56 protein-coding genes and 1 pseudogene (2 of these 57 running past the window's edge) are annotated in these 55,405 nt (G+C 72.3%); 29 read left to right on the top strand and 28 right to left on the bottom strand.

Annotation, left to right across the window (positions count from 1 at the left end; genetic code table 11):
• Positions 1 to 108: the 5' portion of an SPW repeat protein gene (locus HHX30_RS25325; RefSeq protein WP_169984468.1), read on the bottom strand. 366 nt of this gene lie to the left of the window's left edge; the window shows 108 of its 474 coding nt (coding positions 1–108); its start codon is at positions 106 to 108; the stop codon falls past the left edge of the window.
• A 188-nt stretch (positions 109 to 296) separates the two neighbouring features.
• Here HHX30_RS25325 and HHX30_RS25320 point away from each other — a divergent pair, with 188 nt between their 5' ends.
• Positions 297 to 491 (top strand): CsbD family protein, encoded by a 195-nt coding sequence (locus HHX30_RS25320; protein ID WP_169984467.1) that lies wholly within the window; start codon positions 297 to 299, stop codon positions 489 to 491.
• Between the two features lie 332 nt (positions 492 to 823).
• On the opposite strand, the gene HHX30_RS42815 is transcribed toward HHX30_RS25320, so the two are convergent.
• The 7 genes from HHX30_RS42815 to HHX30_RS25290 all read right to left on the bottom strand — a co-directional run bounded on the left by HHX30_RS42815 (position 824) and on the right by HHX30_RS25290 (position 8,657).
• Entirely contained in the window at positions 824 to 949 is a 126-nt protein-coding gene (locus HHX30_RS42815; RefSeq protein WP_259401075.1) for a hypothetical protein, read from the bottom strand.
• 217 nt (positions 950 to 1,166) lie between these two features.
• A complete protein-coding gene (locus HHX30_RS25315; RefSeq protein WP_211592479.1) occupies positions 1,167 to 2,558 on the bottom strand; it encodes a S9 family peptidase in 1,392 nt (463 codons plus the stop codon).
• The gene (locus HHX30_RS25310) at positions 2,555 to 3,475 is read right to left on the bottom strand and encodes a S9 family peptidase (RefSeq protein ID WP_169984466.1); all 921 of its coding nucleotides are present in this window, start codon (positions 3,473 to 3,475) and stop codon (positions 2,555 to 2,557) included. The genes HHX30_RS25315 and HHX30_RS25310 overlap by 4 nt, the downstream gene beginning before the upstream one ends.
• A gap of 433 nt (positions 3,476 to 3,908) precedes the next feature.
• Positions 3,909 to 5,114: a cytochrome P450 gene (locus HHX30_RS25305; RefSeq protein WP_169984465.1), complete on the bottom strand. Its 1,206-nt coding sequence runs from the start codon at positions 5,112 to 5,114 to the stop codon at positions 3,909 to 3,911.
• 31 nt (positions 5,115 to 5,145) lie between these two features.
• Complete coding sequence (phnE, locus tag HHX30_RS25300) at positions 5,146 to 6,855, bottom strand: phosphonate ABC transporter, permease protein PhnE (RefSeq protein ID WP_169984464.1); 1,710 nt, start codon at positions 6,853 to 6,855, stop codon at positions 5,146 to 5,148.
• Positions 6,848 to 7,672, bottom strand: a complete 825-nt coding sequence (locus tag HHX30_RS25295) for a phosphonate ABC transporter ATP-binding protein (protein ID WP_169984463.1) — start codon at positions 7,670 to 7,672, stop codon at positions 6,848 to 6,850. The genes phnE and HHX30_RS25295 overlap by 8 nt, the downstream gene beginning before the upstream one ends.
• Entirely contained in the window at positions 7,665 to 8,657 is a 993-nt protein-coding gene (locus HHX30_RS25290) for a phosphate/phosphite/phosphonate ABC transporter substrate-binding protein (RefSeq protein WP_169984462.1), read from the bottom strand. Before HHX30_RS25290 ends, HHX30_RS25295 begins: the two co-directional genes overlap by 8 nt.
• A 194-nt stretch (positions 8,658 to 8,851) precedes the next feature.
• Here HHX30_RS25290 and HHX30_RS25285 point away from each other — a divergent pair, with 194 nt between their 5' ends.
• From HHX30_RS25285 to HHX30_RS25225, 13 genes are all read left to right on the top strand, one after another.
• Positions 8,852 to 10,258 carry a hypothetical protein gene (locus HHX30_RS25285; RefSeq protein WP_169984461.1) on the top strand — a complete coding sequence of 469 codons (1,407 nt, stop codon included), beginning with the start codon at positions 8,852 to 8,854 and terminating at the stop codon, positions 10,256 to 10,258.
• Positions 10,259 to 10,342: 84 nt separating this feature from the next.
• Entirely contained in the window at positions 10,343 to 11,266 is a 924-nt protein-coding gene (locus HHX30_RS25280; protein ID WP_310742047.1) for a PaaX family transcriptional regulator C-terminal domain-containing protein, read from the top strand.
• Positions 11,267 to 11,415: 149 nt separating this feature from the next.
• Entirely contained in the window at positions 11,416 to 12,309 is an 894-nt protein-coding gene (locus tag HHX30_RS25275) for a transporter substrate-binding domain-containing protein (protein WP_249350417.1), read from the top strand.
• Entirely contained in the window at positions 12,306 to 13,166 is an 861-nt protein-coding gene (locus tag HHX30_RS25270; RefSeq protein ID WP_169984460.1) for an amino acid ABC transporter permease, read from the top strand. The genes HHX30_RS25275 and HHX30_RS25270 overlap by 4 nt, the downstream gene beginning before the upstream one ends.
• Positions 13,163 to 13,984, top strand: coding sequence for an amino acid ABC transporter ATP-binding protein (locus tag HHX30_RS25265; RefSeq protein WP_169984459.1), 822 nt, complete (start codon positions 13,163 to 13,165; stop codon positions 13,982 to 13,984). The genes HHX30_RS25270 and HHX30_RS25265 overlap by 4 nt, the downstream gene beginning before the upstream one ends.
• Positions 13,981 to 15,117 carry a CapA family protein gene (locus tag HHX30_RS25260; protein WP_249350416.1) on the top strand — a complete coding sequence of 379 codons (1,137 nt, stop codon included), beginning with the start codon at positions 13,981 to 13,983 and terminating at the stop codon, positions 15,115 to 15,117. Before HHX30_RS25265 ends, HHX30_RS25260 begins: the two co-directional genes overlap by 4 nt.
• Entirely contained in the window at positions 15,110 to 16,348 is a 1,239-nt protein-coding gene (locus HHX30_RS25255; protein WP_169984458.1) for a CaiB/BaiF CoA-transferase family protein, read from the top strand. The genes HHX30_RS25260 and HHX30_RS25255 overlap by 8 nt, the downstream gene beginning before the upstream one ends.
• Before the next feature lies 1 nt (position 16,349).
• Positions 16,350 to 17,447 carry a 2-hydroxyacyl-CoA dehydratase family protein gene (locus HHX30_RS25250; protein WP_169984457.1) on the top strand — a complete coding sequence of 366 codons (1,098 nt, stop codon included), beginning with the start codon at positions 16,350 to 16,352 and terminating at the stop codon, positions 17,445 to 17,447.
• Positions 17,435 to 18,682 (top strand): 2-hydroxyacyl-CoA dehydratase family protein, encoded by a 1,248-nt coding sequence (locus HHX30_RS25245; protein WP_169984456.1) that lies wholly within the window; start codon positions 17,435 to 17,437, stop codon positions 18,680 to 18,682. The genes HHX30_RS25250 and HHX30_RS25245 overlap by 13 nt, the downstream gene beginning before the upstream one ends.
• Positions 18,683 to 18,811: 129 nt before the next feature.
• A complete protein-coding gene (locus tag HHX30_RS25240) occupies positions 18,812 to 19,738 on the top strand; it encodes an SDR family NAD(P)-dependent oxidoreductase (RefSeq protein WP_169984455.1) in 927 nt (308 codons plus the stop codon).
• Between the two features lie 10 nt (positions 19,739 to 19,748).
• A complete protein-coding gene (locus HHX30_RS25235; RefSeq protein ID WP_169984554.1) occupies positions 19,749 to 20,639 on the top strand; it encodes an amidohydrolase family protein in 891 nt (296 codons plus the stop codon).
• Entirely contained in the window at positions 20,636 to 21,094 is a 459-nt protein-coding gene (locus tag HHX30_RS25230; RefSeq protein WP_169984454.1) for a MaoC family dehydratase, read from the top strand. The genes HHX30_RS25235 and HHX30_RS25230 overlap by 4 nt, the downstream gene beginning before the upstream one ends.
• 148 nt (positions 21,095 to 21,242) lie before the next feature.
• Positions 21,243 to 22,793 carry a long-chain fatty acid--CoA ligase gene (locus HHX30_RS25225; protein ID WP_169984453.1) on the top strand — a complete coding sequence of 517 codons (1,551 nt, stop codon included), beginning with the start codon at positions 21,243 to 21,245 and terminating at the stop codon, positions 22,791 to 22,793.
• 154 nt (positions 22,794 to 22,947) lie between these two features.
• Here HHX30_RS25225 and HHX30_RS25220 read toward each other — a convergent pair whose 3' ends face one another.
• Positions 22,948 to 23,577: a hypothetical protein gene (locus HHX30_RS25220; RefSeq protein ID WP_169984344.1), complete on the bottom strand. Its 630-nt coding sequence runs from the start codon at positions 23,575 to 23,577 to the stop codon at positions 22,948 to 22,950.
• A 178-nt stretch (positions 23,578 to 23,755) separates the two neighbouring features.
• On the opposite strand from HHX30_RS25220, the gene HHX30_RS25215 reads away from it, so the two are divergent.
• Complete coding sequence (locus tag HHX30_RS25215; protein WP_169984452.1) at positions 23,756 to 24,340, top strand: DJ-1/PfpI family protein; 585 nt, start codon at positions 23,756 to 23,758, stop codon at positions 24,338 to 24,340.
• 34 nt (positions 24,341 to 24,374) lie between these two features.
• Here HHX30_RS25215 and HHX30_RS25210 read toward each other — a convergent pair whose 3' ends face one another.
• The 8 genes from HHX30_RS25210 to HHX30_RS25175 all read right to left on the bottom strand — a co-directional run bounded on the left by HHX30_RS25210 (position 24,375) and on the right by HHX30_RS25175 (position 32,304).
• The gene (locus tag HHX30_RS25210) at positions 24,375 to 25,520 is read right to left on the bottom strand and encodes an RNA polymerase sigma factor (RefSeq protein ID WP_169984451.1); all 1,146 of its coding nucleotides are present in this window, start codon (positions 25,518 to 25,520) and stop codon (positions 24,375 to 24,377) included.
• Positions 25,517 to 25,921, bottom strand: coding sequence for a YciI family protein (locus HHX30_RS25205; RefSeq protein ID WP_310742048.1), 405 nt, complete (start codon positions 25,919 to 25,921; stop codon positions 25,517 to 25,519). The genes HHX30_RS25210 and HHX30_RS25205 overlap by 4 nt, the downstream gene beginning before the upstream one ends.
• Positions 25,922 to 26,058: 137 nt before the next feature.
• Positions 26,059 to 27,063 (bottom strand): Xaa-Pro peptidase family protein, encoded by a 1,005-nt coding sequence (locus HHX30_RS25200; RefSeq protein ID WP_211592477.1) that lies wholly within the window; start codon positions 27,061 to 27,063, stop codon positions 26,059 to 26,061.
• Complete coding sequence (locus HHX30_RS25195) at positions 27,060 to 28,001, bottom strand: ABC transporter ATP-binding protein (protein ID WP_169984551.1); 942 nt, start codon at positions 27,999 to 28,001, stop codon at positions 27,060 to 27,062. Before HHX30_RS25195 ends, HHX30_RS25200 begins: the two co-directional genes overlap by 4 nt.
• A 2-nt stretch (positions 28,002 to 28,003) precedes the next feature.
• Positions 28,004 to 28,792, bottom strand: a complete 789-nt coding sequence (locus HHX30_RS25190; protein ID WP_169984450.1) for an ABC transporter ATP-binding protein — start codon at positions 28,790 to 28,792, stop codon at positions 28,004 to 28,006.
• Positions 28,789 to 29,664, bottom strand: a complete 876-nt coding sequence (locus tag HHX30_RS25185) for an ABC transporter permease (RefSeq protein ID WP_310742049.1) — start codon at positions 29,662 to 29,664, stop codon at positions 28,789 to 28,791. Before HHX30_RS25185 ends, HHX30_RS25190 begins: the two co-directional genes overlap by 4 nt.
• The gene (locus HHX30_RS25180) at positions 29,661 to 30,686 is read right to left on the bottom strand and encodes an ABC transporter permease (RefSeq protein ID WP_311922858.1); all 1,026 of its coding nucleotides are present in this window, start codon (positions 30,684 to 30,686) and stop codon (positions 29,661 to 29,663) included. Before HHX30_RS25180 ends, HHX30_RS25185 begins: the two co-directional genes overlap by 4 nt.
• Before the next feature lie 22 nt (positions 30,687 to 30,708).
• Complete coding sequence (locus tag HHX30_RS25175; protein ID WP_169984448.1) at positions 30,709 to 32,304, bottom strand: ABC transporter substrate-binding protein; 1,596 nt, start codon at positions 32,302 to 32,304, stop codon at positions 30,709 to 30,711.
• Positions 32,305 to 32,443: 139 nt separating this feature from the next.
• Between HHX30_RS25175 and HHX30_RS25170 the strand changes: the two genes are divergently transcribed.
• Positions 32,444 to 33,109 carry an Lrp/AsnC family transcriptional regulator gene (locus HHX30_RS25170; RefSeq protein WP_249350435.1) on the top strand — a complete coding sequence of 222 codons (666 nt, stop codon included), beginning with the start codon at positions 32,444 to 32,446 and terminating at the stop codon, positions 33,107 to 33,109.
• A gap of 3 nt (positions 33,110 to 33,112) precedes the next feature.
• On the opposite strand, the gene HHX30_RS25165 is transcribed toward HHX30_RS25170, so the two are convergent.
• Positions 33,113 to 33,460 carry a hypothetical protein gene (locus tag HHX30_RS25165; RefSeq protein ID WP_169984446.1) on the bottom strand — a complete coding sequence of 116 codons (348 nt, stop codon included), beginning with the start codon at positions 33,458 to 33,460 and terminating at the stop codon, positions 33,113 to 33,115.
• Positions 33,461 to 33,589: 129 nt separating this feature from the next.
• Entirely contained in the window at positions 33,590 to 34,618 is a 1,029-nt protein-coding gene (locus tag HHX30_RS25160; RefSeq protein ID WP_169984445.1) for an ROK family protein, read from the bottom strand.
• Between the two features lie 427 nt (positions 34,619 to 35,045).
• Here HHX30_RS25160 and HHX30_RS25155 point away from each other — a divergent pair, with 427 nt between their 5' ends.
• Both HHX30_RS25155 and HHX30_RS25150 read left to right on the top strand, forming a co-directional pair.
• Positions 35,046 to 36,362 carry a cellulose-binding domain-containing protein gene (locus HHX30_RS25155; RefSeq protein WP_169984444.1) on the top strand — a complete coding sequence of 439 codons (1,317 nt, stop codon included), beginning with the start codon at positions 35,046 to 35,048 and terminating at the stop codon, positions 36,360 to 36,362.
• A 128-nt stretch (positions 36,363 to 36,490) separates the two neighbouring features.
• Positions 36,491 to 37,072 carry a hemerythrin domain-containing protein gene (locus HHX30_RS25150; protein ID WP_169984443.1) on the top strand — a complete coding sequence of 194 codons (582 nt, stop codon included), beginning with the start codon at positions 36,491 to 36,493 and terminating at the stop codon, positions 37,070 to 37,072.
• Between the two features lie 66 nt (positions 37,073 to 37,138).
• Here the strand turns inward: HHX30_RS25150 and HHX30_RS25145 are convergent, their stop codons facing one another.
• From HHX30_RS25145 to HHX30_RS25135, 3 genes are all read right to left on the bottom strand, one after another.
• Positions 37,139 to 38,338 carry a hypothetical protein gene (locus HHX30_RS25145; RefSeq protein WP_169984442.1) on the bottom strand — a complete coding sequence of 400 codons (1,200 nt, stop codon included), beginning with the start codon at positions 38,336 to 38,338 and terminating at the stop codon, positions 37,139 to 37,141.
• A 112-nt stretch (positions 38,339 to 38,450) separates the two neighbouring features.
• Entirely contained in the window at positions 38,451 to 39,125 is a 675-nt protein-coding gene (locus tag HHX30_RS25140; protein ID WP_169984441.1) for a DUF6766 family protein, read from the bottom strand.
• Positions 39,126 to 39,219: 94 nt separating this feature from the next.
• A complete protein-coding gene (locus tag HHX30_RS25135) occupies positions 39,220 to 39,399 on the bottom strand; it encodes a hypothetical protein (protein ID WP_169984440.1) in 180 nt (59 codons plus the stop codon).
• Between the two features lie 326 nt (positions 39,400 to 39,725).
• Between HHX30_RS25135 and HHX30_RS25130 the strand changes: the two genes are divergently transcribed.
• A complete protein-coding gene (locus tag HHX30_RS25130; protein WP_169984439.1) occupies positions 39,726 to 40,100 on the top strand; it encodes an STAS domain-containing protein in 375 nt (124 codons plus the stop codon).
• 74 nt (positions 40,101 to 40,174) lie between these two features.
• Here the strand turns inward: HHX30_RS25130 and HHX30_RS25125 are convergent, their stop codons facing one another.
• Entirely contained in the window at positions 40,175 to 41,254 is a 1,080-nt protein-coding gene (locus HHX30_RS25125; protein ID WP_169984438.1) for an MBL fold metallo-hydrolase, read from the bottom strand.
• Between the two features lie 151 nt (positions 41,255 to 41,405).
• Here HHX30_RS25125 and HHX30_RS41950 point away from each other — a divergent pair, with 151 nt between their 5' ends.
• The 3 genes from HHX30_RS41950 (at position 41,406) to HHX30_RS25105 (ending at position 45,573) form a co-directional block, all read left to right on the top strand.
• Positions 41,406 to 42,554 carry a MurR/RpiR family transcriptional regulator gene (locus HHX30_RS41950; protein WP_249350414.1) on the top strand — a complete coding sequence of 383 codons (1,149 nt, stop codon included), beginning with the start codon at positions 41,406 to 41,408 and terminating at the stop codon, positions 42,552 to 42,554.
• A 63-nt stretch (positions 42,555 to 42,617) separates the two neighbouring features.
• On the top strand, positions 42,618 to 44,333 hold the full coding sequence (hutU, locus tag HHX30_RS25110) for a urocanate hydratase (protein ID WP_169984437.1): 1,716 nt from the start codon (positions 42,618 to 42,620) through the stop codon (positions 44,331 to 44,333).
• Positions 44,326 to 45,573, top strand: coding sequence for an allantoate amidohydrolase (locus HHX30_RS25105; protein ID WP_249350413.1), 1,248 nt, complete (start codon positions 44,326 to 44,328; stop codon positions 45,571 to 45,573). The genes hutU and HHX30_RS25105 overlap by 8 nt, the downstream gene beginning before the upstream one ends.
• 61 nt (positions 45,574 to 45,634) lie before the next feature.
• Here the strand turns inward: HHX30_RS25105 and HHX30_RS25100 are convergent, their stop codons facing one another.
• Both HHX30_RS25100 and HHX30_RS25095 read right to left on the bottom strand, forming a co-directional pair.
• Complete coding sequence (locus HHX30_RS25100; RefSeq protein ID WP_169984436.1) at positions 45,635 to 46,192, bottom strand: hypothetical protein; 558 nt, start codon at positions 46,190 to 46,192, stop codon at positions 45,635 to 45,637.
• Between the two features lie 143 nt (positions 46,193 to 46,335).
• Entirely contained in the window at positions 46,336 to 48,750 is a 2,415-nt protein-coding gene (locus HHX30_RS25095) for a Tex family protein (RefSeq protein ID WP_169984435.1), read from the bottom strand.
• Positions 48,751 to 48,817: 67 nt separating this feature from the next.
• Here HHX30_RS25095 and HHX30_RS43805 point away from each other — a divergent pair.
• Positions 48,818 to 48,964, top strand: a pseudogene (locus tag HHX30_RS43805) (alpha/beta fold hydrolase); the annotation flags it as partial.
• An 85-nt stretch (positions 48,965 to 49,049) separates the two neighbouring features.
• Here HHX30_RS43805 and HHX30_RS25090 read toward each other — a convergent pair.
• Together HHX30_RS25090 and HHX30_RS25085 are read right to left on the bottom strand one after the other, a co-directional pair.
• Positions 49,050 to 49,433, bottom strand: a complete 384-nt coding sequence (locus tag HHX30_RS25090; RefSeq protein WP_169984434.1) for a hypothetical protein — start codon at positions 49,431 to 49,433, stop codon at positions 49,050 to 49,052.
• 123 nt (positions 49,434 to 49,556) lie between these two features.
• Positions 49,557 to 51,305, bottom strand: a complete 1,749-nt coding sequence (locus tag HHX30_RS25085; protein WP_169984433.1) for an ATP-dependent DNA helicase RecQ — start codon at positions 51,303 to 51,305, stop codon at positions 49,557 to 49,559.
• 291 nt (positions 51,306 to 51,596) lie between these two features.
• On the opposite strand from HHX30_RS25085, the gene HHX30_RS25080 reads away from it, so the two are divergent.
• Positions 51,597 to 52,550: a Ppx/GppA phosphatase family protein gene (locus HHX30_RS25080; RefSeq protein ID WP_169984432.1), complete on the top strand. Its 954-nt coding sequence runs from the start codon at positions 51,597 to 51,599 to the stop codon at positions 52,548 to 52,550.
• Positions 52,551 to 52,676: 126 nt separating this feature from the next.
• The gene (locus HHX30_RS25075; protein WP_169984431.1) at positions 52,677 to 53,108 is read left to right on the top strand and encodes a hypothetical protein; all 432 of its coding nucleotides are present in this window, start codon (positions 52,677 to 52,679) and stop codon (positions 53,106 to 53,108) included.
• A gap of 99 nt (positions 53,109 to 53,207) precedes the next feature.
• Here HHX30_RS25075 and HHX30_RS25070 read toward each other — a convergent pair whose 3' ends face one another.
• Positions 53,208 to 53,348: a hypothetical protein gene (locus tag HHX30_RS25070; RefSeq protein ID WP_169984430.1), complete on the bottom strand. Its 141-nt coding sequence runs from the start codon at positions 53,346 to 53,348 to the stop codon at positions 53,208 to 53,210.
• Positions 53,349 to 53,479: 131 nt separating this feature from the next.
• Here HHX30_RS25070 and HHX30_RS25065 point away from each other — a divergent pair, with 131 nt between their 5' ends.
• The 4 genes from HHX30_RS25065 to HHX30_RS25050 all read left to right on the top strand — a co-directional run.
• The gene (locus tag HHX30_RS25065) at positions 53,480 to 53,971 is read left to right on the top strand and encodes a metallophosphoesterase family protein (RefSeq protein WP_169984429.1); all 492 of its coding nucleotides are present in this window, start codon (positions 53,480 to 53,482) and stop codon (positions 53,969 to 53,971) included.
• 37 nt (positions 53,972 to 54,008) lie between these two features.
• Complete coding sequence (locus HHX30_RS25060; RefSeq protein ID WP_169984428.1) at positions 54,009 to 54,617, top strand: DUF5709 domain-containing protein; 609 nt, start codon at positions 54,009 to 54,011, stop codon at positions 54,615 to 54,617.
• Positions 54,618 to 54,720: 103 nt separating this feature from the next.
• Entirely contained in the window at positions 54,721 to 55,134 is a 414-nt protein-coding gene (locus HHX30_RS25055) for a PH domain-containing protein (protein WP_169984427.1), read from the top strand.
• A gap of 70 nt (positions 55,135 to 55,204) precedes the next feature.
• Positions 55,205 to 55,405: the 5' end (the start) of a DUF3592 domain-containing protein gene (locus HHX30_RS25050; RefSeq protein WP_169984426.1), read on the top strand. The gene runs 216 nt beyond the window's last position; the window shows 201 of its 417 coding nt (coding positions 1–201); the start codon lies at positions 55,205 to 55,207; its stop codon lies beyond the right edge, outside the window.

Genomic DNA, 55,405 nt, shown 5'->3' with positions numbered 1-55,405 from the left:
CGTGAGACCGTCGGCGAGCTGCGCCGCGGGATTCGCCGCGGCGGCCTCGTAGCGGGCGCGCATCTGCATGATGTCGGGATGCGTCCCGATGTCGGCACCGTGTGTCATACGTCACACCACCCTTCAGAGGTGTGTGCTTTAGTCCTTATTCCTAGCGTACGCCCGGTTCGTCACGTCTTCCCGTTTTGGAGGGATTGTGTTTGCGGTGGCGGGTGCGACACGCCGGGTCGCGTTTAGCCACTTCACCAGGGGAAAGAGGGTGTTCGTCAGCTTCTGGAACCGAGAGGAGCGTCCGGATGAGCACCGAGGACAAGTTCCGCAACAAGTCGGAAGAGGTCGCCGGCAAGGCCAAGGAGGGGATCGGCAAGGTCACCGACGACGAGAGCCTGGAGGCCGAGGGTCGCGCCGATCAGTCCAAGAGCCACATGAAGCAAGCCGGCGAGAAGGTGAAGGACGCCGCCGGCAAGGTGAAGGACGCCTTCAAGGACTGACCCTGGGGAGACGATCCCGCGGGAGGCGACAGGCCGCACCGGCCCGGGTGAACGGGCGGTGGCCGTCGCCGGGGGGACGAGGGAGCCGCCGAGCCGGGCGTGATCGCCCGGCGCTCCCGTCCCCGTGAGGGGGTGGAGGGAGCAGCCGGTCTCAACGGGGGGCCGGCTTTCGCGTTCACGGGCCCGGCTCGGCCGGCCTGCGGCCGTGCGGCGGACGGCCTTCCTTGGGGCGCGGTAACGGGGCCGGGCGGTTCGGCGAACCGGCGGCCCGAGGGGATCGGCGTTCGCGGGAGCCGGCGGCGCCGGCCCGCGATGAACAGGCGTCCCGCCGGTCAGGCCGTGTGCGGCAGCGTGACGCGGAAGGTCGACGTCACAAGAGTCTGGATGAGGCGCACGAGCAGCGCTTCCAGGACCATGATGGCCGCCCGGGAGAGTACGGCGGCGAGGAACTCAGTCACTTGACACCTCGGTAGGACAAATCGGCTTCTAGGGAAGAATGACTCATAAACCTCCCAGAACGGCGTAGTTAAGGTTACCGTTCGGTGAACGGTCGGTGACCGTTGCGGGTACACGCCCTGATCATGCGTCCCCTGCCGCGTCCCCGAGCGACGGCCCGGCCGCTGCCCGGTCCGTACGGCCCAGCCGGCCGGACCGGGCGCGGCGGCCCCGTACGGCTCAGCCGGGATAGGGGCGGTTGAACCGGGGCGGGGTGAACGGGACGTACCGAGGAGCGGGGTCGGCGGCCAGCGCCGCCGCACGGGCGTTCATCGCCGGGGCGGACGTCGCGGGCCAGCGACCGCTCCGCAGCCGGTCGAACATCGTCCTGAGCGCCGCTTCCTGCTCCGCCGGGGAGAAGTCGCAGTGGCCGACGGTCTCCGTGTACGTCTGGCGCAGCAGGGAGTTCGCTCCCGCCCGGCGCACGTTCTCCTCGTACGACTGCTGCTGGGCGACGGTGGAGATCTGGTCACCGGTGCCGGACAGGGTCAGGACAGGGATCCGCAGGTCACCCTTCAGGACGATTCCGCGCGAGAAGCGCTTGACGGCGTCCGGGTCCGCCGCGACGCGGGGCGCGGCGGCCAGGGTCTTCAGGTCGGCCGCGAGGGCCAGGCCCGCCGCCCTGTACAGCTCGCGGACGGCACGCCGGAGTGCGGGATCGGCCAGGCGCAGCTGCTTCTCGTAGTCCACGCCGGTGTTCCAGGACGGGTTCCCACCGGTCACGTCCATGATCTGGCGCCGGCTGCTCATGGCCTGCCCGATGTAGGGCAGGGGCCCGCCGGCGAGCGCGAGGTAGGCGCCCTGCTGCAGCCCGGCGGCGTCCCCGCTGTCCGGAGGCGGCGGCACGGACCCGTCGGGGTTGCGTCCCCAGGCCGGCAACTGGCCGATCGCGGCGGCCAGTGCGATCCGGGCCCGTCCCTCCGGGGTCCGCTGCGCCGCGGCCAGGGCGTCGATCCACGCCTTCCTGGCCGACTCGACGTCCGCCGGGATGTCGACGACCGGCAGCCCCGGTGCGACCAGGCGCTCGAGCACGAAGACCGTGTCGAGCTTCTGGTTCCACTGGCCGACGGACCCGCCGAGGCCGCCGCACATCGGGACGGCGGCGTCGAAGACGCCGGGATGGACCTGGGCGACGCCGGCGGCGACGAAACCGCCCATCGAGGTCCCGGAGGCGATGGCCTTGCGGGCCGGGCCGTAGGCCTGCTCGAAGCGGGCCAGCGCTTCGGCCTGGTTGTCGATGGCGGACCGGATGTCCCAGCCGGTGATCGCCCGGCTCGTCCCGCCGCGGGCCACGCCGTCGGCCAGCAGACGCGCGGTCAGGGGCTCGCTCCGGCCCGGCCCGGCGAAGTCGAGGGCGACCACCACGGTGCCGTTCCAGTGGGCCGGGACGACGAACTCGTACGGCGTGCCGTCCTTGAGGGTGCCGCTGACACAGGTGGGACGGGCGGGGGAGTCCGGCAGGCAGGGTGTGCCGCCGGGAGGTCCGGCGGGGGCAGCGGCGGCGGCGGTTCCGCCTCCGGCGACGGCCGCCAGCGCGGCGGCCAGGCACGCGGTCACTCCACGGCGGATCACAGCGCCAGCCCCTTCGACTCGACCGTCCACCCGTTCTCGCCGCACAGTCCGCAGTCTGGGCCGACGAAGCGCGCCCCGGCGGCCTGGTCCCCGCGCAGGACGTAGTCGAACCAGTCCGCGGCCACCTGCCAGCCCTTGGTGGCTTCCAGACCCGCGATCAGGCCGGTGTGGCCGGCCGCCGTGTCGCTGACCAGGGCGGCGGGGACGTCGAGCAGGGCGTAGTTGTCGACGCTGTTCTGGTAGGCGACGTCGTCCGGACCACCGTTCACCAGCAGAGTCGGGGTGTGCAGGCCGGCGAGACGGTCGCGGCCGTAGCCGCCGAAGACCGGGTCCGCGAAGTATCCGGTGTTGAATCCGGCGACCGCGTCGACGATGGGGTCGGTCCCGGCGGCGAGGGCCTCGACGCCGCCGCAGCTGTGGCCGAGCACGCCGACCCGCGTCGTGTCCGCCCGCCCGTCGAACTGCTTGCGTGCCTGCTTCGACTCGGTGGCCCAGTGGGCGGCCGCGAGGAGCGCCTCGGGGTGCGCGATCGTGTTCTCGGGGGTGTTGGGGACGGGGAACTCGTCCAGCCCGCCGTTGGCCACGACGATGTATCCCTGCGAGGCCAGGCCGGTCAGGAACGTGATCCCTTCCAGGTTGCTCGTCGCGCAGGCGCCGTTGCCGTAGACGATCACGGGCAGGCTGCCCTTCCGCAGCGCCTTGAGATCGGCCGGTCGGTAGACGGTGTGCCCGGGCAATCCCTCGGCGGCCTCGCGGACCGTGGGCAGGATGGCGGTCGCGGGGGCGCCGGTCGCGGGGGGCTTCGGCGGTTGCGGCTTCTGGGCGGACGACGCCGCGGCGGCGCCGGAGCCGGCGAGGACGGCCGCCCCCACGGTCGCCGCCAGCAGGGTCCGCGCGGTCATGGAGCGGGCAAGCACGTTGCGTTTCCTCCACGGTTGATGGACGGGCAGGGGGTGTTGGCTCGGGGCCCGACGAGGTCCGCGAATGGCCGGCGGGGCGCCTGGCAGCTGTTGAGAGACATATAGCAGTCGCCAACGGAGACGATCGTTCAGCGTTCTGTCATCAATGTCAATCCCCCGATCGCCGCTTCGATCACGTGACGGAGCGACCGGGACGTACGCCGGGTGAGGCGCGGTCTCGTCGGCGTCCGCTGCGTGGCTGACCCCGCTCGCGGAGGTGGGACCACCGGCAGGCGGCCGCGGCCACCTGGCGGGCGACGCCCCTGCCGCCTGCCGTGGTGGGGGTGGCGTGCCCGGTCCACGCCCTGACGAACGACATGCACCATGACGCCGGTGCGGGTAAGCGTCATCCGGAACGCGCCGGAGCGCTCCCTGACGCCCGGCGCGAGGGTCAGCAGCGGGGGACGAGGCGCAGCGGCGCCGACTTGGGGCCGAACTCCAGCCAGTTGAACATCTCCACCTCGCCGTCCGGTTCGACGCGGGTGGTGGCGGCGAGCAGCTCGCCCAGCGCGGCCGTCATCTCCAGCCGGGCCATCGCCGCGCCGGGACAGCGGTGCGCGCCCCGGCCGAACGCGAGGTGCCGGTTGGGCCGCCGCTCCAGGTCGAGCCGGTCCGCGTCGTCGAACACCGCCTCGTCGCGGTTCGCCGAAGGGAAGATCATCGCGATCGCCTCTCCGGCGCGCACCGTGCGGCCGCCGAGTTCCACGTCCCGGGTGGCGGTGCGGGCGAACACCCGGTAGGGCGCGTACAGCCGCAGCAGCTCCTCGATCGCCGCAGGCAGCAGCCCGGGGTCGGCACGCAGCCGGTCCTGGAGCCCTGGGTCGCGGGACAGGTGGACGGCGGCGCTGCCCAGCGCGGCGTGCGGCGCCCCGATGCCGGCCACGATGGTCTGCCGCACGGTGGCCACGACCAGGTCGTACGGGATCGGCCGAGCCGGGTCGGCGGACGCCCGCAGCAGGCTGGTGACCAGGTCCTCGTCCGGGTCGCGGGGGTCGGTGCGGCGGTCCTCGACGATGGCCCGGGCGATCGCGTAGAGCTCCTCTCCGGCCGCCATGACCCCGGCCCGGTCCATCTCCTGGATGGCGAAGCTGTACTCGACGCCGATCCGGCGGATCTCCAGCACCTGGCCGACCGGCAGGCCGAGGAAGAGCGCGAAGCACTGGGCCGCGTACGGCAGCGCGAACTCCTGGGAGTAGTCGCAGCCGCCGCGGGCCAGCAGCGGCCCCAGCAGCTCGCGTGCCGCCTCCGCGAAGGCCGGTTCGAGACGCCGTACCACGCCGCGGCGCAGCACCCGGTCCATGGGAGCGCGGTAGATCGCGTGCTCGGGTGGGTCGAAGTGCAGCGGCGGCCGCCGCTGGGCGCGCGGCACGTGCGGCACGACGTTCTGCACGGCGGTGCTGAACGTCTCGCTGTCCCGGGCCACCCGTACCACGTCCGGGTAGCGGGTGGCGGCCCAGAAGCCGCCGAAGGCGTCGCTCCACGGCACCGGGCAGCGTCGCCGCAGCTCGGCGTAGACCTCGTGGGAGCTGTCGAAGGTCTCCGGCGCGGTGGGGTCCCAGTCGGAGGCGCGCCCGAGGCCGTCGGCGGTGGTGGTCATGGTGGAATCCCTTCCTTCCCGTCATGGCCGCTCACAGCAGGTGCCTGCGCGCGACCCGGGCGAGCGTCTCGATGGCGTACACGACGACGGCGATCGCGATGACGATCGCGGCGGTGGTGTCGTAGCGCAGCGTGGCGATCGACTCCTGCATCAGGTAGCCGACGCCGCCCGCGCCGGCGATGCCGAGCACGACCGACTCGCGCAACGCCAGGTCGGCCACGAACAGGCCGTTGCCGGTGAACGACGGCACGAACTGCGGCCAGATCCCGGCGGCGAACGCCTGCCATCGGCGGGCGCCGACCGAGGTCAGCGCCTCGTGCGGCAGCGGGTCGAGCTGCTCCAGGGAGTCGGCGAAGAACTTGGCCGCCAGCGCGGTGGAGGAGATCCACAGCGCCAGGAAACCGGCGAAAGGGCCGAGCCCCAGCGCGGCCACGAACAGCAGGGCGTACACGAGGTCGGGGACGCCCCGGACCACCACCAGCAGCACCCGGACCACCGCGGACAGCGGCCGCCAGGGAGTGGTGGTGACGGCGGTGAGCAGGGCCAGCACCAGGCCGCACGCGGCGCCCGCCGCGGCGGCGCCCAGCGCCATCAGCAGACTTTCCAGCACCGCCATGAGCAGGTGGCCGGAGAACGCGGGCGGCCACATGCCGGTGAGTACGCTCCGCAGGTTCGGCCAGGCGCCGGACAGGCGGGCCGGGTCGGGGTTCAGGGACCACAGCGACACCAGGAAGACCATCCCGGTGGCGACCGCGCCGGCCACCCGCAGCACCCGGCCGCGGTCCCAGCCGACGTCGTGCGGGGCGCGCCCGGCGGGCAGCGCGGCCGTGCCTGTCGAGTCCCCGGCGGACCGGCCGGCCCTGCTCCGGCGGCGGACCGCGCGGCGGCGGATCGTGCCGTGGCGGACCGGGTGGCGGACCGTGCGGCGGCGGACCGCCACCGACAGCAGCTCCAGCAGCAGCACCAAGACGACGATCACGCAGATGATTCCCGCCGCGCGGTGGTAGTTGAGGCTGCCCAGCGCGGTCTGCAGCGCCACGCCGATGCCGCCGGCCCCGACGACGCCGAGCACGGCCGACGCCCGGATGTTGATGTCGAGGCGGTGGAGCACGATGCCGGTCAGCGCCGGGAACACGCGGGGCAGCACGGTGGAGACGGCCACCTGCACCTCGCCGGCCCCGCACGCGCGGGCCGCCTCGGCGGGGACGGGGTCGGCCTCCTCGACGACGTCGGCCAGCAGCTTGGCGATCATTCCGACCGAGTGCACGGCGACGGCGAGCGCGCCGGCCGGCGGGCCCAGGCCGAAGATCCGCACGAACAGGATCGCGAAGGCCAGCGTCGGCACGGCCCGGGTCAGCACGACGGCCACCCGGGCGGCCGGCCGCAGCCAGCGGGGCCCGCGGTGGGTACGCGCGGCGGTGAAGGCCAGCGGCACCGAGGCCAGCGCCGCCAGACCGGTGCCCGCGACCGCGATGAGCAGCGTCTCGGCGACCATCCCCGCGACGTCGCCGGCGCCGGGCAGGTCCGGTGGCCACATCCGGCGCAGCAGCCGCGCGGTGTCGTCCAGTCCGGCGGCCAGTGAGGCGGGGGACAGGCCGATCCACCAGAACGTCAGCCAGGTGACGGCCACGGCCGCGACGAGCAGCCCCGTCGCGATGAGGGCGCGGGCGCTCCACGGCGGCCGCAGCGGGCCCGGGTCCGCCGCGGCCGGGGCCCGCGCGACGGGGGTGGTGTCAACCATCGCGCGCCCCCGCCTGAGCATCGCGCGCCCCAGCTTGAGCATCGCGGGTCCCCGCCGTCTCGTAGACCTCGCGCAGCCGCTCGGCGGTGAGGCCGGCCGCCGGCTCGTCCAGCACCAGCCGGCCGCCGCGCAGCGCCACGACCCGGTCGGCGGTGGCGAGCGCGAGCTCGATCTGGTGCAGGCTGCACACCACGGAGATGCCGTCCTCGACGCTGATCCGTTTGAGGGTCTCGAGCACCAGCGCGCTCGCCGCCGGGTCCAGCGAGGCGACCGGCTCGTCGGCGAGGATCAGCTCGGGACTCTGCAGCAGGGTCCGGGCCACCGCGACCCGCTGCTGCTGCCCGCCGGAGAGCGTGTCGCAGCGCTGGAACCGCCGGTCCGCCAGCCCGACCCGGTCCAGGTGCTCCACGGCGCGGATCCGCAGCGCGCGCGGGTAGCTCATCACGCCGTATCTCGGCAGCCGCAGGGTCGCCAGCGACCCCATCAGCACGTTCTCCAGCGCGGACAGCCGCCCGACGAGCCCGAACTGCTGGAAGACGAACCCGACCCTGGCGCGCAGGGCGCGCAGCCGGCTCCGGGAGCAGGCGGCCGGGTTCTCGCCGAGGGTGTGCACGGTGCCGCTGTCCGGCAGGTGCATGCCGTTGACCAGCCGCAGCAGCGTGGACTTGCCGGCCCCGGAGGGGCCGGTCAACGCGACGAACTGGCCCTGCGGAACGTCCAGTGAGACGCCGTCGAGCACGGTGGTGCCGTGGAAGCCCTTGCCGACATCCGACAGCCGCAGCACGGGGTCGCCGATCGTGGCGGGTTCCTCAGCCACCGGACGTGCAGACCTCGGCCTCGGTGATCTCGCAGATGCGCGTGATCGGCTGGTAGGTGGCGTCGGTGGCCTTGACGAACGTCCAGGCGGTGGAGGTGCCGAGGGTGCAGGCCGCCGCGCCGGCGTACTGGCCCCAGTTCTTCGGGCCCTTGATCTCGCTGCCCTTGCACAGTCCGGCGGAGGCCGCGCCGGTGGCGGTCAGCCCGGTCACCGTCTTGGCGATCTTGTCGCGCATGTCCTGCGGAAGCCACGTGCCGACCACGATCGGCGGCCCGGGGATGAGCGGCGAGGTCCACACCTTGGTGACCTGCCCCGGCTTGAGCTGGCCGCGGGCGGGCAGCAGCTGGTCGATGAACACGTCTCCGACGAAGGCGATGTCGCAGTCGCCGGCCAGCAGCGAGGCGACCGCCGTGTCGTGCCCGTGGGTGAACACCGTCTTGACGTCCTTGGCGACATCGACGCCGGCCTCCCGCAGCGAGGCGAGGGGCTGCAGGTAACCGGTGGTGGAGCCGGGGTCGGTGAAGCACACGTCCTTGCCGGCGACGTCCCCGAGCGAGGTGATGCTCTTGTCGTCGCCGCGGGTCACCCCGTAGGCGTAGGCGCCGGGCTCGCCGCCCGGGGCGGCCAGCGGGACGGCGACGGGCTCGACGTCGGCGCGGCTGCGGGCCAGGTAGTAGCTGAAAGCCCCGTAGACGGCGACGTCCACCCGCTTGGCGACCTGTGCCTCGACGACGGCGGCGTTGCTGGTGACGGCCTGGAACCGCACCGGGACGCCGAGGTCCTTCTGCAGCGCGGAGACGATCGGGGCGAACGACGCCTCGAGGTTGTCGCTCTGCTCCGACGGGATGGCGGCGAAGACCAGCTCGTCGGGCCGGCCGCCGTCTGCGGACGCGCCGCGGGTACTGCCGGGGCCGGCACCACAGGCGGACAGCAGTGCGATCGCGGCACCCGCCGCGACGACGCCCAGAGCTGGCTTTCGGAACATCGAGGCTCCTCACATGCAGGGGGTCGGGCCAAAGTAAGCAGGCTCCAGAGCATTGTCAACACTTCTGTGACGACCGTAGAATTTCTGCCGAACATAATTGACGGCGAAAACTGGACGACCGTTCACCGAACTGTTGCGCGTCTTGGGTCGCAGCAGCTTCCCACCCCCTGGAGGCGGACATCAATCCCCGTTCAGTGATCAATCGGGCGACCCGTGCCGTGACGGTGCTCACGGCCGCGGCTCTGGCGCTCGCCCTCCCGCCGGCCGCCGGTCTGCCGCACGCATCGGCGGTGTCCGGCAAGGCCCAGGGCGGTCAGATCAGCGTCACGGGCGTCCATCCGAGCGGCGCCACCTACGCGATCGAGGTCCCGCCGAACTGGAACGGCACCGTGCTGACGTTCAGTCCGGGTTACGGCGAGGGCGCCGGCCCGCAGCACCTGCCGGCCGACCTCGGCGGCGACACCGCCGCGCGGAGGTGGCTGCTGGCCCACGGGTACGCCCTGGCCGGCACCCGGCCCTACGGGAGCGGCTGGGCCGTAGAGGAGACTCTGCGGGCCTCCGCCGACACGCTCGCCCAGTTCGCCGAGGTCGCCGGGAAGCCCAGGACCACCCTGGCCTGGGGCGGTTCCATGGGCGGCGCCATCGCGGCCGGTCTGGCCGAACGCCGGCCCGACCTGATCGACGGCGCGCTGCCGTACTGCGCCTCGGTGGCCGGGCCGGTGGCGATGCTCAACCAGTCGCTCGACGCGGCCTTCGCGTTCAAGACGCTGCTCGCCTCCGGCGACGACGCGGTGAAGCTCGTCCGACTGGCCTCGGCCGACGAGGAGGCGCGGAGCACCACGGCCGCCCGCGCCGTCCTGGACGCCGCTCAGCGGACTCCGGCCGGCCGGGCCCGCATCGCGCTGGCCGCGTCCTTCGCCCAGGTCTCCACCTGGTCGGTGACCGGCACCGCCGAGCCCGCCGCGCGCGACTGGGCGGCGCAGGAGGCGCAGGAGTACGCGGCGTTCATGGCGACGGTGTTCTCTCCCCGCTATCCGCTGGAACAGCGGGCGGGCGGAAACCTCTCCTGGAACACGGGCGTCGACTACCGCCGGGAACTGCGGGAGTCCGGACGGACGAAGCAGGTGCGCGCCCTCTACGACAGCGCGGGACTGGACCTCGACGCCGACCTCGACGCCCTGGCGGCGGCGCCGCGCGTCTCCGCCGACCCCGGCGCCGTCGCCTACATGGAGGACTACTTCACCCCGCGCGGCTCGCTCGGCGTCCCCGTCCTGACGATGCACGAGCGCGGCGACAACTACCCCACCGTCACCCAGGCCCGTGCCTACTCCGATGTGGTGCGGCACGCCGGGAAGGGCGCGATGCTGCGCCAGGCGTTCGTCGACCGCCCCGGTCACTGCCGCTACACCGGAGCCGAGCTCGTCGCCGCGGTGCAGACGCTGAGGAACCGTGTCGTCACCGGCCGCTGGACGGACGTCGACGCCCATCAGCTCAACAAGCTGGCCGCACGCCTGGCCGCGGAGGACCCGGCTCTGGGCGCCGCGGAGTTCGTCCACTTCACCCCGGGCCGCTTCCTGCGCCCTCACGTCCCCCCGCGGTGATCGGCATGTGCGGCATCACATCGTCCAGAAGCATGACAATCTGATAACGAGCGCGCGATCAATCGTTGTCAATATACTCATGGTGTGAATGATCGGGAGAGGTCCGAGGCAGGGGATGTCGATTTTCCGCGCTTCCAGGTGGGCGCGCCCCCGCAGCACCTGATTACGACGCTTCTCGGGGACTACTGGATCAGCCGGCCCGAGCAGCTGCCGTCCGCGGCCCTGGTGAGGCTGACCGAGGAGTTCGGGGTCTCCGCCGTGGCGGCCCGGGCCGCGCTCAGCCGCCTGACCAAGCGGGATCTGCTGGAGTCCTCCAAGGCCGGGCGGCGCACCTACTACCGCCTGACGGATCGGGCCGCCGCGGTGTTGCTGGAGGGGCGGCAGCGGATCATGTCCTTCGGCCTGGAACAGGGCGCGTGGGACGGGAGATGGGTGATGGCGGCGTTCTCCATCTCCGAGGAACAGCGCGACCTGCGGCACGCGCTGCGCGCGAGGCTGCGCTGGCTCGGCTTCGCGCCGCTCTACGACGGGCTGTGGGTCTCGCCGACGGCCGACGCCGACAGCGCGGCTGCGGTGCTCACCGAGCTGGAGATCCCCATGTCGACGATCTTCCGCGCCGAGGCCCTGGATCTCGCGGGCATGCGCGCGCCGCAGGAGGCATGGGACTTCGATCAGCTTCGGCGCACCTACGAGCGGTTCGTGGCCGACTACTCGCCCCTTCTGGAACGCGTCCGCGGCGGCGCGGTCGGCGCGTCCGAGGCGCTGGTGGCGCGTACGAGGATCATGGACACCTGGCGCACGTTCCCCAACCACGACCCCGATCTGCCGGCGGAGCTGCTGCCCGCCGACTGGCCGCGTGCCGCGGCCAGAGACCTCTTCGTGGAGATCTACGACACCCTCGGGCCGCTCGCCGAGTTCCGCGTCAAGCAGATCGTCGCGGAGTTCGAACCCGAGCTGGCCGTGCTGGTCGCCCACCATCGCACCAGCTCCATCCTCGCGTTCAGCTGACCGCTCCCCGGTGACGGGGCGGCGGTCCGGCCGCCCCGCGCGTCTCCCTCGCACAGCCGCCTCTTGACAGGTGTGCATTCCTAGGTGTGACACTTATCTCCACGACCGCAACATTAAGTGCATCATTGGCCGGTCGCGGAAGGACCACCATGAGAATGCCCAGGACCATCCTCGCGGGTGCGGCCGCCTTGGCCCTCGCCTCCGCCGCAGCCTGCGGCGGAGGCACCGGCGAGACGCAGCGGCCGGCCGGCGCGACGGCTCTGTACGACGCCCTGCCCGACAGCATCAAGGAGACGGGCGTCATCCGATTCGCCGGGGATTCCCACCCGCCCTATCGGATCGTCGCCGACGACGGCAAGACCGTCACGGGCATCGACAAGGAGTTGCAGGACGCCCTCGGCAAGGTGCTGGGGGTCCGCACCGAGATTTCGATCGTCAGCGGCCTGCCCGCGGCGCTGTCCGGCATGCTCGCCTCCCGGTACGACGCCTTCAACGGTCCGGTGAAGGACAGCGCCGAGCGTGAGAAGCAGTTCGACGCGCTCGTGTGGATGGTCACCCGGACCTCCTACCTGATCCCCAAGTCAGGGTCCTCGGCCGTCGAGAGCTCGGGTGACCTGTGCGGCAAGCGCGTCGCCGGCACCGCCGGCAGCATCGTGGAGGACCAGGCCAAGCGCCTGACCGAGTGGTGCGCCAAGCAGGGCAAGCCGGGACTCGACTTCATCGGCTTCGCCGACACCAACGGCACCATCCTCGCCGCGAAGTCCGGCCGGGCCGATGCGGCCGGCATGACCGAGAGCGCCGCGCTCGACGTGCTCTCCAAGGAGAAGGACGCCTTCACGTACGTGACGCAGACCGAGGAGCAGGGCGCCGGCGTCGACCAGCTGGCGATGCTCGTGCCCAAGTCCAGCGGTCTCGGCCCGGTCATGCTCGACGCGTTCAAGGAGATCTTCAAGAACGGCGAGTACACGAAGATCATGGACAAGTACGGGCTCCAGAAGGTGGCGGTGGAGGAGCCCAAGATGAACACCGCGGCGACGGGATGAGCGTGGCACCACAGGCCGTGACACCACAGGCCGTGGACGTCGCCGCCGCCCGTCCGCGCGTCCGCCCCCTGCGCTGGGTGGCCGGAGTCGTGCTGCTCGTGCTCGTCGCGCAGTTCGCCTGGTTCGTCGTCACCAATCCGAAATTCGGATGGCCGGTGGTCGGCAGGTACCTGTTCGACCCGAACATCCTGCGCGGCCTGGGCATGTCGCTGCTGCTCACCGTCATCGCGATGGTGCTGGGCAGCGTTCTCGGGGTGCTCCTCGAGGTGGGCAGGATGAGCGGCTTCCGGCCGGTGGTCTGGGCGTGCACCGTCTACGTCGCGGTCTTCCGCAGCATCCCGCCCCTGGTTCAGCTGATCTTCTGGTTCAACCTGAGCTACCTGCTGCCGCGGATCTCGTTGGGCGTGCCGTTCGGCCCGACCTTCGTCTCGTGGCCGACCAACTCCGTGATCAGCTCGCTGACCGCGGCCGTCATCGGGCTCACCCTGCATGAGGCCGCGTACATGGCCGAGATCGTCAGGGCCGGCATCACTGCGGTGGACGGCGGTCAGCGCGACGCGGCCCGGGCGATGGGATTCACCGCCAGGCAGAGCTTCGTCAAGGTCGTGCTCCCGCAGGCGATGCGGGTGATCGTCCCGCCCACCGGCAGCCAGTTCATCACCGTGCTCAAGGGCACCTCGCTGGTCAGCGTGATCGCGATGACCGACCTGCTCTACTCGGTGCAGGTGATCTACAACAGGACCTACGAGGTCGTGCCGCTGCTGATCGTCGCGTGCGCCTGGTACCTGGTGGTGGTCATCAGCCTGTCGCTCGGCCAGCGGCGCCTGGAGCGGCACTTCGGAAAGGGGCAGCGGTGAGCGACACGCCGGTCCTGCGCGTCCGCGACGTGCGCAAGCGGTTCGGCGACCACGTGGCGCTCGACGGGGTGAGCCTGGACGTGCATGAGGGCGAGGTCGTCACCGTGATCGGCCCGTCCGGTTCGGGCAAGTCCACCCTGGCCCGTTGTGTCCACCAGCTGGAGGGCATCGACGGCGGGGCCATGTACCTCGACGGGGAGCTGCTCGGCTACGAGATGCACAGAGGCCACCTGCGCCCGTTGCCGGACCGGCGCGTCGCCGCGCAGCGCAGCCGCATGGGCATGGTCTTCCAGCAGTTCAACCTGTTCGCGCACTGGACTGTGCTGCGCAACGTCATCGAGGCGCAGGTGGTGATCCACGGCCGGAGGCCGGAGGAGGCGCGGCGGGAGGCGCTGCGGCTGCTGGAGCGGGTGGGGCTCGCCGGCAAGGCTGACGCCCATCCCCGGATGCTCTCCGGAGGCCAGCAGCAGCGCGTCGCCATCGCCAGGGCCCTGGCCACCAACCCGCGGATCATGCTGTTCGACGAGCCCACCAGCGCGCTGGACCCCGAGTTGGTGGACGAGGTTCTGAGCGCCGTGCTCGACCTGGCCCGCGGCGGCATGACCATGATCATCGTGACGCACGAGATGAGCTTCGCCCGCGAGGTGGCCGATCGGTGCGTCTTCATGGAGAACGGCCAGATCATCGAGACCGGCACTCCCGAGGAGATCTTCGACAACCCCGCCTCGCCCCGCCTGCGAGCCTTCCTGTCGCGCTTCTCCGGTCGCGCGGCGCACACCCCCGACGAACGCGAGCTGGAGGAGGAGTCCACCTCTTGAGCTTCACGGTAATGGCCGTCGGCGACCTCGTCGTCGACGAGCCCGATCCCGCGTCCTTCTTCGCCCCGGCCCGGGAGACGCTGGGCCGGGGCGATGTGGTGATCGGCCACATCGAGGTGCCCCACAGCACGTCCACCGCCCAGGTCAGCACCGACGTCCCCGCCCCGCCCGCCGATCCCGCCGCGCTGTCCGCGGTCGCCGGCGCCGGCTTCCACGTGGTGACGCTCGCGGGCAACCACGTCTACGACGCAGGCGACCAGGGAGTGGCCGACACGATCGCGTACGCGACCGAGGCCGGACTGGCCACCGCGGGCGCAGGCATGAATCTCGACGAGGCCCGCCGTCCCGCCGTCATGGAGCGCGACGGGCTACGGATCGGCGTGCTCAGCTACAACTGCGTCGGCCCCCGCGAGTCCTGGGCGACCAGCCGCAAGCCCGGCTGCGCGTACGTCAAGGTGCTGACCCACTACGAACTCGACCACGCCAGCCCCGGCGGGCCGCCCGCCGTCTACACCTTCGCCGACCCCGCCTCCCTGGAGCGGATGGCCGAGGACGTGGCGGCCCTGGCTGCCGAGGCCGACGTCGTGCTGGTGTCGCTGCACAAGGGCGTCGGGCACACGCCCGCCGTGCTGGCGATGTACGAGCGGCCCGTGGCGCAGGCCGCGATCGACGCCGGGGCGCACGCGGTGTTCGCCCACCACGCCCACATCATGCGTGGCATCGAGATGTACCGCGGCAGGCCGATCTATCACGGCCTGGGCAACTTCGTGACCGTCACCCACGCGCTGACGCCCGCCACGGGCGACGCGGGCGAACGGGCCGAGTGGGCGCGCCGCAGAGTCGAGCTGTACGGCTTCGCGCCCGACCCGGACATGCCGTACTACCCCTTCCACCCCGAGAGCCGGAACACCGCGATCGCGGTCTGCCGGTTCGACCGGGACGGCCTGGGCTCGGCCGGCCTGGTCTCGGCCGCAATCGTGCCGTGCCGGATCGACGGCGCGGGCCGCCCGGTGCCGCTCGGCGACGACGAGGAAGGACGGCGGGTCGTGTCGTACATCGAGCAGATCACCCGGCAGGCGGGCCTGAAGACGGAGTTCCACTGGGAGGGAGACGAGGTGGTGCTGCGTGGCTGACCGTCCGCTCGCCGGTCGCACGGTGATCGATCTGACCACCGCGCTGTCCGGACCGTACGCGACCCTGCTGCTGGCCGGGCTCGGCGCCCGCGTGATCAAGGTGGAGAACCCGCTGACCGGCGGCGACTCCTCCCGCAACAACGCCCCCTATGTCGGTGCGGACGGGCTGACGCTCGCCCGCCACGGGGACGACGACATGTCCGTGTCGATGCTCCTGCGGGGCCGCAACAAGCAGAGTGTCACGCTCAACCTCAAGCACCCCAAGGCCCGCGACATCCTGGCCGGTCTGGTCCGGGTGTCGGACATCATGATCGACAATTACAGCGCCGGCGTCACGGCTCGGCTCGGCATCGGCCACGACTGGGCGAGCGCGATCAACCCGCGCATCGTGTGCACGTCGATCAGCGGCTTCGGCGCGCAGGGCGGTCCCGGCTCGGGCAAGGCGATGGACACCATCGTCCAGGCGCTCAGCGGCGTGATGATGACCGCGGGCGCGCCCGGCGAGCCGCCCGTCCGCTTCGGGCTGCCGGTGGGCGACCTGGTCGCGCCGCTGTACGCGGTGATCGGCACGCTCGCCGCGGTCCTGCGGGCCGAGGTGACCGGTCAGGGCCAGCACGTGGACGTGTCCATGCTGGGGGCGCTGACCTCGCTGGTCGCGTGCGAGCCGTTCGACGCCTACGAGAAGCTGGGTCTGCCCATGCGCACGGGGACGACCGTGCCCAGGCTGGCGCCGTTCGGCACGTTCCCCGCCGCGGACGGCTGGTTCGCGCTGTGCGGCCCCACCGACGCCTTCGCCCGCGGCCTGTTCGCGGCGATGGGGCGCGACGATCTGGCCGCGGACCCGCGGTACGCCACGCGGGACGCGCGCGTGGCCAACGCCGGCGAGCTGCACGAGCTGGTGGCCTCGTGGGCGGGGGACCGCCCGCTCGCCGTGGTCCTCGACCTGTTCGCCCGGCACGGCGTCCCCGCCGCCGAGGTGCGTGAGCCCGGCGACGCCGTACGCGACCCGCTCGTGCTGGATCGCGAGGAGGTCGTGCCGCTGGAGCATCCGAGTCACGGCCGCCAGGGGGACCTGTACGGGACCGGGGTGCCGATCCGCTTCTCCGCCTCGGAGGCGGGCCTCGACCGCCCGGCGCCCGGCCTCGGCGAGCACAACGCCGAGATCTACGGCGGCCTGCTCGGCTACTCCGACGACGAACTCAAGGCCCTGGCCGAGGAGGGGGTGATCTGACATGCCCACGGCGCTGGCCGCGCTGGAGGAGGCGTACACCCGGCGCGGCGCACCTCCGGCCGCCCCGACGGGCCCGACGGGCGACCGGACGCCGGTCGTCGGCTATGTCGGGGCGGACGTGCCGGTCGAACTGCTGACCGCCGCGGGGATCCGCGCGGTCCGCCTCACCGGTGACCCGGACTCCGGCTCCGCGCCCGGCGACCGGTACCTGGGCCGCGGGGTGGACCCGGCGGCCCGCTCGGTGCTCACCCGGGTGCTCGCCGGGTCCTTCGGCGACCTGGACCGCATCGTGGTCTCGCACGACTGCGAGGCGTCCCTGCGGCTGTTCTACGCGCTGCGCGAGCTGCGCCGCGTGGAGCCGGGCACGGGACTGCCCGAGGTGTACCTCGTCGACATCCTGCACCTGCCGCACCGCACGACCGCGCGTTACAACCGTCGCAGGATCGGTGAGTTCGCGGCCAGGCTGGAGGCCTGGACCGGCCGGCCCCTCGACGTGGCCGGAGCGGTGGCGGCGCACGACGAGCGGCGCCGGCTGCTGGCCGCCGTCGCCGAGCTGCGCAGGGCCGTGCCCGCCCGCCTGACGGGACGGCAGTTCCTCGCGGTGGCCAACGCGGCCCTGCCCGTGGACGAGCACATCGCGCTGCTGGAACGGCTGCTCGCCGAGGCGGGACAGCTCGGGGAACACGCCGGGCGGCGCGTCTTCCTGAGCGGCAGCGACCACGACACACCACATGTGTACGAGGCCGTCGAGTCCGAGGGCTACGTGATCGTCGGCGAGGACCACTCCTTCGGCGACCTCTTCCTCAGGGAGCCGGTCGGCGCGGGCGGCCTGGACGCGCTGGCCGAGCACTACCACCGCAGCGGTCCGACCGCCCACCGGGCCACGGTGAGCGAGCGCGCCGCGCACGCGGCGCGGGCCGTACGGCACTGCCGGGCCGAGCTCTTCGTCGCCTATTCCAGGATCGGCGACGAGGCCCCGGCCTGGGACTACCCGGCGCAGCGCGCGGCGCTCGACATCCCCGCCGTGCTGCTGGAACGCCAGGAGTACGGGCGTGCCGACCTGACCGCGCTGCGGAAGGAACACCCATGCGCAGTGTGAAAACCCTCGCCACGGCGGCCGAGGCGGGCAGGCACCAGCGTGAGTGGTTCGCCGACCTGCGGCGCCGGGTCGCCGCCGGCGAGCCGTTCGCCCTGCTGAACGCGGACGTCCCGCACGAGATCTTCCGCACGATGGACATCCCGTACGCGGTCAGCCAATGGTGGGCGTCCCTGGTGGCCGCCAAGCAGCGTTCGGGGCACTACCTGGAGCTGGTGCGGCGACGCGGCTACCCCGACTACTCCGAGCAGTACAACTCGGTCACCCTCGGCTCCGCCTTCGACCCGGAACCGGAGGCCGGCCCGTGGGGCGGCCTGCCGAAACCGGACATCGTCGTCGGGGACGCCACCGGTGACATCACCCGCAAGGTCTTCGACATCTGGGGTCACGAGCCCGGGGTCACCTTCTATCCGCTGGAGAGCGCCGCCGAGAACGAGGTCCCCGCCAACTGGTGGGAGCTGATGCCGCACCGCTGGGAGCAGGCCGTCGGTCCGGCCAGGCTGGACCTGCTCACCGCGGAGCTGGACAACCTCGTCAGGTTCCTGGAGACCACCACCGGCAGGCGGTTCAGCGAGTCCCGCTTCCGTGCCGTGATGGCTCTGGTCAACGAGCAGGAGGAGTGGAACAGGAAGACCCGCGACCTCATCGCCCGCACCCGGCCCGCCCCGCTCGGCGTCGTCGACAGCATCCCCAGCGTCATGCTCCCGCAGTGGCACCGCGGCACCGAGTGGGCCAGGGACATCGCCAGGCGCTTCTACGAGGAGGTGCGCGACCGGGTCGACGCGGGCCGGGCTGCGTGCCCGGACGAGCGGGCCCGGCTGATGTGGATCGGCCGGGGCCTCTGGTACGACATGGGCTTCTACCAGCGCTTCCAGGAGGAGTACGGCGCGGTGTTCGTCTGGTCGATGTACCTGGCCATCGCCGCCGACGGGTACATCCGCTACGGCGACGACCCCATGAGGGCGCTGGCGGCGCGCTTCGCCGCCTTCGGCGACCAGCTCTACACCCCGCCGTGGTCCGGCGAGTGGTACGTGAAGGAGGCCCGCCTGCACGGCATCGACGGCGTGGTCCACCTGGTCTCCGACGATCCCCGCGGCAGCTACTTCACCGCCAGGGCGCTGGAGGCGGCCGGGTTCCCGGTGATCGAGATCCACGCCGACAACGTCGACGCCCGTACCTTCGACGACGAGGTGGTCAAGCGCATCGCTCAGTGGCTGGAGAACGTCGTCCTGGCCTGACCCCGATCGTCCCCCGGCTCCGCTCCGCCATGCGGGCCGAGCTCGCCCAAATGTTGGGCAGATCTTTGACCGCCGTCACAAAATCGACATATATTCGCGCCATTCGCCGCACAACTCAGGGGGAATCCCATGGATCTTTCCGGCAAGGTCGCTGTAGTCACAGGTGCGGGCCGCGGGCTCGGCCGCGCGTACGCCGAGGCGCTTGCCGCGGCCGGGGCGGCGGTGGTCGTCAACGACGTGGACGCCGAAGCGGCGGCGCAGGTCGTCGACGCCATCACCGCCGAGGGTGGCGCCGCACGGGGTGTCGTCGCCCCGGTCGGCTCCGCCGAGGCGGCCGGCCGGCTGGTCGACACCGCGGTCAAGGAGTTCGGCCGGCTGGATGTGATGGTCACCAACGCGGGCATCCTGCGCGACCGGGTGCTGTGGAAGATGTCGGACGACGACTTCGACGCGGTCATCGACGTGCACCTGCGCGGCACGTTCACCTGTGCCCGGGCGGCGGCGGTCCGCATGCGCGAGCAGGGGAGCGGGGGCCGGCTGATCCTGATCTCCTCCCCGGCGGGCCAGCGCGGGAACTTCGGGCAGACCAACTACGCGGCGGCCAAGGCCGGCATCGTGGCGATGGCCAGGACCTGGGCGCTGGAACTGGCCAGGGCGAACATCACGGTGAACGCGGTCGTCCCGGTGGCGGCCACGGAGATGACCAAGACCATTCCCGTGTTCGCGCCGATCATCGAGGAGTCCGAGCGGACCGGGCGACCGTTCCCCGAGTGGCTGCGCAGGGACGAGGGGCTGGGCACGGTCGAGGACGTGGCGGGGCTCGTCGTGTTCCTCGCCTCCGACGCCTCCGCGGGGGTGACCGGCCAGGCGATCGGGATCGGCGGCGACCGGCTCGCGCTCTGGTCGCACCCGGCCGAGAAGGCCGTCGCGTTCGCCGACGGCGGCTGGACGGCCGAGACCATCGCCGCCTCCTGGCGGTCGGGAGTCGGCGCCGAGCCGGAGACGTACGGCATTCCCGCGCCCAAGGTGCCCGCCTCCGACGCCGAGGGGGCCTGACATGGCGGCCATGAACGTCGCCGACCTGGTCGCGATCGACGTGCACACGCACGCGGAGATCTCCAAGGACGGGCACGGATCGCTCAGCCCGGAGCTGTTCGGGGCGTCGGAGGACTACTTCAAGGCCCACGGGCACCGGCAGCCGACCATCGCGGAGATGGCCGCCTACTACCGGGAGCGGACGATGGCCGCGGTGGTGTTCACCGTGGACGCCGAGCACGCCACCGGGCACCCGCGCATCTCCAACGAGGAGGTGGCGGAGAGCTGCGCCGAGCACGCCGACGTGCTGATCCCGTTCGCCAGCGTCGACCCGTGGAAGGGCCGGGCGGGCGTGCGCGAGGCGCGGCGGCTGGTCGAGGAGTACGGCGTGCGCGGCTTCAAGTTCCACCCGAGCATCCAGGGCATCGCCCCCAACGACCCCGTGGCGTACCCGCTGTACGAGGCGATCGAGGAACTGGGCGTCCCGGCGTTGTTCCACACCGGCCAGACCGGCATCGGCGCGGGCGTCCCCGGCGGAGGCGGCATCCGGCTCAAGTACGGCAATCCCATGCTGGTGGACGACGTGGCCGTGGACTTCCCCGAGCTGCGGATCATCCTGGCCCATCCGTCGTTCCCGTGGCAGGACGAGGCGCTGGCGGTGGCCACGCACAAGCCGTACGTCTACATCGACCTGTCGGGCTGGTCTCCGAAGTACTTCCCGCCGCAGCTCGTGCGGTACGCCAACACGCTGCTGAAGGACAAGGTGCTCTTCGGCTCCGACTACCCGGTGATCACCCCGGACCGCTGGCTCGCCGACTTCGACAAGCTCGAGATCAAGCCCGAGGTCCGCCCCAGGATCCTGAAGGACAACGCCGTGCGCCTGCTCGGGCTCGGCGCGCAGGAGAGGACGACGGACGCATGACCACCACGGCGTACGGGCTCGACGAGATCAGGGCGCTGGCCGGTAAGGACCTTGGGCACAGCGGCTGGCTGGAGATCGCCCAGGAGCGGGTGAACACCTTCGCCGACGCCACCGGCGACCATCAGTGGATCCATGTCGACCCGGTCAGGGCCGAGGGTGGCCCGTTCGGCGGCACGATCGCCCACGGGTACCTGACCCTGTCCCTGGTCATCCCGATGTTCAATGAGCTGCTGGAGATCGGGGGGGTGACGATGAGCATCAACTACGGGCTGGAGAAGGTCCGCTTCCCCAGCCCGGTCAGGGTCGGCGCCAGGATCCGGCTCGGCGCCGTCGTCGTCTCCGTCGAGGACGTCCCCGGCGACGGCGTCCAGATGCTGCTCGACTTCACCGTCGAGATCGACGGCGCGACCAAGCCCGCCTGCGTCTCCCGCGCGATCTACCGGCACTACGCCTGACCGCGCTTCCCGCTTCCCGCTTCCCGCTTCCCGCTTCCCGCTTCCCGCTTCCCGCTTCCCGCGGACCACGGACCGGACCCGCGCCGCCGTGCCTGCTCGATCCGGGCACCTTCCCTGATTCCCCCAGCTGTCAGGAGGTCGAACACCAATGCGCAACGCCGGACTGGGAGGGTGGCCCGCCCGCCGGGCCCGGATGACACCGGACCGGCCCGCGTTCGTCGTCGGGGACCGGTCCGTCACCTACGCCGAGGTCCACGAGCGGACGACACGGCTGGCGTCGCGCCTGCGCGCGGCGGGGGTGCGGGCCGGCGATCGGGTCGCCTACCTCGGCCGCAATCACCTCGCCTTCGTCGAGACGATGTTCGCCTCGCACCTGCTCGGGGCGATCTTCGTGCCGCTGAACTTCCGTCTGGCCGCGCCCGAGATCGGTTACATGCTGGACCACTCGGGCGCCGAGGTCCTGATCTACGCGCCCGAGTGCGCCGAGGTGGTCCGCGCCCTGCCGGACACCGCGGCCGCCCTCCGGGAGGTCGTGGCCCTCGATGCTCCGGGGCCGGGGGAGCGGCACTACGAGAGCTGGCTCGCGGAGGGCGATCCCACCCCGATCGACATACCCGTGCGGATGGACGACACCGCGCTCATCCTCTACACCTCGGGTACGACCGGGCGGCCCAAAGGCGCGATGCTCACGCACGGCAACCTCGTGTGGAACTGCTACAACCTCCTGCTCGGCGTCGATGTCACCAGCGACGAGACGACACTGATCAGCGCCCCGCTCTTCCACGTCGCCGCGCTGAACCAGACCTTGCTGCCGACCTTCCTCAAGGGCGGCAGCTCGGTGATCATGCCGTCGTGGGGGGTCGACGAGTGTTACGACCTCATAGAGAAGCACGGGGTCACCTGGATGTTCGGGGTCACCACGATGTTCGCCGCGTTCGCCCGGTCGCCCAGGTGGGCCGGTGCGGACCTGTCGTCGCTGCGCCACCTCATGGCCGGGGGTGCGGCGATCCCGGCCGCCCTGATCCGTACGTACCAGGAACGGGGCCTGGTGTTCTGCCAGGGATACGGGCTCACCGAGACCGCTCCCGGCGCCACCTTCCTCGAGGCCAGTCAGAGCGTGCGCAAGGTGGGCTCGGCAGGGGTTCCGGTGTTCTTCGCCAACGTGCGGGTCGTCCAGCCCGACGGCACGGACACGGCGCCGGGACAGCCGGGTGAGGTGCTGATCCAGGGGCCGAACGTGACGCCCGGCTACTGGCGCGACCCGGAGGCGACCGCCGCCGCCTTCTCCGAAGGCGGCTGGTTCCGCTCCGGAGACATCGGCGTCCTGGACGAGGAGGGTCACCTGTACGTCGTCGACCGGGTCAAGGACATGTACATCTCGGGCGGGGAGAACGTCTACCCGGCCGAGGTCGAGGCGGCGATCTTCGAGCATCCGGCCATCGCCGAGGTCGCCGTGCTCGGCGTGCCCGACGCCAAATGGGGCGAGGCCGGCCGCGCGTTCGTGGTCCTCCGTCCCGGCGCGAGTGTCACCGCCGGCGAGCTGCGCGACTTCCTCCGATCTCGTCTGGCCGCGTACAAGATCCCAACGTATTTCGACATCACGGACGACCTGCCGAAGACGGGCTCGGGCAAGATCCAGAAGCCCCTGCTGCGACGCCTTCCGCTACCCGGTGCCGGCACCTCCACTTCTCCGATGTGACCGCGGGCCCCCTGGTCCCGCGACGGGGTGACGGGACGAGGCCGGCCCGCTCGCCGACGGCGAGGCCGGTGGGCCTGCGGCGCGCCGGTCGCGCGGTGCCGCCGCCCGCGGACCCGCGCGAGGCGCCTCCCGTCTACCCCTCGTGCTTCCCCTGTTACTTGGCGCCGGCCCTGGTACGCCGGGTGGTGCCTGTGGCAGGGGTCTTCGCCGCGCCTCCGGCCGTGGCGGTTCTCCTCGTGGCTGCCGTCTGCGCCGCCGGCTCCGGCATACCCGGGGTTCCGGCGGCGGGCGTCCCTTTCTGCGGACCGCTGAGCGGGGACCAGCGCTGCTCGCGGCCCCTGGCGCGCTGCGCGATCAGAGTTCCCGCGCCGATCGCCGCCGCCACGGGCCATTCCAGGATGCCGAGCGCGGCCAGCGCGCCGAGACCGCCGTAGTACATGATGCGCTCCGGCGGCGGAAGGAACGTCCGGGCCATGTCCACGGCGTGCCCGACGTCGCGGCCGCTGATGTGCGGCATGCCCACGTGCGGCATGTGCATCTCGGGTGCCCGCAGCTGGATCCGCAGGAACGGCAGGTTCAGGTCCAGCTGGGGCCGGTGGCCCTCCTTCATCTCCGGGCCGGGGCCGGTTGGCGGAGCCGGAGTGGGCGTGGGCGGTGTGGTCGTGGTCCGGGCGCGGCCCGCGCGGCCCCGGGTGGTCGTCGTTCCCGTCGCGGCCGTGCCTGCCGCGGTGCCGGTCGTGGTGCCCGCCGTGGTCGTTCCCGGCGTCGTCCCGGTCGTGGTCATGGATCCTCCCCGATTCCGTGTCCCCCGATCGCGGATCTCGGCATGACCCGCGGAGCTTTAGAAAATGACCTTTCTATCCTCTATCGAGCCTCGTGTGGTTGCTGGTGCTGATAGCGACTATTTGCCCACTTTTGCCGCTGCTTTCGTGCTCGGCGCCTCCTGAGCAAGGATGGCGGGCATGACACGCGTAGGAATCCTGCTGTTCGACCAGGTGGAGGAACTGGACGCGGTCGGTCCCTGGGAAGTCTTCGGCATGTGGGCGAAACTGTGCCCGGAGGAGGCGGAGGTCGTCGCGTTCGCGCCGCGGGCGGGAGCCGTACGGGCGTCCAAGGGGCTGACCCTGTACGCCGACCGGTCGGCCGCCGACGTCGGCCATCTCGACGTCCTCGTGCATCCGGGCGGTGCCGGGACCCGCCCCCAGCTGGGGGACCCGGAACACCTCGAATGGGTGCGGAACCAGCGCGAACGCGTGCCCCTGATGACCAGCGTCTGCACCGGGTCGCTCGTCTTCGCCGCGGCCGGCCTGCTGGCGGGCCGCCCGGCGACCACACACTGGGGCGCCCTCGACCTGCTCGCCGAGCTGGATCCGAGCATCGACGTCCGCCGCGACGAGCGCTTCGTCGACGACGGCGACGTCGTCACCTCGTCCGGAGTGTCGGCGGGCATCGACATGGCGCTCCACCTGGTGGCACGGCTCGCGGGAGTCGAGCGGGCCCGGGAGGTGCGCCGGCGCATGCAGTACGACCCCGCGCCGCCCGTGTAGGGCCGGAGCTCCTCGACGCCGTCCCGGCGTGCGCTCACGGACGCAGCAGTTGCCGCACCCGTGCGGCCTCCCGCGTGAGGTGGTCGCGCTCCGGCACGCTGGCGGCGGCACGCGAGGCCTCGGCGTACAGCTCGGCGGCGTGCTCGAGGTCGCCGGCGCGCTCGTGCAGGTATGCCCGCACCGCGACGTGACGGGGCACACCGGGATCCACGGCGGCCAGCGCCGCCAGACCGGCCTGCGGTCCGTCGGCCTCCCCGACCGCCACCGCCCGGTTGAGCCGCACCACCGGGCTGCCGGTGAGGAGCAGCAGTTCGTCGTACCACTCCACGATCTGCACCCAGTCCGTCTCGGCGGCGCTGCGGGCGTCCGCGTGCAGGGCGGCGATCGCGGCCTGCGCCTGGTATTCGCCCAGCCGGTCGCGGGCCAGCGCGGCCTGCAGGATCGCCACCCCCTCGGTGATCAGGCCGGTGTCCCAGCGTGACCGGTCCTGCTCGGCGAGCGGCACCAGGCGACCTCCCGGGCCGGTGCGAGACGCGCGGCGCGCATGGTGCAGCAGCATGAGCGCGAGCAGCCCCGCCACCTCGGGCTCGTCGGTCAGGGCGGCGAGCTGGCGGGTGAGGCGGATCGCCTCGGCCGCCAGGTCGACGTCTCCGCCGTACCCCTCGTTGAAGACGAGGTAGAGCACGCGCAGCACCGTCCCGAGATCGCCGGGCTGGTCGAGCGGCAGCCCCGCGATCCGCCGCTTGGCCCGGCTGATCCGCTGCGCCATGGTCGCCTCGGGGACGAGGTGGGCCGCCGCGATCTGCCGCGTGGTCAGGCCGCCGACCGCGCGCAGCGTCAGGGCGACGGCCGAGCTCTGCGGCAGGGTGGGGTGCGCGCACAGGAAGTAGAGCCGCAGCGTGTCGTCGGCGGCGGGCGCCGGGCCGGCGGGAGGCTCGGCCTCCACGGCGAGTTCCCGCCCCCGCCGCGACGCCTCGGCGCGCGCGGCGTCGAGGAACCTGCGCCACGCGACCGCGACGAGCCACGCCTTCGGGTCGCGCGGCGGATCGTCCGGCCAGGTCTCCAGCGCCCGGATCAGGGCCTCCTGCACGGCGTCCTCGGCCGACGCGAAGTCCGCTCCGCGCCGGACGAGGACACCGATCACCGCGGGCACGAGCTCCCGCAGCAGCGACTCGTTCACTCGGTCACCCTGAGCGACTGGGTGAGGAACGGCCGCACCTCCAGCCACTCGTGGATCGGCTTGCCGCCGGCGCCGGGAGCGGCGGACAACTCCCCGGCCAGCTGGACCGCGCGATCCCACGACTCCACGTCGATGATCATCCAGCCGGCGATGAGGTCCTTGGTCTCGGCGAACGGACCGTCGGTCACCGGCGGGCGCCCCTCGCCGTCGTACCGCACGAACGCGCCCTCGGGCGCCAGCGCCTGTTCGCCGACGAACTCACCCGTCTCCTCCAGCCGGGCCGCGAAGTCGCGCATGTACTGCACGTGCGCGTCGACCTCCTCCGGCGTCCACTGGTCCATCGGCACGTCGTTCACCGAAGCCGGCGCGCCCCGGTAGTGCTTCAGCAGCAGGTACTTCACGGTGGTTCTCCCTCTCCGTCGCGCGGCCCGTCATGGCCACTGTGTCCCTGGGACGGAGCCGGCACCACATTCTCGACACCCGGAAGCACGCCGACTTCCAGAATCTTCTTCTGGTCGTGGCGGGTGACGCGTGTGGCCTACCGGTCGAGGACGTGCAGGGCGCGGGAGGCGGTGCTGAGCACCTCCGGCCCGTCCTCGCCGCACACGACCACGTCGGCCACCCGGGCGCCGAAGAGGTCGGGCAGGTAGACGGCGGGTTCCAGGCAGACGGCCATCCCGGCCGCGAACGTCTCCCCGGCCGCCAGCCAGGGCGCCTCGGCCGGGCTCAGCCCGATGCCCCGGCCCGTCCGTGCGGCGGTGTAGTCGCCGTAGCCGCTGCCGTCGACGACCTCGCGGGCGGCCGCATCGGCCTCGGCGCACGCCACTCCGGGGCGTACGCGATCGACGGCGGCTCCCTGGGCGGCGAGGACGACCGAGTACATGGCGTCGAAGTCCTCGGGCGGCTCCGCGACCGCGAAGACCCGGGCGACCTCGGCGCAGTAGCCGTTCCAGCGTCCGCCGACCGAGACGAGCAGCGCGTCGCCCGGGTTGATCACCCGTTCGCACGGCCGGTGGCGCGCGTCGGCGGAGTGCTCGCCCGCGGCGACGAGCACGGAGGGCGCCCCTTCGCAGCCCGTCTCGGCGAGCATCGCCCGGAGCCTGCGGGCCATCGCCCGTTCGGTGGCGCCGAACCACGTGAGCTCGCGGGCGGCGAGCAGCACGGCGTCGGCCGCGGCGGCGGCGTGCCGCAGCGCGGCCACCTCGGCCGCGCGCTTGCGCAGGCGCAGCGGCGCCAGCACGACCGAGGCCAGCACGAGCTCCGCGCCGAGGCGCAGCGCGAACAGCTCGGCGGCGTGCATCTGGGGGTCCACGGCCACGCGGCGGGCCGCCGGCGGCACGAGAGCCGCGGCCCGCGCGGGATCGGCTGCCGGCGCGGGCGGCCCGTCGAGCGCCACCACGAGGTAGCCCTCCTCGCCGCCCGCCGCCGACAGCGGGTCCGCCCGCAGGTACCGGAAGTCCGGGGAGGGCCGCAGCACGAGGGCGTCGATGCCCGCACCGGCCATCCCGGCGCGTACGTCCTCCAGCACGAGCGGGTCGATCATGACAGGGTGGACGGCTCCGGCTGGTGCAGCCAGCAGGCCACCGGACCGAAGTCGGGTTCCCGCTCCCGGCACACGTCCATCGCGAACGGGCAGCGGGGATGGAACCGGCAGCCCGCCGGGGGATCGGCGGGGTCGGGCACGTCCCCGGGCAGCTCGGCGGGCAGCACTCCGGCGCCGTCGGGGGAGGGGATCGCGGCGAGCAGCGCGCGTGTGTACGGGTGCCGGGGGTCGGCCCACACCTCCGCGGTCGGTCCGGTCTCCACGATCTTGCCGAGGTACATGACCGCGATCCGGTCGGCGATCAGCCGTACGACGGACAGGTCGTGGCTGATGAACAGCAGGCCCGCGCCGGACTCCACGGCGAGGTCGCGCATGAGCCGGGCCACCTGCGCCTGGGCGGAGGCGTCCAGGGCGGAGATCGGCTCGTCCCCGATCAGCAGCGACGGCCGGGCGGCGAGCGCCCGCGCGATGGCGACGCGCTGCCGCTGCCCGCCGGAGAACTCGTGCGGGTAACGGCCGGCGAAGGCGCGCGGCAGCCCCACCCGTTCCAGCAGGTCGGCGGGGCTGGTCGCGGTGTCGCCGGCGGTGCGCAGGCCGTCGGCGATCTGCGTGCCCACGCGCCGGCGCGGGTTCAGCGAGGAGTACGGGTCCTGGAACACCATCTGCACGCCGCTGAGCGCCGGATCCCTGCGGCGCAGCCCGAGGGGCGTCACCGGGTGCCCGCCGACGAGGATCCGTCCCGAGGCGGTGCCGTGCAGTCCGCACACCGCCCGGGCCAGGGTGGACTTGCCGCACCCGGACTCGCCGACGAGGCCGACCACCTCGCCGGCGTCGACGCGCAGGCTGGCCCCGGCCACCGCCCGGACGACCGGACGGCCCGGCGTCCGGTGCTCCACGACCAGGTCCTCCACGGACAGAAGGGGACCGGTCAGAGGCATGGTCACGGCGAGTTCTCCCCAGGCGGAACGGGCAGGGCGTCGAGCAGCGAGCGGGTGTAGGGGTGGCGGGGCTCGCGCAGCACCTGGCCGCGCGCGCCGGTCTCCACGACCAGGCCGTCCTTCATCACGCTCACCTCGTCGGCGACCGCCGACATCACGCCGAGGTCGTGGGTGACGAGGAGGACGGCGAGGCCGAGGTCGTCGCAGAGGCCGCGCAGCAGGCGGAGGATCCCGGCCTGCACGGTCACGTCGAGCGCGGTCGTCGGCTCGTCGGCGATCAGCACCTCGGGCTCGCAGGCCAGCGCGACCGCGATGGCGATCCGCTGCCGCATCCCGCCGGAGAACTGGTGCGGGTAGCGCTTGAGCGCCTCCTCCGGGCCCGGGATGCGCACCTTGGCGAGCAGGCCGGCGGCCCGCTCCCGTGCCTCGTTCCTGCCGAGGCGCAGGTGGTGGCGCATGTGCTCGGTGAGCTGCCGCCCGACCGTCAGCATGGGATGCAGGCTGGTCGACGGGTCCTGGAAGACCATGGCGATCTTCGCGCCGCGCACCTCGTTGAGCTCGCGGGGCGGCATCTCCAGCAGGTCACGCCCGCCGAACTCGATCCGTCCCGAGCTGCGGGAGCCGTGGGGGAGCAGGCCGAGCACGGCGAGACCGGTCATGGTCTTGCCCGAGCCGCTCTCCCCGGCGAGACCGTGCACGCGGCCCGCCTCCAGACTCAGGTCCACGCCGTGCAGGACGTCGTGGCCGCCGATCGACACCCGCAGCCCTTCGATCGTCAGCGCGGCGCTCACAGTGCACGCTCCTTGATGGCCCGGGCGGTACGCGGGTCGAGCGCGTCGCGCAGCGTGTCGCCGAGGAAGTTGAACGCGAGGACGACCGTCAGGATGGCCAGCCCGGGGAACGTCGCCACCCACCAGCTGTCGAAGACGTCCACCCCCGCGGCGACCATCGCGCCCCACTCGGGCGACGGCGGTTTGGCGCCGAGCCCGAGGAACGACAGGCCCGACAGCAGCAGCAGCGCGGTGCCGATGTCGAGGGTGGCGAGCACCAGGACCGGCCCGGTGACGTTCGGCAGCACGTCCACCCGCAGCGAGCGCCAGGCCGAGAAGCCCAGCAGCCGGCCGCTCAGCACGTACTCCCGCTCCCGCACGCCGAGCACGAGGCCGCGGGTGACGCGCGCGTACGCCGGCCAGGCGACGACGAGCACGGCGAGCACCGCGTTGCCGAGGCTCGCGCCGAGGGCGGCGGCCACGACCATCGCGAGGATGACGGTGGGGAAGGCGAACACGAGGTCGGCCAGGCGCATGATCGTCTCGTCCACCCACCGGCCGAAGTAGCCCGCGCAGGCGCCGAGCAGGCCGCCGATCAGCACCGACAGCACCACGAGCAGCAGCGTGAGCGGGATGGACACCCGGGCGCCGTACATGACCCGGCTGAGGATGTCGCGGCCGAGCTGGTCGGTGCCGAGCCAGTGGCCAGGGCCGGGCGGCGCGAGCCGGGGCAGCTCCTGGGCCAGGGGGTCGTGCGGCGCGAGCACCGGCGCGGCCAGCGCGACCACGATCCAGGCCAGCGCGACGACGACGCCGACGACCGCCAGCGGCCGCCGCCACGCCTCGGGGAGCCGCCTCGCGCGGGTGCGCGCGAACAGGCCGGCGCGCTTCACGAGACCCTCACTCTCGGATCGACCACGCCGTACAGCACGTCGACGACCAGGTTGATGACGAGGTAGACCACGCCCACCACGAGACCGACGCCCATGACGGCGGGCAGGTCGAGGGTGGTGGCGCTCTTGTAGGCGTACTGGCCGACCCCCGGCCAGGCGAAGACGGCCTCCACCAGCACGGTGCCGGACAGCAGGCTGCCGAACGCCAGACCGGCCACCGTGATGACGGGCACCAGCGCCGGGCGCAGGACGTACCGGAACAGCACCACGCGGCCGGGCAGGCCCTTGGCGCGGGCGGCGCGGACGTAGTCCTGCCCGAGCACCTCCAGCACGGCCGAGCGGGTGAACCGCGTCAGCAGGCCGATCGTGTAGAGGGCCAGCACGAGCGCCGGGGCGGCCAGGTGGCCGACGGCCGAGGAGAACACGTCCCATCGGCCCGACAGCAGGGCGTCGACCGTGTAGAGGCCGGTGACCTGCGGCGGCGGGGTCATCCCCGGGTCGATGCGGCCGCTGCCCGGAGTGATCTGGAGCCGGAAGAAGAACACGTAGAACGCCATCAGCGCGAGCCAGAACGTCGGCACCGAGATGCCGACCAGGCTCAGCACCCGGAGCACGTGGTCCGCGAAACGGTCCCGGCGCAGCGCCGCGACCACCCCGAAGCCGACGCCGAGGATCAGTGAGACGACGATCGCGGCCCCGGCCAGCTCCAGCGTGGCCGGCACGGACTGGGCGAGGTCGTCCAGCACCGGGCGGTGACTCTGCTGGCTCGTCCCGAGGTCGCCGTGCAGCAGCCCGCCGAGGTGTGCGAGGTACTGCTGCGGCAGCGGCCGGTCGAGGCCGTGGTCGGCCCGCCACTGGGCCACGATCGCCGGGTCGCCGAGCGCCCGCTGGCCGAGGTTGGCGGCCACGGGGTCGCCCGGCACCAGGTTGGTCAGCACGAAGGTGACCAGCGTGATCCCCACCGCCAGCAGCAGCGCCGTGACGATCCGCCGGACCAGGAACCGGGCGAGCGGGCTGCGCACCGCCCGGTTCCCCGTACGCCGGCTACTTCGCGCCGAGGTCGGCGACATTGATCGTCCACACGGGGTGGTACTCCACGCCGGTGACGGAGGCCGCCGTCACGATGTTCTGCCCGGGCTGGATCAGCGGCATGAACGGACCGGTCGCGTTGAGCTTCTGCTGGAAGTCGGTGAACGCCTGCTTGCGGTCGTCGTCGGTCACCGCGGCGCCGGCCTTGTCGGCCGCGGCCTGGACGTCCTTGTCCGCGCCCGCCTTCCAGCCGGACCGCAGGCCGACCAGCTTGCCCGGGGCGAACGACAGGTAGTTGCTGGGGTCGGGGAAGTCCGGGCCCCAGTACCACAGGCCCAGCTCCTCCTTGCCGTTGCGGTAGTTGTCCAGGGCGGTGGTGACCGGCGCGGGGGCCAGCTCGACCGTGATGCCGACCTCCTTGAGGTTGGCCTGGATGCGCTCGGCCAGCGGCTGGAAGGACAGGCCGTTCACGGTCAGCTCGCTGGGGTACTCCAGCGTGACCTTGGGGTCGGCCACGCCGCTCGCCGCGAGCGCCGCCTTCGCGCCCTCGACGTCGCGGGCGGCCGCCTGGTCGGCGGGGAGCGCGCCGAGGAACATCGACGGGATGATGCCCGAGGCCTGCGTCGAGCCCTCGCCGGCCAGCTCCAGCAGGCCCTGGTAGTCGATGCCCTTGCGCAGCGCCTCGACGAACTTGGGGTTGGAGGTGACCTTGCTGACGCCCGGGTCCTGGTTGGCGAGCAGGAAGAACACGTACGCCGAGGCGGTCCGCTTGACCTGCAGGCCGCCGGAGACGCCGGAAACCTGGTCGCCGGACAGGTTCAGCGCCACCTGGCTGTCGCCGCGCTGCACGTTGAGCTTCTGCGTGGCCGACTCGACGTTGCGGATGACGACCTTGTCGTAGTACGGCTTCTTCGCGCCCCAGTACTTGGCGTTCGCCTTGAGCACGACCTGGCTGCTCACGTTGAACGACTCGATGGTGTACGGCCCCGAGCCGGCCGAGGCGGAGTTCAGGTACTGCTCGGCCTTGTCGTTCGGGTCGTTCGTCGCGCCGTTCTCCTTGGCGACCTTCGAGTTGAGGATGCCGAGGGCCGGGTTCGGGAGGATGTACGGCAGCGCCGGGTTGGGGGTCTTCGACGTCAGCGTGATGGTCGTGTCGTCGGTCTTGGCGACCTCCACGCCGTCCAGCAGGAACGACGGCGTGCCCTTCATGTCGCGGACCCGCGTGAGGGAGAACACGACGTCGTCGGCCGTCACCGGGGAGCCGTCGGCGAACGTGGCGCCCTGCCGCAGCTTGAGCGTGAGCTCCTTGCCGTCGGGCGACAGCTCGTACGACTCGGCGAGCGACGGCACCGGCTTGGTGACGTCGGAGCCCTCGAACGTGAGAAGCGTGTCGTAGGTCGCCTTGTCGACGATCAGGCCGGTCGGCTCGTAGGTCCGCCCGGGGTCCGCCGTCTTGAGGTCGAACGAGGTGTCGATCACGAGCGTCTTGCCCGCGGCGCCGCTCTGGGTGCTGCTGGACGAGCCGCCGCCGGAGCAGGCCGCGAGGGCGAGGGCGCCGGTGAGCACAACCGGCAGCAGGCCGGCCCTCACCTGCCACGAACGGGTCGTCATTATGTGTCCTCCGAAAACAGGCCAACTCGTGGCCGTATGGACGTTTGGTCGCCGATCGTCCAGGATTGTGCTGCAGAAAGTCCAGCTCATGAGGCCGAACCGAGACGAATCTCCCGTGGAGGAAGAACCAGTGACCGAAATGTCAAGCAACTCGGGGTCCGGAGGCGGGGCCGCTGGACGGATCGGCATCGGCCTGGAGCTGGATGCCACCCACCTGAAGATCCTCGAGGTGCTCAGAGAGAACGGGCGCGTCTCGGTGTCCGCGCTCGCCGAGCGGGTCGGGATCTCCCGGGCCAACGCGTACACGCGGTTCGAGGCGCTGCGCGCCGACGGCGTGATCAGGCGGTTCACGGCGGAGATCGACCATCAGCGGGCCGGCCTCGGCATCGTCGCGCTGATCTTCGTGACCGTGCGCCAGCAGATGTGGCGGCAGTTCCGCGCCCAGCTCGCGCAGATGCCGGAGGTGGAGTACTGCGCCATCACCACCGGGCAGCACGACGCCATGATCCAGGTCAGGATGGCCGACGTGGCCGAGGTGCACGCGATGGTCACCGAACGCCTGGCCAACATCCCGGCCGTCAAGGCGACCGAGACCGTGTTCATCCTGGACGAGGTGCTCAGGCGCCCGTACGTGCTGCCGAGCGATCACGAGCGGGAGCGGGGCCGGGGGACCTCGCGGCGGCCCGGCTCCGCCCCCTCGCCGGAGCCCGAGCAGGGGCAGGGGCACGGGCAGGGGCTGCCGCTCGGCAAGATGCGGTTCGTCGGGGCGGCCGAGGGCCGCGCCGCGCTGCGCGACGAATCGTAGGTTTCAGACCACTTCGGCGCAGATGCTGATGTGGGTGGTGTCGTCGTCCTCGAACTGGAACTCCTCCACCAGGCGCAGCCGGCCGTCCCCGGCCGTCTCGATGCGGCTGGCGCCGCGGCCGCTCGCGCGCTCGCCGGTCTTCAGCAGGTGGACGTAGGAGATCTCGATGCGGTCGGCGTCCCGCGTGCCGACGAACCGGCCGTGGACGACGGTGTCACCGGTGTATTGCCCCCAGATCACGCCGCCCGACTCCTCGTACGCGAACTCGGTGGGCGCGTCGGCGTTCACCTCGCTGGCAGTGGAGCTGATCATGACGAAGCGGCGGCCGTTGAGCAGGTCTGTGTCGTTCACGAGTTCGCATCGTGCCGTTTCGCACGAGATTCGCAACTCGCTCTGGACGTTCCGTTCACCGGGCCCCGGCCGGGCGTGTGATCCGTCCAGGACACACGCCGCGGCCGGGCCGCGGGGCGGACGGCCGTGTCAGCGGCCGACGATCTCGGCGAGGGCCGCCAGCGCCGCGCCCCGTGCGCCCGCCATGTCGAGGTCCTCCACCAGCGTCACGGTGGTTACCCGCCGCTGCTCCTCGCGCAGCAGGGTGTGCTCGCGGACCTTCTCGAGGAACCACTCGCGGAAGTGCGGGGCCGCCTCCACCACTCCGCCGCCCAGGAAGTACGCGTCCGGGTCGGTGAAGTTGGCCGCGATGGTGAACAGCCTGCCGATGGCCATCGCCTGCTGTTCGAAGACCTTGAGCGCGAGCGGGTCGCCGTTCTCGGCGTAGCCGCGCAGCAGCTTGGCGGCCTTCCCGGCGGACCCGGCCCGGTGGAGCTCGTGATCGGGAAAGCGAGTCAGCCAGTAGGGCAGCAGGTTCTTCTCGATGCCCGTCAGCGAGGCCACGCTCTCGGCGTCCCCGACGAAGCCGCAGTTGCACTCGGGCAGCGGCTGGTCCTCCTCCAGCAGGCCCTGCAGGGGGATGTGGACGTGCCCGAGCTCGCCGGCCATCCCCGCCGCGCCCTTCACCACGTGCCCCGACTGGATGACGCCGCCGCCGAGGCCGGTGCCGACGATGGCGGAGACCGACGAGTGCTGCCAGGCGTCGGGCCCGAAGCGTACGTGATGGGAGTAGAGGGCCGCCGCGTTGCCGTCGTTGTTGTAGACCACCGGCACCCCCAGCCGGGACTCCAGGGCCCCCCGGAAGTCGAAGCCGAACCACCCGGGATCGACGAAGTTGGTCGCGCCCTTCGAGGAGATCACGCCGTCGGCGCTGGCCGGGCCCGGGGTGTCCAGTCCCACCGCGCGCACCGTGGAGCGCGGCGTGCCGGTCAGCTCCAGCACGTTGTCGAGGGCGAGGAGGAGCTGCTCGACCGCGACCTCAGGACCCTCCCGTACGAGGCTGGGCGTCTCCACCATCCGGTCCACGAGGAACCGCCCGGAGGCGTCGAGAACGGTCGCGTTGTTGCTGGTGCCGCCGTTGTCGAGCCCGACGACGACCCAGGACCCTGCATCTGCCATTGGGGGATGTCCTTTGCGTTCGTGCGTGTCAGTGCGAAGACTACGAGAGCCGGCGCCCGCGGGCACCGGTCGGGGCGCAACAGGCGGGAGGCGTGCCGCGCGGGGGCGCGCACGGTGAAAGATTCAGTTCGGGCCGCGGCCGTCTCCGCTCGTCTCCGGCGGCGGCGGTGCCCATGAGCTGCGCCGGATGCCGCCGTCGGCCGGGCGGTCCCGCCCCGGCGCCGAGGGCGTCCGTTGACCGGTCAGGCGACCCGGAGAAAACATCTGCGTCCGGGGGCCGCAGCGTCGCGACCCGTCTGTCCCAGGGCCCGCGGCCCGAGCGCGCGCGCCTGCCCGAGACTGCCCGCCCGTCCGTGCCTGTCCGGCGGGCGCGGCGCGGGCCCGGGCGGCGCGCCGAACGAGCGGATGCGCAGAAATCGAGGTACGCATGAAGCAGTTCCGTCCTGTCCGAGGGGTTCGCCCCGGCGCCCGTGGCCTGCCGGGCTCTCCGGCGGCGCGCCTGGTCGCGGCGCTCGCCGCGCTGGTCGCCGGTCTCGTGGTCGTGCTGGTGCCCGGCACCGCCTCCGCGGCCCCCGTGTGCAAGGTGGACTACACGACCAACCAGTGGCCGGGCGGCTTCACCGCGTCGGTGCGGCTGACCAACCTCGGCCCGGCGGTCAGCGGATGGACGCTGCGCTGGACGGCGGGCACCGGCCAGCAGATCACCAACGCCTGGAGCGCCCAGGTCAGCCAGTCGGGTACGGCGGTGACCGCGGTCAACGTCGGCTACAACGGCTCGCTGGCCACGGGCGGCACGACCGACTTCGGGTTCCAGGGCACCTGGTCGGGCAGCCTCACGACGCCGTCCGACTGGTCGCTGAACGGCGTGTCGTGTGACGGCGGCGGGGTCTCCCCGTCGCCCTCGCCGACGCCGTCCCCGACCGTCGACCACTCGCCATCCCCGTCACCGTCCCCGTCCCCGTCACCGTCGCCGTCACCGTCGCCGACTGTCGACCACTCGCCGTCCCCGTCACCGTCGCCCTCCCCGTCACCGTCGCTGTCGCCCACGCCGTCCGGCTGCTCGGGCAGCGGCCTGGTCGTCTGCTCCGGCTTCGAGGACCAGTCGGGCACGCCGTCGGGTGAGTGGCAGGTGACCACCCCGAACTGCTCGGGCAGCGGCACCGCCACGATCGACTCCACCACCGCGCACAGCGGCGGCAAGTCGCTGCGGATCAACGGCGGCGGCAACTACTGCAACCACGTCTTCGCCTCGAGCACCAAGAACGTCTCCGCCATCTCGCCCGTGGTCTACGGGCGCATGTGGGTGCGGCACACCACCGCCCTGCCGGCGAACCACGTGACCATGATCACGATGGCGGACTCCAGGGACGGCGGCAAGGACCTGCGGATCGGCGGCCAGGGCGGCGCCCTCCAGTGGAACCGGGAGTCCGACGACGCCACGCTGCCCGAGCAGAGCCCCACCGGGGTCGCGCTGAGCAGCCCGCTGCCCGTCAACCGCTGGGTGTGCCTGCGCTTCCAGGTCGACACCACGAAGCAGGCGATGCGCACGTACCTGGACGACCAGGAGATCAGGGGCCTCACGGTGGACGGCACACCCACGCAGGACGTGGACGCCCAGTGGCTGCGCCGATCCACCGCGCCGCGGCCCACGACGCTGCGCCTCGGCTGGGAGAGCTACGGCAGCGACTCCGACGTCATCTGGTACGACGACGTGGCGCTGGGATCGAGCCCGATCGGCTGCTGATCACCGCAGGTCAGGGGTAGATAGCCGGGTGTCCGCCAGATGCGGTCAGGCTCGACCGTGGTCCCGTTTTCGTCCGGCGCCCGGCCTTCCGAGGGGAGGCCGGGCGCCGTATCCGAGGGGAGAGGGACATGACCGACGTGCAGCACCCGATGCCGGAACTGATGAAGGAAGGCGACGTCGTCGACCTGCTCGTCCGCCAGCACGCGCTGATCAGGGACATGTTCGACGAGGTGGAGCACACCGCGCCGGGCGAGCGCCGTGAGCCGTTCCGGCGGCTGGTGCGCATGCTGGCCGTCCACGAGACGGCGGAGGAGGAGATCGTCCACCCCTACACCCGGCTGCGGGTGGACGGGGGGACCGGCGTGGTGGCCGACCGGCTCAAGGAGGAGCGCGAGGCCAAGGTGATGCTCAGCAGGCTGGACGAGATGGGCCCGGAGCATGCCGGCTTCATGGCCGAGCTGGACAGGCTGCGGATGGCCGTGCTCGCGCACGCGCGGGCCGAGGAGCGGTACGAGTTCACCAGGCTCCGGGCCGAGACGACGGCGGCCGAGCGGCGGGCGATGGCCCTCGGTGTCCGGGCCGCCGAGGCGATGGCGCCGACCCGCCCGCACCCGGGCGTGGAGACGATGACGAGGAACCTGCTCCTGGGCCCGCCCGCGGCGATCATGGATCGGGCGCGGGACCTGATCCGCCAGGCGCTGCGCAGGTAGTAGCAGGCCTGCGAGCCCCCGGCTCGGGCCCGCGCACGTACGGACCCGAGCCGGGGGTTCGCCCGGTCAGTGGGTGCGCAGGCTGTAGAGAGGGTGGGCGCCCTCCAGCTCCAGGCGGTACTCGTCGCCCGACTTGGCGCGGTTCTCGTCGATGACGCGCTCGCTGGGCGGTTCCTCCCCGCCCATCAGCTGCTCCTGCCAGCGCTGGAACCGCTCGTGGGCCTCCTGGACGTAGCCGGTGCCCAGGGTGGTGTAGTCGATTTGCGTGGAGATCAGCTCCCGCAGGTAGTCCTTGTTGGGCTCGAACGTCACCGGCTTGGGCAGCGCCGGGGCCAGCAGCTGCTCCGGGTCGCGCCCGTCGTGCCGGCGGAACAGCTCCGCGGCGATCCGCAGGTGCTCCAGCTCCATGTTGAGATGCAGCTCCCAGATCGTCTTGACCTTCGGGTCGGACTCGGTCTCCATGAAGGAGTGGTAGAGGTAGCACTCGTTGTACTCGTGGTTGAGCAGCTGCTCCCACCACGTCTCGCCCGGGTCGACCAGCGACTCGTAGTGCGTGACGTGCTCTTCCTCGATCAGCCCGATCTCCTGGTAGAGCTGCCGCGCGATCGGCTCCATGTACGTCGGGCCGACGTTCATGTAGAAGTTCATCGTCTGCTGCTCCGCGGACATGACGGTCAGCGCGTGCAGCTTGGAGATCGCCTGTGCGGTCTCGCGGTTGTAGTGCTCACGGACGTTGTCGGCCGGGTGGCGGTGGTGCATCTTCGTCGGCCGGCCCGGCATCACCTCGGTCACCCGGTCGACAATCTTCTCGGCCTTGCGGTGCTCGATCATCTCGTACAGGTTGGCGTAGCGGTACAGGTGATCGAAGTCCTCCAGCACGCCGAACTGGTAGGCCTGCTTGAGATAGGGGTCGGGCTCCATCCGGGCGACCCAGGCGGTCAGGTCCACCGCCACCTGCTCGTAGGCGATCGTCGTCTCCAGCACCGAGGCCAGCCCCGGCAGCAGCCAGTTCACCGTCCTCTGCTGCTGTGCCTCGATGTAGCGCACCTCCGCCAGCCGCTGCCTGACCTCCAGATCGGAGTGGTGCCGGGCGAGATGATGGCTGAACATGATCGCCTCGATCTCGATGCCGTTCATCGTGATGATCCGGCACCGGGTGTAGGGATCGGCGCGGTCGGGGTCGATCGGCGTGACATTCAGCTCGCGCCAGTTGCGCAGCTGCCGATCCAGCGGTATCCCCCGCTCCTGCAGCGGATTGAACGTCATCTCGGTGCTCCTCCCCACGATTGGCGCTGGGCGTACCCAAGCCGCGGAATGCGACAAACGTGGACATTCGGAGCTTTGCCCGAGATTGTCATCCGGCCGCGAGGGCCACCCGTCAGCCCGCGGACGACGTCCTGGAGTGCGGGTCGCCGACCCTTTTCGACTGCGGTGAGCCCCGCTCGCGCAGGAAGATCGCGAGCAGGACCATGGAGGCGACCGCGAGGAACTCCGACTGCCAGTTCTGCAGCGTGCGGTTCCAGAAGTCGGCGGAGGTCACGTAGCCGCCCCAGCCGACCGGGTCCTCCAGCCGGGCGGGCTGCTCGTTGTTGTACGCCGCGAGGCCCGCGACGGACTGGGCCAGCCAGGCCAGCAGGAAGAGCAGGCCCATCGCGATGCCCAGCGAGTGGCTGAACACCGTCCGCCGCCAGCCGTCCGCCGCCGCCCACGCGGGGGAGCCGGGCTCGGCGTGCCGGCCGGCCTTCTGCTCGGCGTCGGTCTCCAGGCCCTCCTCGCCCCGCTTCTTCGACTCCGGCGAGCCGCGCTGCACGAGCCAGACCGTGATGAGGATGTAGAGGAAGAACTGCAGATACTCCGACTGCCAGTTCTCGGCTACGTCCACCGCGAAGGCCGACGAGGTGACGTAGTCGGCCCAGGTCACGGGGGAGCCGCCGCCCGCCACCCGCTCCTCGCTGAACGCCGCCGCGCCCGCCGCCGACTGCCCGGCGAGGCTCAGCAGGAACAGCAGCAGGAAGCACAGCGCGAGCGCGTTGTCCCTGATGAGGCGCTTCACCGCCACTACCTCCCCGCCAGGCCGACGACGATCGCGTAGGCGAGAACCAGCACGACCGTGACCAGCAGCACCGCGTAGAGCGTCCGCGCGCCGTTCACGCCTCCACCTCGCATTCGTGCGGCTGTCCCGGCCGGGGGTCGCAGCCCGCGGCCCGCACCCGCCGGCCCTCGGGGAACCGGTGCAGGAAGAGCGTGTCGCCGTCCACCCGCACCCGCGCCTCGTCGCCCCACACGTCGACGCCGCGTACGGCGCCCGTGCGCAGGCCGGCCGACACGATCTGTCTCTCGCAGTCGTCCAGCGAGCGCGCCGCCTCGGGGGCCAGGAGCAGACATGCCTGGCCTCCCCGGCCCTGTCCGGCCGCGGACAGGAAGCGCTCCGCCGTCGCGGTGACGGACGCGTCGTCCGCGGACGCGCACCCCGCGGCGACGAGTGTGAGGCAGACGACCGCCGTTGCTCGAATGCGCGACTACCGGGGGGACGGAAGTGAAACCTGCACACAGTTTTCGTCAGGCAGATGGGATTATTCGTCGGTTACGCGTAATATGGGCGATTCCGGAAGGAGTTCCGGGTGGGGTCATCTCACCAACGGAGGTGGGATCCTTGCACGACTTCCAGGTGTCGGTGGCGCAGTCGCCCCCCTTCACCCTCATCACCCTCAGCGGTGAGCTCGATGTGCTCACGGTCCCCGCGCTGCGCGAGCAGGTGGCCCCCCTCCTGGCCCGTCCCGCGACGCGCATCCTGTTCGACCTGGAGAGGCTGCGGTTCATCGACAGCGCCGGCATGCGCGTGCTCATCGACGCCTGCGTCCGCAACCCGCCCAAGGACGGAGACGGCGCGGTCTGCGGGATGAGCCCTCAGATGCGCCACCTGTTCTCGCTGCTCGGCCTCAGCTCGCGGCTCACCATGTATCCGACCCGCGCCGACGCGCTGCGCCGTTCGGTGGCCGAGCCTCCCGACGCGGCTCACATGAACTGATCGCCCGGCGTGTGCCCGCGGCCGGTAGCCGCCGGGCCGAGAGCACCCGCCCCGCAGGCCCGGCATCCGGCTCATCACATGATCGTCTGCCACCAGCCGTCCACCGGCGGCGGGTCGTCGACCGTGACGCGCTCGCCCGGCCGCGGCACCACGAGGCGCACGTCGCGTGCCTTGGCCTCCCGCCACAGCTGGTCGACCGGGTCGTTCCAGGCGTGCGGCGCGAGCGAGAACGTGCCCCAGTGAACCGGCAGCAGCACCCGGGCGCGCACGTCGAGGTGCGTGAGGATCGCCTCCTCGGGTGTCATGTGGATGTCCGGCCAGCCCTTGCTGTAGGCGCCGATCTGGACCACCGACAGGTCGAACGGCCCGTACGTCTCGCCGATCGCGGCGTACCCGTCGAAGTAGCCGGAGTCGCCGGTGTAGAAGACCCGCCGGCGCTCGCCCGCGACGACCCACGAGGCCCAGAGGGTCTGGTCCCGGCGGAACCCGCGGCCGGAGAAGTGACGGCCGGGGGTCGCCACGAACCGGAGACCGGACACCGTGGCCTCCTCGTTCCAGTCCAGCTCGATGATCCGGGACGCGGGCACCCGCCAGCGCTCGAGATGGGCGCCGACCCCGAGCGGCACCAGGAACGGCGCGGACTGCGTGCGGACCAGCAGGCGCACCGTGTCCATGTCGAGGTGGTCGTAGTGGTCGTGCGAGATGACGATCGCGTCGAGCTCGGGCAGCTCGTACACCGGCACCGGCGGAGGGTGCAGGCGGCGCGGCCCGGTGAACGACGCCGGGGAACACCGCTCGCTCCACACCGGGTCGAGCAGCACCCGCCGCCCCTCGATCTCGATCAGCACCGAGGAGTGGCCGTACCAGACGGCGTCGAGGTCCTCACCCTGGGACGGGCCGGGGGTCATCAGGGGAACGGGGAGGCGCGGCCTGCGCGGCGTCCGGCGGAGGAACTCGCGGGCGACCTGCTTCCTGGTCCCCGGCGGAAGGACGGGACTGGGCGTCGTGTTGCGGAAGGCGCCGTCACGGAACTGTTTCGAGCGCCGCACCCGACTCGCCCGCTCGCCCGACGGCCGCCCCCCCAGCGCGGCGGGGACGTTCCGCACCGCCCACACCGCCGCCGCCAGGGCGGCCGCTCCCGCGACGAGCCCCACGCGACGGCCCAGGTCACTACTTCTCGAACCACCGGTCTTCAATGGCAATCTCCCTTGCTGGGTTCTGCCGATCAGACTAGGCAATCGCCGCACCGGTGCGCGCCGACGGCGCCTTGCCTGTGGACAACCCGTCAGAGGAGACTGCCTTTGAATGAAAGCATGCAGACCGACCGGCCCGGCGCGGGCCGGTGAGGCGGGGGAGATGAACACCGGCCACAACGCGGACGACGGCCCGGGCGGCCACCTCGGCAACCTCGGCGGCCGTGACGTGCCCGGCGACCGTGACGTCCTCGATGTCCTCGATGTCGTCGGCGACTTCGGCGACGTCGACGGCGAGGCCGCGTCCCGCCTGCTGCGGCTGTTCGAGGGGCACCGGCTGACACCCGTGCAGCGCAGGATCGCCCACTGCCTCGCACGGCACGCCGCCGAGGCGCCGTTCCTGTCGAGCGTCGAAGTGGCCGAGCTGGCCGGGGTCAGCCAGCCGTCGGTGACCCGCTTCGCGATGGCGCTGGGCTACAGCGGATACCCCGGCCTGCGGCGCAGGTTCCGCGAGCTGGGCGTACCGCCCGGCCGGGGACGGGACGGGGCCGGCCGGAACGGGGAAGACGCCGGACCGGACGCGGGCTCTTCCGCGCCCGCGGTCGCCCCTCGGCTTCCCGGCGGCGGCGGGGACGGGCAGGCACCCGAGGATCACGGTCCTGGCCTCGACTCGGCGACCGGCCCGGGCGGCGAGTACCGGCGGGCCGTGCTGGCGGAGATCGAGAACCTGCGCGCCCTGGCCCGGTCGCTGGACGACCCCGGGCCCGTCGCCGAGGCCGCCCGCCTGCTCGCCGCATCACGGCCGCTTCCGGTGCTGGGCCTGCGGGCCGCCGCGGCCCAGGCCGCCGGGTTCGCCTACTTCGCGGCGAAGATCCACCCCGACGTACGGCCCCTGCACGAGGCGGGGTCGCTCCTGGCCGACCGCGTCGAGCAGGCGGCGGCGGCCGGGGCGACGGCCCTGCTGTGCTTCGCCCTGCCCCGCTACCCGGCCGAACTGGTGGACGCTCTCCGCGCCGCCCGCGCGGCCGGGCTGAACGTCGTCACGGTCGCGGACCGGCGGGTGCCGTCTCTCGCCGGTCTGTCGCACGTCCTGCTCACCGCCGCCGTGGGCACGCGTCTGGTGTTCGACACGGCCTGCGCGCCGATGATGCTCGGCCGGGTGCTGCTGGAGGCCATGTGCGACGAACTGCCCGGGGCGCAGGCCCGCCTGGAGGCGTTCGAGGCGTCGGCCGCGGCCCGTGGGGTATTCCTCATTGACTGAATCTATTCATTCATTCAGGATGAATGGAACCATGCGCCGCGGGCGCGGGTGAAGGGAGGATTCGTGGCTGACGACGGCGACAGCGCCCTCAACCGGGCTCCCGACCGCGCACCCGTCCGGGCTCCGCGCGGCGGCACGCTCAACACGCGCGGCTGGCAGCAGGAGGCCGCGCTGCGCATGCTGATGAACAACCTGGACCCCGAGGTCGCCGAGCACCCGGAGCGGCTCGTCGTCTACGGCGGCAGCGGCAAGGCGGCCCGCGATTGGCCGTCGTACGACGCCATCGTGCGCGAGCTCACCACCCTGCGGGCCGACGAGACGCTGCTGGTGCAGTCGGGCCGGCCGGTCGGCGTGATGACCACCCACGAGTGGGCTCCCCGGGTGCTCATCGCCAACTCCAACCTCGTCGGCGACTGGGCGACCTGGCCGGAGTTCCGGCGGCTGGAGCGGCTCGGGCTCACGATGTACGGCCAGATGACGGCCGGCTCGTGGATCTACATCGGCACCCAGGGCATCCTGCAGGGGACGTACGAGACGTTCGCGGCGGTCGCGGCCAAGCGGTTCGGCGGCAGCCTCGCCGGGACGATCACCCTCACCGCCGGGCTCGGCGGCATGGGCGGCGCGCAGCCGCTCGCGGTCACGATGAACGGCGGCGTGGCGATCTGCGTCGACTGCGACCCGCGCGGCGTCGAGCGCCGCATCGGCCACCGCTATCTCGACGTGCGGGCCGAGAGCCTGGGGGAGGCGCTGCGCCTGGCGTACGAGGCCAGGGACGCGCGCCGCCCGCTGTCGATCGGGGTCGTGGCCAACGCCGCCGAGGCCGTGCCCGCCCTGCTGGCCGGGGGCGCGGAGATCGACGTCGTGACCGACCAGACGAGCGCGCACGACCCGCTGGCGTACCTGCCGCTCGGCGTCGCGTTCGAGGACATGACCGCGCTCGCGCGCAAGGACCCCGAGGGGTTCACCCACCGGGCGCGCGAGTCGATGGCCCGGCATGTCGAGGCGATGGTCGGCTTCCAGGACGCCGGCGCGGAGGTGTTCGACTACGGCAACTCGATCAGGGGCGAGGCGAGCCTCGCCGGCTACGCGCGGGCGTTCGACTTCCCCGGGTTCGTGCCCGCCTACATCCGGCCGCTGTTCTGCGAGGGGAAGGGCCCGTTCCGTTGGGCGGCGCTGTCCGGCGACCCGGCCGACATCGCGACGACCGACCGCGCGATCCTCGATCTCTTCCCGGACAACGAGCCGCTGGCCCGGTGGATCAGGATGGCGGGGGAGCGGGTGCGCTTCCAGGGCCTGCCCGCGCGGATCTGCTGGCTGGGGTACGGCGAGCGCGACCGGGCCGGGGAGCGGTTCAACGACCTCGTCGCTTCGGGGGAGATCTCCGCGCCCATCGTGATCGGGCGCGACCACCTCGACTGCGGCTCGGTCGCCTCGCCCTACAGGGAGACGGAGGGCATGCTCGACGGCTCCGACGCGATCGCCGACTGGCCGCTGCTCAACGCCATGGTCAACGTGGCCTCCGGCGCGTCCTGGGTGTCGATCCATCACGGAGGAGGGGTCGGCATCGGCCGTTCCATCCACGCGGGGCAGGTCACCGTCGCCGACGGCACCGCGCTGGCGGGGGAGAAGATCCGCCGGGTGCTGACCAACGACCCCGGCATGGGCGTGATCCGGCACGTGGACGCAGGGTACGACCGGGCCGCCGAGATCGCCCGCGAGCGAGGCGTACGCGTCCCGATGACCGGGGCGGGGCCGGCCGATGCGGACGCCGATGCCTGAGGGAGCGGCGCGGGTCCTGCCCGAGGAGGTGGCGGACGGCTTCCGCCGCATGTGGCGTGACCTGCTCCCCGTCGGCCGGTACGACGCGACGGGCGGGTACCGCAGGCACGCCTGGACGGCGGCGGACGCCGAGTGCCGGGCCTGGTTCGCCGGGCAGGCGCGCGAAAGAGGCCTGACGTACGAGATCGACCGCAACGGCAACCAGTGGGCCTGGCTGGGCGATCCCGCGGCCGGGAACGCCGTGGTGACCGGCTCCCACCTCGATTCGGTGCCCGACGGCGGGGCGTACGACGGCCCGTTGGGTGTCGTGGGGGCGTTCGCCGCGCTCGACGCCCTGCGGGCGCGCGGCCTGCGGCCGGAGCGGCCGCTGGCGGTGGTGAACTTCACCGAGGAGGAGGGCGCCAGGTTCGGCCTTGCCTGCCTGGGGTCGCGGTTGATGACCGGCGCCGTCCGCCCGGAGACGGCCGGGGCGCTGCGGGACGCGGACGGCGTCACCCTGGCGGCCGCGATGGAACGGGCGGGACGCGACCCGGGGGCCGCCGGGCGCGACGACGAGCGCCTCGCGCTCGTCGGCGCGTTCGTGGAACTGCACGTGGAGCAGGGCCGCCACCTCGCCGGCACGCCGCACCCGGTCGGCGTCGCCTCGGCGATATGGCCGCACGGCCGCTGGCGCTTCGACTTCCACGGGGAGGCCAACCACGCCGGGACCACCCGGCTGGAGGACCGGCGCGACCCCATGCCGGCCTACGCGGCGGCCGTGCTGGCCGCTCGGGCGGGCGCCGAGCGCCTGGGGGCCCTGGCCACCTTCGGCAGGGTCAGGATCGAGCCCAACGGCACCAACGCCATCGCGTCGATGGTCACCGCGTGGCTCGACTGCCGGGCTCCCGACGCCGCCCTGCTGGACAGCCTCGTCGAGGAGACGGCCCGGGCGGCCGAAGGGGCCGAGGTTACCCGGGAGTCCTACACGGCGGTCGTGGACTTCGACGCGCCACTGCGGGACCGCGTCGCGCGCGTCCTCGGCGGCGCGCCGGTGCTGCCCACGGGGGCGGGGCACGACGCCGGCATCCTCGCAGGAGAGGTCCCGGCGGCCATGCTGTTCGTGCGCAACCCCACGGGTGTCTCGCACTCGCCGTACGAGCACGCCGAGGAGGCCGACTGCCTCGCCGGGGTCGCCGCCCTCGCCGCCGTCCTGGAGGACCTGCTCGCTCCGGCCGCAGACGGCCCCGGCGCGGCTCTCTGAGCGCACCGGCGGCTGAACCCCCCGGCGCGAGTTGCCCAAGCTGGGTGCCAACTGGGCGAATTCAGCCTTTTGGTGCTACCAGTGCTTGTTTGCTCCCTGATGGGTGACTGAGGCGTTTGATGCCTTTAGCGTGAGAACCAGGGTCCAGATCCAAGGTTCGATGGATCGATTCGAGCTCCGTGTACTCGGACGTCGTCCGCTTTCTCAGCACGGAGCCGACGGAGGGATTCCCATGTTCAGACACGCATTGGCTGCTGCCGTCGTGACGGCTTCGGCCCTCGTCGTCCCTGTCACGATGCAGACGCAGCCCGCCAGCGCGGCCGGCACGACCGAGCAGGTCATCAGGCCGTCGAGCACGGGGGACTGCCCGGGAGGCGAATGCCGCAGGCGCCACCGTCACCGTCACCATCACCGTGAACATCACCGCCGCCACCATCCCGGGCAGCAGCAACAACAGCAGCAGCAAGGAAGAGGCCAGCAGCAACAGCAGCAACAGCAGCACGGCCGAGGCGGTCAGCAGCAGCAACAGCAACAGGGCCGGGGAGGTCAGCAGCAGCAACAGCAGCAGTGACCGAATGACCGGCCATCGTTCCTGATCGGCCCTGTGCCCCGCGTCCATTGCCTCGCGGGGCATTTTCGTCGCCGGTCCCGGCGCACCGAAGGCGGGCGCCGGGAGCGAGCAGGCGGGTGGACCGGGAGGGCGTCAGCGGGATCGGCGGTCACCTGAACGGGGAGCGAGCAGGCGGGTGGACCGGGAGGGCGTCAGCGGGATCGGCGGTCGCCGGAGCCGGGGTCGCCCAGGCCGGCCCGGCGCAGGGCCTCGGCCATGGCCCCGCCCTGCGGCGCACCGCCCGAACCCCGCCCGCTGCCGCGGCCAGACCCGCCTCTGCCGCCCTGGTTCTGGCCGCCCTGGGTTTGGCCGCCCTGGTTCTGACGGGGGGAGTTCTGGCGCGGCTGGCCGCGCCGGCCGCCCTGCCGGTCGCCCCGGGCCTCGCCGTCCGGCCCGCCCCTGCGGCCGTTGCCCGTCGTCTCGTCATCCAGGCGCAGCGTGAGCGAGATGCGCTTGCGCTGGAGGTCGACGTCGAGCACCTTGACCCGGACGATGTCGCCGGGCTTGACCACTTCGCGCGGGTCCTTCACGAACGAGTTCGACATCGCGGACACATGGACCAGGCCGTCCTGGTGCACGCCGATGTCGACGAACGCGCCGAACGCGGCGACATTGGTGACGACGCCCTCCAGGATCATGCCGGGCGACAGGTCGGAGGGCTTCTCGACGCCGTCCTTGAAGGTGGCGGTCTTGAACGCCGGACGGGGGTCGCGGCCCGGCTTCTCCAGTTCCTTCAGGATGTCGGTGACGGTCGGCAGGCCGAAGGTGTCGTCGACGAAGTCGGACGGCTTCAGCGTGCGGAGCGCCGAGGTGTTTCCGATCAGCGTGCGCAGGTCGCTCTTGCTGAAGTCGAGGATGCGGCGCACCACCGGGTACGCCTCCGGGTGGACGCTGGAGGCGTCGAGCGGGTCGTCGCCGCCGGGGATGCGCAGGAAGCCCGCACACTGCTCGAACGCCTTCGGGCCGAGCCGCGGTACGTCCTTCAGCCCGGTCCGGGAGCGGAACGGGCCGTTGGCGTCCCGGTGCGCGACGATGTTCTCCGCCAGTCCGGAGCTGATGCCGGAGACCCGGGTCAGCAGCGGGGCGGACGCGGTGTTGACGTCCACGCCCACCCCGTTCACGCAGTCCTCCACCACCGCGTCGAGCGAGCGCGACAGCTTCACCTCGGACACGTCGTGCTGGTACTGGCCGACGCCGATGGACTTGGGGTCGATCTTGACCAGCTCGGCCAGCGGGTCCTGCAGCCGCCGCGCGATCGATACCGCGCCGCGCAGCGAGACGTCGAGACCGGGCAGCTCCTGCGAGGCGTAGGCCGACGCGGAGTACACCGAGGCCCCGGCCTCCGACACCATGATCTTGGTGAGGTGCGGCATGTGCTTGACCAGCTCGGCGGCGAGCTTGTCGGTCTCCCGCGACGCGGTGCCGTTGCCGATGGCGACCAGCTCCACCTTGTGCTCGGCCGCCAGCCGGGCCAGCACCGCGAGCGACTGGTCCCACTGCCGCCTGGGCTCGTGCGGGTAGATCGTCTCGGTGGCCACGACCTTTCCGGTGCCGTCCACGACCGCGACCTTCACCCCGGTGCGCAGGCCCGGGTCGAGGCCCATGGTCGGCCTCGCCCCGGCGGGAGCGGCGAGCAGCAGGTCGCGCAGGTTGGCCGCGAACACCCGCACGGCCTCCTCCTCGGCCGCCTGCCACAGCCGGGTGCGCAGGTCGATGCCCAGATGGACGAGGACGCGCGTCCGCCAGGCCCAGCGCACGGTGTCGAGCAGCCACTTGTCGGCCGGGCGGCCCTGGTCGGCGATGCCGAACCGCCGGGCGATCCGCGCCTCGTAGTCGTTCGGCTCCTCGGCCTCCGGGTCGAGGGTGAGCGCGAGCACCTCCTCCTTCTCGCCCCGGAACATCGCGAGGATACGGTGCGAGGGCAACCGGGTGAAGGGCTCGGAGAAGTCGAAGTAGTCGGAGAACTTGGCGCCGGACTCCTGCTTGTCCTCCCGCACCTGGGAGACGAGCCGCCCCCGGGACCACATCCGCTCCCGCAGGTCGCCGATGAGGTCGGCGTCCTCGGCGAAGCGCTCGACCAGGATGGCCCTGGCGCCCTCCAGCGCCGCGGCGGCGTCGGCCACGCCCTCGCGCACGTATCCCTCCGCGGTCGCCTGGGGGGTCAGCGACGGGTCGGCCAGCAGCGCGTCCGCCAGCGGCTCCAGCCCCGCCTCCCTGGCGATCTGCGCCTTGGTCCGGCGCTTGGGCTTGAAGGGCAGGTAGATGTCCTCCAGCCGGGCCTTGGAGTCGGCCTCCATGATCCGCGCTTCCAGGGCCTCGTCGAGCTTGCCCTGAGAGCGGATCGAGTCGAGGATGGCCGCCCGCCGCTCCTCCAGCTCGCGCAGGTAACGCAGCCGCTCCTCCAGCGTGCGCAGCTGGGCGTCGTCGAGCGCACCGGTGGCTTCCTTGCGGTACCGGGCGATGAACGGCACCGTCGCCCCGCCGTCGAGCAGGTCGACGGCCGCGGTGACCTGGCTCTCGCGCACGCCGAGCTCTTCGGCGATCCGCTGCTGAATGGACGTCGTCACGATCCTGATCCGCCTTCTTCCGGGAGGGCTCTCATTCTGCCGGATCCGCCGGGTCCCCTCACGCCACCTGTGGACAACCTCCGCCGGCGCCGGGCGATCACCGGGCACTCGCGCGGTTCCGCCTGCATACGAGGACCACGCCTCCGGCCGCCCTGTCGTGCTGATCCACGGGTACCCGCTCGACGGCCGCTCCTGGGAGAAACAGACCACCGCGCCCGCCGCCCATCCGGGCCTGCTCCGCAGCCGGTTCCCGGCGATGCGCGGCGCGGGCGGCGCTCACGATTGCCGGGCGGGGCGGCTCAGCGCGCGGTGAGCCTCTCGTACAGGCCGAGACCGGCCGGCAGCAGGAGCGCGAGCGTGAGCAGGCCGTGCGACGCGAACCACCGTCCGCCTCGGGAGGGCTCCTCCTTCGCGGGAATCTCCAGAGCCGGACGGCCGAGCGTGATCTCCGGATGGTGCGCAAGGTAACCGGTGGGGAACGTGGTCACGGTCCCGCAGCCGCACCCGGGGCAGGTCATCCCTGACCAGGGCGGCTGGACGGCCACCTCGTCCCGGACCCACACGACGACGTCGTTGCCGTGCTCGTCGCACCTGCGGTGGACGACGTACTCCTCCTCCCAGACCCGCAGGCAGTGCAAGCACTCGAACGGCCACGTCTCCCTGGTGCTGATCCCCTCCCGCACCGGTACCACCCCCGAACTCAAGACCCCTCTACGAGTCTCGACACCGGGCGAAACCACTGCAAGTGGGGCCAAGGCCACGATCGGTAATGATTGCCCAGCCGGACGGGCGTACCCCGGGATCCGTCAGACCACTTCGAGCAGCTCGTCGACCACGCCGAGCGCCAGCGTCTTGTAGCCCACGGAGTCGAACAGCACCGTGATCCGGTCCTGCTCACGGCTCATCACGATCCCGTGCCCCCACTCCGCGTGCCGTACGTTCGCGTGCATGGGGAACGGCCCGTCGCCGGTCTCCGGCGGGGTCACGGTCCCGGAGCGGCAGGTGTCGCAGTCGCCGCACGACCGCTCGTACGGCTCGCCGAAGTACTCCAGCAGGAAGCGGCGCCGGCAGCCGGTCGTCTCCGCGTAGCCGCGCATCATCTCCAGCCGGGAGTCCTCCATCCGGTGCCGGAGATCGTCGATCTCCACTGCGCGGGCGGCGGCCTCGTCCGGCGGCGGGCCGTCCGGCGCGTAGTGCAGGGCGCCACCGTGGCTGACCTCGACCGCGCCCGCCCGTTCCAGCAGGTTGACGTGCGAGGTCAGCCTGGCGGTCCCGATGTCGAGGAGCTCGCGCAGGTCGGCGGCGGCCACCTCGCCGCCGTGCTCGTGGACCAGCGTCGCGATCCGCCGCATCAGGTTCTCGTCCGCCCGGCCCCCGGCGAAGAACTTGCGCAGCCCCAGGTCCTCGGGCCGGTAGAACAGCACGGTCTCGGCCGGGTTGCCGTCCCGGCCCGCCCGGCCGATCTCCTGGTAGTACGCGTCGAGCGACTCGGGGGGCGCGGCGTGCAGCACGTAACGCACGTCGTGCTTGTCGATGCCCATCCCGAAGGCCGAGGTCGCCACGACGGTGTCGAGGTCGTCGTCCTGGAACCGCTCGTGGATGCGGCGGCGTTCCTTCGCCTTCATCCCCGCGTGGTACGCCTCGGCCCGGCGGCCGCGATCCTTCAGCAGGTCGGCGTACTCCTCGGCCTGGCGCCGCGTCGCCACGTAGACCAGCCCCACGCCGTCCAGCCCGGCGGCGTGGTCGGCCAGGGCCCTGCGCTTGTCGTCGTCGCTCGTGAACCGGTGGACCTCGAGATGCAGGTTGGGCCGGTCGAATCCCCGCACGATCTGCTGGGCCCCGATCAGGCCGAGCGACTCGACGATCTCCTCGCGCACGGTCGGCGCGGCCGTGGCCGTCATCGCGATCACCGGGGGATGGCCCAGACGCTCGATGACCTTGCCGAGCCGCAGATACTCCGGCCGGAAGTCGTGGCCCCAGGTGGACACGCAGTGCGCCTCGTCCACCGCGATCAGGGAGGGCCGGGCCTCGGCCAGCCGCTCGACCACCTCGGGCTTGGCGAGCTGCTCCGGCGAAAGGAACACGTACTCGGCGTCGCCCGCGCTGACCTGGTCGAGGCCCGCCTCGACCGAGCCGGCCGAGTTGACCGCGACCGCGCCCGCGGCCCCCGCCTTGAGCAGGCCCATGACCTGGTCGCGCTGCAGGGCGATGAGCGGCGACACGACGATCGTCGGGCCTTCCAGGAGCAACCCGGGCACCTGGTAGACGGCCGACTTGCCGCCGCCGGTAGGCATCACCAGCAGCACGTCGCGCCCCGCGAGCAGGAGCTCCATCGCCTCCTGCTGGCCGGGACGCAGTTGCTGCCAGCCGAAGGCGTCCCTGGCCGTGGCCCGCAGGCGCCTGCCCCTGCGTCCGAACCGCCGGCCGAAGCGGCCCCCGGCCCAGCCGCCGGCCCAGCTTCCCGACCAGTCCCGCGACCAGCCGCCCCCGGCGCCGCCGAGCCTGTCACCGGGTCGTCCGCCGGACAGGCCCCCATACCTCTGCCTGACGCTCATGCCATCGCACTCCCTCGCCCGAACGGCCTGCAACTACCCCCGGGGAAAGGGTCGAACCGGAATAGGCCGGGCTGCCCCGTCCACCACTTCCCGCTAGGCGTACGGCGGACGCCCACGACGCGGTCGAGCCGGGCGTGGTCGGCGCGGTGCTCGTGGACGTCGCCCCCGAGTGAGGCCCCGAGTGAGGCCCCGAGTGAGGCCCCGAGTGAGGCCCGGAGTGATGCAGGAGTGAGGCGGGAGTGGGCCCGGGAGGCGGTGGATCTTTCCCGGGCGGGCGGTACCGTCGGGAGCATGCGACTCGGAGTCCTGGACGTCGGTTCCAACACGGTGCACCTGCTGGTCATGGACGCGCATCAGGGTGCCCGGCCCCTCCCGGCGTTCTCCCACAAGGAGGAGCTGAGGCTGGCCGAGCACCTCGTCGACGGCGACAGGCTCAGTGAGGAGGGCGCGGCGCGGCTCGGGGCCTTCGTGCGTGAAGCGGCCCGCATCGCCGAGGACAAGGGCGTGGAGGACCTGGTCGCCTTCGCCACTTCGGCGGTGCGCGACGCGGTGAACGGCGAGGACGTGCTGGCGCAGATCAAGGCCGACACGTGGGTGGACATCCAGGTGCTGTCGGGGGACGACGAGGCCAGGCTGACGTTCCTGGCCGTGCGCCGCTGGTTCGGCTGGTCCTCCGGGCGGCTGCTGGTGACCGACATCGGGGGCGGCTCGCTGGAGATCGCCTCAGGCATCGACGAGGAGCCCGACGTCACGGTCTCCCTCCCGCTCGGGGCGGGACGGCTCACCCGTGACTGGTTCACCGCCGACCCGCCCGGCCCGGAGGAGCTCCGCGCGCTGCGCCGGCACGTGCGTACCGAGATCGGGCGGACCGCCGGGGCGGTCGCCAGGTACGGCAGGCCCGACCACGCCGTCGCCACGTCCAAGACCTTCCGCCAGCTCGCGCGCATCGCGGGGGCGGCCTCGTCGGGCGAGGGCCCGTACGTCAAGCGGACGCTGACGCATGAGGACCTGGTCGAGTGGACGGCACGGCTGGCGGCGATGCCGGCGGCCCGCAGGGCGGAGCTTCCCGGCGTGTCCGCCGGGCGGGCCGCGCAGCTTCTCGCCGGCGCGGTCGTCGCGGACGCCGCGATGGACCTGTTCGAGCTGCCGGTGCTGGAGATCTGCCCGTGGGCGCTGCGGGAGGGCGTGATCCTGCGCAGGCTCGACGGCCTGCCCATGGGTCGCCCCCCGCTGGCCGATCAGTAAGGTATGAGGGTCATCCAAACGGGGCAAGGCACCAATATCCGGCAATTTCCGTTCCCTCATGTGGCGGGTGGTGTTCCACCGGCCACCGGAGTGCCGTAATCGGGGTCGACCTCTGGAGGAATCTCAATGGTGGAGCTGCTGGGAGCCGTGGTCTCCCTGGCGGCGGTGGCGGTGCTGGTGCTCGCGGCGGTGGTGGCGATCGCGGTCGCGACCCTCGCCTGGCTGGGCGTGATGGCGGTGAGCACCGGGCGCGAGTCCTACGGGCGGGCCATACCCGTCCCGGCGGGCACGGGCACGGACGAGCGCGCGCGGGACTCCCGGGCCGCCGAGGCCCGGGAGACCGGTGCGTCCGCGAACCGGTCCGGTCAAGCGTCCGCGAACGGGTCCGGTCAAGCGCTCACGAACGGGTCCGCGAGCGGAGCCGCCAAGGGCTCCGTGATCGGATCCGCCGGCACGCCCGCGAACGGGTCCGGCAACGGGCACGCGAGCGGGCACCCGGCGGGCCGGGGCGCGAACCGGCAGATCCGGGCCGTCGCCGCCTCCGCGCGCCGCGTGTAACCGTCGCCGGTAGGCGAGGCCCACGCCGACGTCCCCGTCAGGTCTTCCCTGGCGGGGACGCCGTCGTTCCGGGCGGCGGGCACCCGGGCGGGGATGCCGTCAGCGGCTCTCCCGGTTCTGCCCGGACAACGTCTTGACCAGCTCGGTGAGGTGGGCGACCTGGGTCTCCAGCCCGCGTACGCGTGCCTCGAGCTCGGACAGGGTTGGGGCCTGGAAGCCGTCGGCGATCTGCCTGCTCATCGTTCCTCCCGAGCGGGACCGGCCGGGGGAGACCGGTGTAGGGGTGCAGGGCGTGAGGGTCGTGCGGGACGCTGATCTCTATTCCCCGAATACGTGATTTGGCACCTCTTCTCCTGGGGGAAGATGGAACGGTGAAGGTCGTCGTGCTGGCGGACACCCACGCGCCGCGGCGCTGGAAGTCCTGCCCGCCCGCAGTCGCCGGGCATCTGCGCCGGGCGGACCTGATCCTGCACGCCGGCGACGTCTGCACCGCGGACGTCCTGGTGGAGCTGTCCGCGTACGCGCGGGTCCACGCGGTGCTCGGCAACAACGACGGCCCGGACGTCGCGGCCTGGGGCGCCCCCGAGACGCTCGAACTCGACCTCGGCGGACTCCGGGTGGCGATGATCCACGACAGCGGACAGGCCGCCGGGCGGACCGCGCGGATGCGGCGCCGCTTCCCCGACGCCGATCTGGTCGTCTTCGGCCACTCGCACATCCCCATGGACGTGGCCGGCGACGGAGTGCGGGTGTTCAACCCCGGCTCGCCCACCGACCGCCGCCGCCAGCCGCACGGCACGATCGGCGTCCTCGACGTCGAGGGCGGCGTGCTCCGGCGGGCCGAGATTGTCCCCGTCACCTGACCTGCCTAAGGGCCGCGCGGCGGGGCATGGGGCCGGTATGAGAGAGAACAGACCACAGACCGACCCGCGTTCGCGGTTCGAGGACGAAGGCATTCCGGACCTGCAGGAGGGCACGCCCGGGCAGCAGCGGGCCGAGGACCCGCAGGAGATGCCGCTGCCCGGCGACCGGCCCCTGGGCCTCGACGAGTACGGCACCACGACCACGGAGATGCGCGAGGGCGAGTCCCACGAACTGCGTCTGTCCCGCGAGGAGCCGGACCTGGACGTCCGGTTCGGCACGCGGACCGGTCCCGGGGGCCGCGGCGAGGAGAAGGCCGGGGAGACCGGCGACGAACTGCTCGACTCCTCCGGAACCGAGGCCGACGTCCTCGGCGAGGGCGCCGACCAGCCGTACGAATGGTACGAGACCGGTGACGATGCGGGCGGATACGGGTCGGACGACCCGGCGGACTACGCGACCGTCAACCCGTCCCAGCCGGGCAGGTACGGCACCGGCGAACCCGGCCGGGCCGGACGGCTCGTCGATCCGGACGGCGGCATGGGCGTGGACACCGAGAAGGACCTGATCGCCGAGGACGTCGGGCCCGACCTCGGCGGCTACACGGCGGAGGAGCAGGCGATGCGCGTGGAGGACGAGACGCCGTAGGGGAGACGGCGGCGGCCGGGGGCCGGGCCGCCGTCGCCGCCGCGGGGGCGCGAGCGGGCGAGAAGGAGCCGCGAAAGGACCTCACATTGGTTACGCTGCCTCGATGGCGGGAGTTGAGGAGCCGCGGCACGAATGGCGGGTGCCGCGCGGAATCGTTGCGCTGAAGGCCGCGGGCACCGTGCTGTGCGGTGTGCTGGCGGTCGCCGGGGACGGCGCGCAGCTCTTCCTCGCCGGCGTGGCGGCCCTGGGGATCGGCCTGCTGACCGGCCGCGATCTGGTCGCGCCGGTGCGGCTCGCGGCGGGGGAGGACGGGCTGGTCGTCTCCGGGCTCGCCGGGCGGGAACGCATCTCCTGGAACGATGTGGACCGCATCCGGGTGGACTCCCACCGCCGCTACGGCCTCACGACCGAGCTGCTGGAGATCGACGCCGGCGAGCAGATCCACCTGTTCAGCCGATTCGACCTCGGTGAGCCGGTCGTCGACGTGGCCGAGACGCTCATGCGCCTGCGTCCCTGAGACGGCCGGTCGACCGGGGACGTCAGGGAATGAGCGTGCGATCGCACGCCGCGAACACTATGGTGCGAACGTGTCCACCTCCGCTCTCATGGGACCGGTCCTCCTCGGTGTAGGCGCGGGTTTCGGGCTGCTGGGAGGCGGAATCGTGCTGCAGGCCCGGCGCTTTCGCAGACGGGGACGCCGAGCCCAGGGGCAGATCGTACGCTTGCGGACGCGCCGGTCCCATCACACCACGATGTACTACTCCACGGTCCGTTTCACCACGGAGCAG

It is taken from the genome of Microbispora sp. H10836, from assembly GCF_012999525.1.
Taxonomy (GTDB): Bacteria; Actinomycetota; Actinomycetes; order Streptosporangiales; family Streptosporangiaceae; genus Microbispora.
The sequence above is the reverse complement of the archived record's forward strand: the minus strand, read 5'-3'. Positions and strand labels throughout refer to the sequence as shown.

What these genes read in the sequence shown, in the direction of transcription:
- HHX30_RS25105 (WP_249350413.1), top strand. Translation starts at nt 44,326, where the DNA reads ATGCCTGAGGGAGCGGCGCGGGTCCTGCCCGAGGAGGTGGCGGACGGC.
- HHX30_RS25150 (WP_169984443.1), top strand. Translation starts at nt 36,491, where the DNA reads ATGACCGACGTGCAGCACCCGATGCCGGAACTGATGAAGGAAGGCGAC.
- HHX30_RS25175 (WP_169984448.1), bottom strand. Translation starts at nt 32,304, where the DNA reads ATGACGACCCGTTCGTGGCAGGTGAGGGCCGGCCTGCTGCCGGTTGTG.
- HHX30_RS41950 (WP_249350414.1), top strand. Translation starts at nt 41,406, where the DNA reads ATGAAAGCATGCAGACCGACCGGCCCGGCGCGGGCCGGTGAGGCGGGG.
- HHX30_RS25250 (WP_169984457.1), top strand. Translation starts at nt 16,350, where the DNA reads ATGCCCACGGCGCTGGCCGCGCTGGAGGAGGCGTACACCCGGCGCGGC.
- HHX30_RS25060 (WP_169984428.1), top strand. Translation starts at nt 54,009, where the DNA reads ATGAGAGAGAACAGACCACAGACCGACCCGCGTTCGCGGTTCGAGGAC.
- HHX30_RS25275 (WP_249350417.1), top strand. Translation starts at nt 11,416, where the DNA reads ATGAGAATGCCCAGGACCATCCTCGCGGGTGCGGCCGCCTTGGCCCTC.
- HHX30_RS25215 (WP_169984452.1), top strand. Translation starts at nt 23,756, where the DNA reads ATGACACGCGTAGGAATCCTGCTGTTCGACCAGGTGGAGGAACTGGAC.
- HHX30_RS25170 (WP_249350435.1), top strand. Translation starts at nt 32,444, where the DNA reads ATGTCAAGCAACTCGGGGTCCGGAGGCGGGGCCGCTGGACGGATCGGC.
- HHX30_RS25070 (WP_169984430.1), bottom strand. Translation starts at nt 53,348, where the DNA reads ATGAGCAGGCAGATCGCCGACGGCTTCCAGGCCCCAACCCTGTCCGAG.
- HHX30_RS25155 (WP_169984444.1), top strand. Translation starts at nt 35,046, where the DNA reads ATGAAGCAGTTCCGTCCTGTCCGAGGGGTTCGCCCCGGCGCCCGTGGC.
- HHX30_RS25055 (WP_169984427.1), top strand. Translation starts at nt 54,721, where the DNA reads ATGGCGGGAGTTGAGGAGCCGCGGCACGAATGGCGGGTGCCGCGCGGA.
- HHX30_RS25145 (WP_169984442.1), bottom strand. Translation starts at nt 38,338, where the DNA reads ATGACGTTCAATCCGCTGCAGGAGCGGGGGATACCGCTGGATCGGCAG.
- HHX30_RS25320 (WP_169984467.1), top strand. Translation starts at nt 297, where the DNA reads ATGAGCACCGAGGACAAGTTCCGCAACAAGTCGGAAGAGGTCGCCGGC.
- HHX30_RS25195 (WP_169984551.1), bottom strand. Translation starts at nt 28,001, where the DNA reads ATGCCTCTGACCGGTCCCCTTCTGTCCGTGGAGGACCTGGTCGTGGAG.
- phnE (WP_169984464.1), bottom strand. Translation starts at nt 6,855, where the DNA reads ATGGTTGACACCACCCCCGTCGCGCGGGCCCCGGCCGCGGCGGACCCG.
- HHX30_RS25290 (WP_169984462.1), bottom strand. Translation starts at nt 8,657, where the DNA reads ATGTTCCGAAAGCCAGCTCTGGGCGTCGTCGCGGCGGGTGCCGCGATC.
- HHX30_RS25245 (WP_169984456.1), top strand. Translation starts at nt 17,435, where the DNA reads ATGCGCAGTGTGAAAACCCTCGCCACGGCGGCCGAGGCGGGCAGGCAC.
- HHX30_RS25100 (WP_169984436.1), bottom strand. Translation starts at nt 46,192, where the DNA reads ATGGACGCGGGGCACAGGGCCGATCAGGAACGATGGCCGGTCATTCGG.
- HHX30_RS25305 (WP_169984465.1), bottom strand. Translation starts at nt 5,114, where the DNA reads ATGACCACCACCGCCGACGGCCTCGGGCGCGCCTCCGACTGGGACCCC.
- HHX30_RS25235 (WP_169984554.1), top strand. Translation starts at nt 19,749, where the DNA reads ATGAACGTCGCCGACCTGGTCGCGATCGACGTGCACACGCACGCGGAG.
- HHX30_RS25080 (WP_169984432.1), top strand. Translation starts at nt 51,597, where the DNA reads ATGCGACTCGGAGTCCTGGACGTCGGTTCCAACACGGTGCACCTGCTG.
- HHX30_RS25160 (WP_169984445.1), bottom strand. Translation starts at nt 34,618, where the DNA reads ATGGCAGATGCAGGGTCCTGGGTCGTCGTCGGGCTCGACAACGGCGGC.
- HHX30_RS25200 (WP_211592477.1), bottom strand. Translation starts at nt 27,063, where the DNA reads ATGATCGACCCGCTCGTGCTGGAGGACGTACGCGCCGGGATGGCCGGT.
- HHX30_RS25225 (WP_169984453.1), top strand. Translation starts at nt 21,243, where the DNA reads ATGCGCAACGCCGGACTGGGAGGGTGGCCCGCCCGCCGGGCCCGGATG.
- HHX30_RS25075 (WP_169984431.1), top strand. Translation starts at nt 52,677, where the DNA reads ATGGTGGAGCTGCTGGGAGCCGTGGTCTCCCTGGCGGCGGTGGCGGTG.
- HHX30_RS25240 (WP_169984455.1), top strand. Translation starts at nt 18,812, where the DNA reads ATGGATCTTTCCGGCAAGGTCGCTGTAGTCACAGGTGCGGGCCGCGGG.
- HHX30_RS25220 (WP_169984344.1), bottom strand. Translation starts at nt 23,577, where the DNA reads ATGACCACGACCGGGACGACGCCGGGAACGACCACGGCGGGCACCACG.
- HHX30_RS25085 (WP_169984433.1), bottom strand. Translation starts at nt 51,305, where the DNA reads ATGAGCGTCAGGCAGAGGTATGGGGGCCTGTCCGGCGGACGACCCGGT.
- HHX30_RS25230 (WP_169984454.1), top strand. Translation starts at nt 20,636, where the DNA reads ATGACCACCACGGCGTACGGGCTCGACGAGATCAGGGCGCTGGCCGGT.
- HHX30_RS25270 (WP_169984460.1), top strand. Translation starts at nt 12,306, where the DNA reads ATGAGCGTGGCACCACAGGCCGTGACACCACAGGCCGTGGACGTCGCC.